The sequence below is a fragment of the Microcoleus sp. Pol7_A1 genome, from assembly GCF_036701085.1.
GTDB lineage: Bacteria > Cyanobacteriota > Cyanobacteriia > Cyanobacteriales > Microcoleaceae > Microcoleus > Microcoleus asticus.
The window spans coordinates 265,129-320,952 of sequence record NZ_JAUBQD010000001.1; the positions used below are offsets into that span (position 1 = coordinate 265,129).

The window sequence follows — 55,824 nt, forward strand, 5'->3', positions numbered from 1 at the left end:
AAATACAAACTGGGAGAATGTTCGAGGTTTGGATACAGCCGTTGATGTTCCAGAAGCGTTAAGGCGACAGCTAGGAATGCAGTAGAAACATTTTTCCAGGCTTGGCGTATCATTTTTATGAACAGGCTTTCCGGCCTGTTCCACAAAGAGTGAATTTTATTGTGGGGTGGGCCGAAGAGTCCGCGCACTTGGCTAGAGTTTGAGCATCCCACGATCGCAGATGCGGCCATCTATCCCTATATCGCTTTAGCGAGAGATGGCAAGATTGAACTCGATGCTTATCCCAATGTTTTGAATTGGATCGATCGGGTGAAGCAACTCTCTGGTTATATTCCCATGTTGGGAATCTAGGCATTTTGAACATCGCCGAGTTAAATAAGTAGACAAGGAGTTAGATTTTATGCCTCGTCAATTTGGTAAGATCGCTTTTACTCCCGCAGTGAAAGCCATGCAAGAAAAAATGGGTTCCCGCGAGAACTATGAACGCTTTGTGGCTAAAGGTGCAGATAATAATTCCATCAATCCCGATCTAGAGCAATTTATTTCCAGTATGGAAGGATTTTATCTAGGCACTGTGAGTTCTAATGGCTATCCCTACATTCAGTTTCGCGGCGGGAAAGCAGGATTTTTAAAGATTCTCGATCCGAGAACTTTGGGATTTGCGGATTTTCGTGGCAATGTGCAATATATCTCTGTGGGAAATCTTGCTGAAAATGATAAAGCATTTTTGTTCCTAATGGATTACCGTCATCGCCGGCGCCTCAAGATTCTCGGTCGCGCCCGCGTTGTGGAAGACGATCCAGTAATACTTGCCCGAGTTCGGGATACAGACTATGATGCAACTGTCGAAAGAGCGATCGTATTTGAAATTGATGGCTGGGATTGGAACTGTCCGCAGCATATTCCGATTCGCTATTCTGAAACGGAAGTAGAAGCAATGCAGACCAGAATTAGAGAGTTGGAGAAACTTTTAGCAGCTAAAAACCCTAATAACGTAAATACTCCCGATCCACCGGCGCCCATCAATTAACAACCAAGAACAGCATTGAATAAGTAGCCGATACTGATGCTATCCCAAAGTACGATCGACCCTGTGGTTTACCATGTGGTTTGTAGCGAGCACGAAGAGTCCTCATCAATAAGGAGTAAAGTCCTGACTGCCAACGATCGCCCTTAATTATCTTCAACAGGGCGATCGAACTGGGTTCAAGCCGTCGCAGAACATTTGCGCGATCGCAACAATTCCAAAGCTTGCTGTTTCACGCGACCTTCCATCACCTCTTTTTGCAAATTAATAAAAGCCTCAAAATCTTCTAAACCGTACTTAGTCATCTGCAACTGCTGTCGCAACTGTTCTTCGGCCTCAACCGTTAAGTAACCTGTTGCCAAAGCTTTGCGGACAATTTTACTGATTAAAGTCATAGTAGCTTCACCCTGAATACACGTACGTTAAAACACTGAAGTTTTGTCAAACGACTAACTCAGCTTTTAGTTTGTTTCATAATTACCCTTCAAATAGGTTAAATCTACCTTAAGGTCTATGTAAATAAAGTTATTTTTGATACATCGATGAAACTGTAGCGATTTTAAATGTAGAGTGCGATTAAATTGGTATCTTGAGTTTATGTCAGACAACATTATCCTTCAAATACCTTACATCTATCTTAAGGCATATTTAAACATAGCGATTTGTGACATTGGCAATTGTAGAGATTTAAAATGTAGAGTGCGCTTAAATTGGTGTATTTAGTTTCTATCTAACAACAGCCGCCATTCTCTCACAGCAAAAGGAGGAACCAGCAATTCTGTTTCTTTTTGATTTTTCACGGGCAAATTCAACCGCAAAGGTCGATTACTTTCCACTTGTGTAAATATTGATTTAAAATCGTATTCTCCGACATTAATTGGCAAATCCGACTCGCTCCAAATATCATTAGCCTTGCCAATTTCCCGCTTTCCCGCCGCAACTTTCAGCGGAACAGGGTGCTGCATTTCTATTCCTGGAAATCCTACTAATCTCAGATTTAACGACTTTACTACTCCCGACTTTACTCGCTTGTACAAAACAACTTGCCACGCTTTGTCATCAGTATCGCGCAGGCTTTGTACGGATCGGAACATTACTGTCTCGGCAGTTTCGGGATATTTGTGAATTGAGGCAACAGCGGGCGGGCTAACCGCTAAGATTAGATACAAGCACAAGCTAATGACAGTTAAAGTTCTACGCCAACAATAATGTTTTTTCAACTTGCAATACCTCCGATAAGTTACACTTTTTAGCAAAAAAACAGGTTTCTCTTGAGATTATTAAGGAATGAACAATAGAAGCAGGCAGGTTTTGTATAAATATTATTCGTCGATGACCAAGTTACGCGCTAAACCTGCCCCTACATTATACCTAGTCTTGATTTCGTGAAGTTAAGCGCTAAACCTGGTCTTACAATGTACATAGTCTGCTTTATTTCCAATCGGTTTCGGCTTGGGATAGCACGTAAGCTGAAACATCGATAATTTGTTGTTCCGACAAACGATCTTTGTAAGCGGGCATAATACCTTTGCCGTGGGTTACTAAGTTGGAAATGTTGGCGATGGAATCCATGCCGTATTTTTTTAATGCTTTTTGTTTCAAGTTTTTGCCGCGCCTGATAATGTTGCTGCCGTTGATGTGACAACCTGCACAGTTGGCGCTGAAGACTTCGGCTGCGGTTGCGGGATTTGTAGCTGTATCTGCGAGGGCGATTTGGGAATTAGTGGCGATTTCCACAAAGGCCAGTGTCAGTATTAATACAAAAGCGCTGAGAAATTTTTTAAATTTATTTAGCGAAATCATCTATTTGCAAGTTGAAAAATAGTGCCGAATTTAATGATATCACTAAATACGCATTTTGGGTTAATTCAGCGATTCATTCTTCCCAATCGAATGTGCGGGAAACTGCTTTTTTCCAAAAGCGATATTTTTGCTCGCGAAGTGCGATCGGCATTTTCGGTTCCCAAGTAAAATCCACCGCCCAATTGTCCCGCAATTCGGCTAGCTGACTCCAAAAACCAACCGCCAAACCGGCCGCATAAGCCGCGCCGAGTGCAGTAGTTTCTGCTACCACAGGCCGCACCACAGGCACTCCCAAAACATCGCTTTGAAACTGCATCAGCGTGTGATTTCCCACCATTCCTCCGTCTACTTTTAAAGACAAAAGCTGCACTGCTGAATCCTGATTCATAGCGTCCAATATTTCTCGCGTTTGCCACGCTGTCGCTTCCAATACTGCGCGGGCAATGTGTGCCTTAGTCGCGTAGCGAGTTAAACCTGCAATTACTCCCCGGGCGCTGTCTTTCCAATAGGGCGCGTAGAGTCCAGAAAATGCCGGGACAACGTAAACTCCGCCGCTATCTTCGACTGTATTTGCTAATGTTTCTACTTCCGCAGATGTGTTGATGAGGCCCAAATTGTCCCGCAGCCACTGCACTAAAGCTCCGGCGATCGCAATACTGCCTTCCAAAGCATACACAGCGGGCGATTCTCCCATCTTGTAGGCGACTGTTGTCAGCAACCCGTTTTTTGAACGGACGATCGCCTCACCGGTATTCAGCAGCATAAAACAGCCCGTACCGTAAGTATTTTTCGCCTCCCCGGGACTGAAACAAGTTTGCCCGACGAGGGCTGCTTGCTGATCGCCCAAAGCAGCAGCAATCGGAACACCTGCCAGCAATCCTTTTGCAGTTCCAAAAACTTGACTCGAAGGGCGAATTTCTGGCAGCATTTGGCGGGGAATTGCCATTATTTCCAAAGTTTCGGCATCCCAATCGAGGGTTTGCAAATCCATCAGCATCGTGCGGCTGGCGTTGGTAACATCGGTAATGTGCGCGCCGCCAGTCAGGTGCCAAATCAGAAAAGTATCGACATTGCCAAAAATCGCATCCCCTCGATCTGCAGCTTCCCGCAATCCTGAAATATTGTCCAGCATCCACTTAATTTTCGGCCCGCTGAAATAAGTTGCCAGCGGCAAACCGCATCGTTTTTGAAATCGATCTTTGCCCTCAACTTCAGCTAAGTTTTCGCAAATTTTGTGAGTGCGGGTATCTTGCCAAACAATCGCATTGCCGTAATGATTACCAGTATTTTTGTTCCAAACAATTGCAGTTTCTCGCTGGTTGGCTATACCGAGTGCAGCAATATCTTTCGGGTCGATATTGCCGATTTCGAGGGCATTTTTAATCACGCTTTGGGTGCGCTGCCAAATTTCCTCGGGATTGTGTTCAACCCATCCTGGTTGCGGATAGATTTGCTGGTGTTCTTGTTGGTTGCTGCAAATTATCTGTCCCTGGCGATCGAATATGATAAACCGGGTGCTGGTGGTTCCTTGGTCGATCGCTGCTACGTATTTTTTTGCCAATTGTCTAAAATATGTTTAGTAATGAAGTCTTTAAAGTATATGATACTATATCGAGAAGTCAAATTAATGTCAAAAACTTTAGCTTAGGAAACTCCACAAGTTGAAACTGGCAGATTTGCTCAGACTCGATCGCACAATTAAGGTTATTGGCTTTGACGACGCTCCGTTTTCTCGGACAAGCGGCAGTTTGGTGTCGATCGCGGGCGTAGTCTGCGGGGGAACTCGATTTGAAGGAATGGTGTGGGGACAAGTCCTCCCAGACGGATTAGATGCCACGGATGCTATTTCTGGGCTACTCCTCGGAGGCAAATTTCTGCCGCAATTGCATCTCGTTTTGCTAGACGGAATTGCTTTCGGCGGCTTCAATATTATTGACCTTCCCGAGTTAGCATCGCGGCTGCAAATTCCTTGCGTTGCTGTCATGCGCCGCCAACCAGATTTAGCTGCTGTTGAAAAAGCCCTCCGCCATTTACCAGACTCGGAATACCGTTTAGAATTGTTGCGCCGCGCAGGTAAAATTTACGCTTTTGAACCTTTCTTTTTTCAAGTTTGTGGCGAAAACCCCGAAGTAATTTCGCTGGTGCTTCAGCGTTTGACAGACACTGGGAAAGTTCCTGAAGCTTTGCGTTTAGCTCATTTGATTGGTGCGGCGGTCATTACTGGAGTTAGCGGCAGTTCTGCTTGAATAAGAGCGAATAGAACGGGCAAGATGCCCGTCCCACAAAGAGTAATTTTTTTTGTGGGGTTGGCATCCTGCCCGCCCATGAAAAGCTTATTGTAAATGATGTTATTTGATGAGTTTGTACCTACCTACTTACTTACACAATTTCGCCGTCTAATTCACCGAATTCGATTTGAGTTCCCAACGCCAAAGTTAAGGTACTTTCAGGTTCTACCATTTTTAGATCGCCTTGAATGTCTGTAGCCCACCAAGCGCGATCGGACAAATTTGTCAATCCTAACGAAAGCTCGTTTCTCGATCGAGAAGTGACTATAGCTACAAGACCGTTAGATGCTGCGGCTGTTAAACTCGGTATGTCAGAGGTGAATAGTTGAGTGCCCGCACTCAGAGGAATCACTCGACTGCCTAATTTCAGAGAAAATTGGCTGCTGGTAAAAGAATTTACTGCGGGCTGATCTGGTATAAAGGTAGGCGGAATATTTGTTGGTGTTGGGGCTGGCAAGTCAGAGTTTCCTACTGTAATTGTACAGTTGCCGATTTTCTTTTGGTCGCCAGATCGCAAATAACTCACCGCTCCGCTATCCACATTCTCGCAAACAATTTGACCTGCTTCCAATTGAAACCGCATGGCCAAGGGCGAAACATTAGGAATGCAGATAATAGACAAATTTTCATCACTGCCAAAAGTGATAGGTTCCGAACCCAGAGTGAGAGTGCGATTTGCTCCGGTATCGTAACTAATTACCAGCCAAGCTTTGTTGAACAAAGTTTCGGCTACAACCAACATGATTCCAATCCAAAAACCGATCGCAGCACAGCCAGCTAAACGGCCCGCAGTACCGGATAAATTGTAAGCAAACAGAATAAACAAACAGCCGCCCAAAACTCCTCCAACACCGCCGCCTCCCGTGCCGCGAAGCGCTCCCAAATTAGGAATCCGCTGTGCAAGTCCAAGTCCTAACAAACTGCCAGCTATTCCCCAGCAAATTACTCGCAATAATTCGTTGTTGCCATCGCCAATCCCGCTGTAAATGCCTTCGGCGATCGCCCCAGAAATGGCTCCTGCTATTAAACCAAACAATCCGCCATTTTTTAAAGCCTGTTTAATTTGAGGCTTGCCTTTGATATAGTAATAATAGCCGAACATGATAGCAGCAGCAATGCCACCGCCTACCAGCCCAAACCATCGAGCTGTGGACAATACACTGTCAAAAACAGATTCCGAACCAGTGAGCCCCTGCATGAAAGGTTCGGTGATGAGATTGCCGGCGAAACCGCCGACAGCACCGCTAATGCCAAACTGTAAAGCTTTTTTAAGGGCTGATAGATTTCTTTTCACGGCGCACCAGATTTAAAGTGAGAGTCAAATCTAGCTACAAGCTCGAAAGTCACGATTTCCGATGCTCTGATATCTTGCACCATTATCGAGAACAGGCTTTCCGGTCTGTGAAGCCAAGAGTGAGTTTTCTTGTGGGGTAGACCCCAGAACCCGCCCGTCCAAGACTCATTGAGAATTCTGCAAGATGTGAGACGAGCGCACCTCTCTCCCCTGTCTTGGGCCTGTCTCCCTTCCCTCTCAGGGAAAAGTCTTTGAGCGTTGCGCCGTCGCCCGCCACAAATCCCCCTTAATAATCTATCGCCTGTAACCCTTGCTGCGAGAAAATTATAGCGATTTTTTAATCTGTGAAATTTTAACGCTGAACACCCTAGTGAGGACCCAAATATGAAAAGGAATGTTACAAACTATTACAGTAACACTCAGAATGTGAACATAATGCCTCAAAATACTTGCGAGAGGTAGTTGTGTCAGAGAAGCAATATCCTTACTAACTGCCCGACAGTCACTCGATCGCCACTTAGTGGCCTGCTGCAATCTCGATCAAAAATTAAAGATCGCATCAGTCATTTGTGGTATTCTAAGCGACAGGCTTAGTGCGGGCACTCACAAGCGCACCGGCGTGAAGAACCAGCGCCGTCAAACATCGAAGGTCGCCTCCCGCCCACAACTTTAACGGTTGCTGGCTGTGGAAAGTCCGAGCTTCCCTGTCAAAGCTCTTGCCTGAGCATGAAAGGTACGGGATGCAAGCGCCCGCCGTCGCTCGCTCAGCGCAGAGCAGTTCGTATAGCAAAATATCCAGCGGGTACACACAAGATGAGTATCGTCACCAAATCAATCGTCAACGCAGACGCCGAAGCTCGCTACTTGAGCCCAGGTGAATTAGATCGGATCAAGAGCTTCGTCACCTCTGGTGAACGCCGCGTCCGCATCGCCCAAATTTTGAGCGAATCCCGCGAACGCATCGTCAAGCAAGCAGGCGACCAACTTTTCCAAAAGCGCCCTGATGTTGTTTCTCCCGGCGGCAACGCTTACGGCGAAGAAATGACCGCAACTTGCTTGCGCGACTTGGATTACTACCTGCGTTTGATCACCTACGGAATCGTAGCTGGCGACATTACTCCGATCGAAGAAATCGGTATTGTTGGCGTCCGCGAAATGTACAAATCTCTCGGCACCCCGATTGAAGGCGTCGCCGAAGGCGTTCGCGCTATGAAAAATGCAGCAAGTTCGCTGCTGTCTGGAGAAGATGCTTCCGAAGCTTCCTCTTATTTCGACTACGTTATCGGTGCGATGCAGTAAGGAATTTCGATTTTAGATTGTCGATTTTAGATTGAAGAATTGGGCGTTACTGGTAACAAGCTAAAAGCTTTTGCAAATAACCAGCCTCTTAAAAATCTCAAATCCCAAATCCCAAATCCCAAATTCTAGCTCCAAAATTGGACTGACTCAGCCACTTTCAAGGAAACAAGACAACCATGCAAGACGCAATTACCGCCGTTATCAATTCCTCTGACGTTCAAGGTAAGTACCTCGACATCAGCGCTCTAGACAAGCTCAAGAACTACTTTGCTTCTGGTGAACTGCGCGTCCGCGCCGCTACCGCCATCAGCGCCAATGCAGCTACAATCGTCAAAGAAGCAGTTGCTAAGTCTCTGTTGTACTCTGACGTAACTCGTCCCGGTGGCAATATGTACACCACTCGTCGTTATGCAGCTTGCATCCGCGACTTGGACTACTACCTCCGCTACGCCACCTACGCCATGCTAGCTGGCGACCCTTCCATCCTCGACGAGCGCGTGCTCAACGGTTTGAAAGAAACCTACAACTCCTTGGGCGTGCCCATCGGTTCTACCGTACAAGCAATCCAAGCAATGAAAGAAGTCACCGCTGGTTTGGTCGGTTCTGACGCTGGTAAAGAAATGGGCGTCTATTTCGACTACATCTGCTCTGGCTTGAGCTAAGACTCAGGAAGAAGGAAGAAGGAAGAAGGAAGAAGGAAGAAGAAATAACATTTATTTCTTGCCTCTTTTAACTTTAGACTTGTTACCTTTGGCTTTGAAAAGAGGTCAGGGAAGTTGAGAGTGATTGCTAGACCGTCAAAGGCTTGTCGAGAAAGCCCGACGAGTTTTAACGAGCTAGTTTTGACTCGTAACTCCCTGCCTTCAATCTTTAAAAAATCCATCTAATAATCTGTAAACCTACTCAGGAGTTCGTTTCCCATGAGAATGTTTAAGGTCACTGCTTGCGTCCCAAGTCAAACCCGCATCCGCACTCAGCGCGAATTGCAAAATACCTATTTTACTAAGCTGGTTCCCTACGATAACTGGTTCCGGGAACAGCAAAGAATTATGAAAATGGGCGGCAGAATTATTAAAGTGCAACTGGCTACCGGTAAGCCCGGAGCTAATACAGGTCTACTTTAAGATCCGAAGCTGGATTAGTAGAGGGGTAAGAGGTCGATGGCGACCTCTTTTTTTGTAACTGCTCACCGGAACAGAGTTGGGGTATTGCAAATGATGGCGTTTGGCAAGTATTCACGCTCAATCTGATGGCTCTCTTTCAGATGAGTTAACTTACTCTGCTAGCAATAAATTAAAGAACCCATTTCGGTTAATTGCCCAGGATAAATATCAACAGCATCCTTGGTGGGAGCATTCTCAGAATTGGAAAAGTACGCTCAATAACTTAAGGTTGATAATTGATCCCTATATTTTTTATTGTTTAATCAAACCTTGGCTAGAGGTGTTTGAGATTGCTGGATTGCGACGATGATTGTGCCAATTAATCTACGATCTGAAAGATTTTCGTACTCTTTTTCGTGATGGATTAGTTACGGATTTGGTTGTTGCTTAACTTTATACTACCCCCTAAGTGACAAAAGAGGGATTAGACATCTCCAACCATTCTTGTGGGGAGTAGGGGGTTAGGCATCCTGCCGGCCCAAGACGAACTGTTCTGGAAATGTCGAATAACTAATAATTCACCAAAAAACTAAAGCCCTTTTCCGTTGTTGCGGGAAAAGAGCTTTAGTTTATTATTAACCTGGCACTGAGCTATTTTACCGGGCAGTGACCCGCCGAGTATCTTCGCCATAGCAACGTTTAACAACCGAGTTCGGGATGGATCGGAGTGGTTCCATTACATCATAAGCACCAGGAAAGCTTTGAAAACTTTTAATCCTGTGTCTGCGTTCAGCTTAATGTTAAGCTTGATGCGCTGCATCTCTTTCGCTCGACTTAATTACCTTATCAAGTTTTCCCCACTCTGTCAACCCCTTTGCCAAAAGTTTTTTAAAGGTAGCCCGAAACCGCTGCAATTATCGGGGTTTGAGGCCGAGTTTGCGAGTGTGGCCGATCGACCTTTAACTTACAAGTCCAAAAAAGCCGCCTCGGTTCCCTGTTCTCTGCGAATCTTCCCGTCCTTCACAAACCACGCCACGACCTGCTTAACTGTTAATTGTTCGATCCCGATCTCGGCTTCTGCCGCAATTTGCCTCAAAGGCCGCAAAGACGCCACCACCAAATTCGTAAAAAAGTTTTCAAAACTAGCATCAAGTTCGATCGACTGTTTAATACTCTCATCATTCTTAATCCAATCCATCACCTGCCCATTTGTCACCTCAGACACCGGCAAACCCGTCTCCTCAGCAATTTGCTTCAGCACCCTCAAAGCATAAATTGCCACCCGCGCCGAAAACTTTTCCTTCGACGACAGCAGCGCCATATCAACTTCCGCACACTCTTCCGGCTTTAAAAAATCTGCTAGCGGTTCCATAGTTATTAGTTACTTGTTATTTGTTATTTGTTATTGGTAATCGGTAAAAACATCTATCCGTGCATCCGTGTCAAAAGCCGTATCGTGCTGTTGGTAATCGGTAAAAGCAAAAAATACCCATCCATGTATCCGTGTCAAAATCCGTGTAGTGCTGTCGGTAATTGGTAATTAGTAAAAACACCCATCCGTGTATCCGTGTCAAAATCCGTGTAATGCCTTCCCTCATCCTTCTTCCTTCTTCCTTCTTCCTTCTTCCTTCTTCCTTCTTCCTTCTTCCTTCCTTCTTGCAATCAAATAACCGCAGCGGTGTTCCCCATTAATAATCCAGTGAGTCCGCTCCACAATACAATCCGGCAAAACCCCTGCAAACATTTCCAACTCATTGCCACACACACTCGGAAAAGTTTCAGCAACATTAGAAATCGCGCAGTTGTGTTCCATCAACACAAATCGATCGCCTAAACCAGCGCGATCGCACATCCCCACCTCTACAGATTCTACAGGATAACACTCAGCCATATAACCTTCAGCCCTGCGGAGTTCCACCAACTTAGTCACCCGTTCTTGCAGCGAACCCGTACCCACTAGCCGCCGGTAGTCCGTAGCCTTGCGCTGCCACTGTTTTCGCAGGATAGTAATTACTTGCTCGCGGCCGACGGTTTCCGCCAAAGTATCCAAGAAAGAGACTGCAAAATCACCGTAACGATTGGGGAATCGATCGCGCCCCAGACTGGTAAGCTCATAAATGTGCTGCGGCCGCCCCATCCCAGCCTGAACTGACTGATACTGAATCAGCCCCTCCGCTTCCAAATCCTTCAAGTGACGGCGAATTGCCTGCGGGCTGATATCCAAAGACTCCGCCAACTCAAGAGCCGTCCCCTGCCCCCCCTTGAGCAAATATTCCAGGATGTCTTGTTTCGTGGAAGTCTGCTGAGTAGTCTCCATCATCTTCACAAAAAATTATTAATTTGACTTTGACAATATCACTATTGTTAATGTAGCTTAAAATATAGTAAAGCAACAAAATTGTTGTTTAACTTCCAAGAGCAGTCCAGCAGAACTCGCTCAAGCCGAGACAGGCATTGCCCCGTCTGCCATCCAGAGAGCATTATCTAGAACACTGAACACGCAAAATAATGAGTTCTACCACAGTCAAAACCTTAGTCAACCAGCCCTACAAATACGGTTTCGTCACCGACATCGAGTCAGACACCATCCCCCGCGGCTTGAGCGAAGATGTAGTCCGCCTGATTTCCGCCAAGAAAAACGAACCGGAATTCATGCTGCAATTCCGCCTCAAAGCATATCGGCAGTGGTTGAAAATGACCGAGCCCACTTGGCCCCACGTCAACTATCCCGCGATCGACTACCAACAAATTATCTACTATTCCGCGCCCAAACAAAAGCCCAAAAAGCTCAACAGTTTGGACGAAGTTGATCCGACACTGCTAGAAACCTTCGAGAAACTCGGTATTCCCCTATCCGAACAAAGGCGGCTCGGAAATGTTGCCGTCGATGCCGTTTTCGACAGCGTTTCAATTGCCACAACATTTAGAGAAAAGTTAGCCAAAGACGGCGTTATATTCTGTTCCATCTCAGAAGCCGTCAAAGATTATCCCGAACTAATAGAAAAATATCTTGGCAGCGTCGTACCAGTCGGCGATAACTTTTTCGCAGCCCTCAACTCCGCCGTATTCAGCGACGGTTCCTTTGTTTACATTCCCAAAGGCGTCAAATGCCCAATGGAATTGTCAACATATTTCCGTATCAACAACGGAGATTCCGGCCAGTTCGAGCGCACCCTAATTGTTGCAGAAGAAAACAGCTCAGTTTCTTACCTGGAAGGCTGCACCGCGCCAATGTTTGACACCAACCAACTGCACGCCGCCGTCGTGGAATTGGTAACAATGGACAATGCCGATATTAAATACTCCACAGTGCAAAACTGGTACGCCGGCGACGCCAACGGCAAAGGTGGCATTTACAACTTCGTGACGAAACGGGGTTTGTGTCAGGGAGTTAATTCTAAAATTTCTTGGACACAAGTAGAAACCGGTTCCGCGATTACTTGGAAATATCCCAGTTGCGTGTTAGTCGGCGACAACTCTGTGGGCGAATTCTACTCGGTAGCGCTGACAAATAACCAACAGCAAGCTGACACCGGAACCAAAATGATCCACGTTGGTAAAAATACTCGCAGCACGATTATTTCTAAGGGAATTTCGGCGGGAAATTCATCCAACAGCTATCGCGGTTTGGTGAAAATGGGGCCTAATGCTAAAGGCTCTCGCAATTACTCTCAGTGCGATTCCATGCTGATTGGCGACAATGCTCAAGCGAATACTTTCCCTTACATTCAAGTGCAGAACCACACTGCTAAAGTGGAACACGAAGCTTCTACTTCTAAGATTGGGGAAGAGCAATTGTTCTTCTTCGCACAGCGGGGAATTTCCGCAGAAAATGCTATTTCGATGATGATTAGCGGTTTCTGTAAAGATGTTTTCAATCAGTTACCGATGGAATTTGCGGCGGAAGCTGATAAGCTGTTGAGTCTGAAGCTGGAAGGAAGTGTCGGGTAGAAGGAAGAAGGAAGAAGGAAGAAGGAAGAAAATATTTTGGCGGGCTAGAAACCATCGTTACCAGGCTCTGCCTGGTAACGCATATCTAGAGGCTCTGCCTCACATTTCTCTCTCGCGTTTCCAACGAGGCAGAGCCTCGCGACACGCATTCCTAGGCAGAGCCTAGGAACGAAAAGAACGAGAAGAAAAAGCTGTAAAGTGCATTGAGGAAAAGGAAAAAAATAGATGATTGTAGAAAATAGTCAAGTGGTGCTATCCGTCCGCGATTTAACTGCGAATGTGGAAGATACCCAAATCCTGAAGGGTTTGAATCTGGAAATAAAATCGGGTGAAATTCACGCGATTATGGGGCCGAACGGTTCGGGAAAAAGCACTTTATCCAAGATATTAGCGGGCCATCCTGCTTATACGGTAACGGGCGGAGAAGTTAATTTTTTGGGTCAAAATTTGCTGGAATTACCGCCGGAAGAACGTTCATTGGCTGGCGTCTTCCTAGCGTTCCAATATCCGTTAGAAATTCCCGGCGTTAGCAATCTGGATTTCTTGCGCGTGGCTTACAATTCTCACCGCAAACATCGCGGCTTGGAAGAATTGGATGCTTTTGATTTTCAAGATTTAATCGAGGACAAGCTGGATATTGTCAAGATGAATGATTCTTTTTTAGGCCGCAGCGTAAATGAGGGTTTTTCCGGTGGCGAGAAAAAGCGGAATGAAATTTTGCAAATGGCGCTGTTGGAACCGAAGTTAGCTATTTTAGATGAGACTGATTCGGGTTTGGATATCGATGCTCTCAAGATTGTCGCCGGCGGTGTGAATCAGTTGTCAAATGCTGAAAATTCGATGTTGGTGATTACTCACTATCAGCGGTTGCTGAATTACATTATTCCTGATTTTATTCACGTCATGGAAGCCGGTAGAATTATCTTGACTGGCCCGAAAGAGTTGGCGCTGGAATTGGAAGAGCGCGGTTATGACTGGGTGGTGGAAGAGGAAGCAGCAGGAGTAGGCGCGCGATGATGAATACGCAAGTTGCTAGTAGGGAAATGTTTTTGACTGATTTGGTGAATCAGTGCGGCAAGTTGGGCGCAGCTAATAACGAAAGTTCTGCTTACGGGTTGCAGGATTTGCGGGATGCGGCGACTGAATACGTTCTTTCTTCGAGTTTTCCGACGGTGAGGGATGAAGAATGGCGCTTTACTGATTTGTCGTCGGTGTTGCAAATTCCTTTTCATATACCCCAGAGCAATCAGTCAAAAGTTAAGTTGGCTGATATCATTATGCCAGTGAAAAATCGGGATGATTTACCATTAAGATTGGTATTTGTCAACGGTTTTTATGCGCCGGATTTGTCAACGGTGGAGTCGTCGGTTTTGCCGAATTTGCCGTTAGCGGAGTCCTCGAAGAGGATCGACTTTTACGCAGGTAATCTATCTAATGTGCCCGAAAAATATCAAGGACGCATCAGCGATGTTTTGAGCAAGCACAGACAGCAAACCGAGGTGTTTACCGCGCTGAATACTGCGGGTTTGGCGGATTCTGCGGTGGTGTTCGTGCCGGCCAATATGTCGATCGACCTTCCGATTCACTTGCTGTTCCTGACAGCACCAGGTGCATCTCCCACGATGTCCCAGCCGCACTGCTTGGTCATAGCTGAGCCTGGAAGCAATGTGACGCTGGTTGAGGATTACGCAACTATCGGTAATGTCCCTGCATTTACGAATGCTGTAACGGATGTTGTTGTCGGCGAAAACGCCACTGTGAATCACGTTCGGCTTCAGCGGGAAGGTGGAGAGGTTGTTCATATCGGCAAAAGTGCGATCGAACAATCTCGTAATAGCCGTTACACTTGCCATGCTATCAGCTTGGGCGGCAAAATATCGCGGCACAATTTAGAAGTATTTCAGCGCGGCGAAGCCACTGAAACAACTTTAAACGGCTTAAGCGTAGCCTTTGGGGAACAGTTGGCGGACACTCACAGTTTAATCGATTTTAATTACCCCCACGGTACAAGTCGCCAATTGCACAAGTGCATTGTCGGCAACAAAGCTCGCGCTGTATTTAACGGCAAAGTTTTCGTTCGCAAAGCCGCACAATTGACAGATGCCGGACAGTTGAGCCGGAATTTGTTGCTGTCGCCGAGAGCTCGCGTAGATACCAAACCGCAGTTGGAAATTGTCGCCGACAACGTTAAATGTTCCCACGGTGCAACTGTCAGCCAGTTAGAAGATGATGAGCTTTTCTACTTGCAAAGTCGCGGTTTGGATTTAGAAAGAAGCCGCTATTTGCTAATCGATGCTTTTGCAGCAGAAATTCTCAATCTGTTGCCAATTATTGGCGTGGCGAAAATGCTTTCTACCTGTGTGGCTATTCAAGAATAACTCATAAAGATGAGGACACAGAGGACACAGCAGTGCTGTGTCCCTACAACATCTTGCACCATTTTTAACAACCTGTAGGGGCGGGTTTCACGAATAATAATTGCCTAAAACCAACAATTTCGTAAACCCGCCCCCACCCAACGACAAATCATTAACTTCAAAAATTATGACACTTATTCAAGAAAAAACACTTGCATCAAAAGTTCGCGGCGACTTCCCAATTTTGAATGAAAAAGTAAATGGCAAACCGCTAGTTTATTTAGACAATGCAGCTACTTCTCAAAAACCCCTAGCTGTGCTCAACGCTTGGCGTGATTACTACGGACAATACAATGCAAACGTGCACCGCGGCGCTCACACTCTCAGTGCCAAAGCGACAGATGCTTACGAAGGTGCTAGAGACAAAGTTGCGGCGTTTGTAAATGCCGCGTCGCGGCAAGAAATTGTTTACACTCGCAACGCTACTGAAGCGATTAATTTGGTTGCTTATTCTTGGGGTTTGAGCACTCTCCAAGCCGGAGATGAAATTATCCTGTCGGTAATGGAACACCACAGCAATCTCGTTCCCTGGCAAATGATTGCTCAAAGAACCGGTGCGGTGCTGAAGTTTGTCGAGTTAACGGAAACTAACGAGTTTGATTTGGAACAGTTTAAAACGCTGATTTCCCATAAAACTAAATTGGTGTCAACCGTTCACGTTTCTAATACTTTGGGCTGCATCAGTCCAATCAAAGAAATCTGCAAAATTGCCCACAGTTTCGGCGCCAGAGTTTTAATAGATGCTTGCCAAAGCGTGCCGCACATGATAGTAGATGTGCAAGCAATAGATTGCGATTGGCTGGTTGCTTCCGGTCACAAAATGTGCGCTCCGACTGGCATCGGTTTTCTGTACGGTAAACTGGACTTGCTGAGAGAAATGCCTCCGTTTTTCGGCGGCGGCGAGATGATTGCTGACGTGTTTCTCGATTATTCAACCTATGCCGATTTGCCGCACAAATTTGAGGCCGGCACGCCTGCAATCGGCGAGGCGATCGCCCTTGGTGCAGCAATCGATTATCTTAGTAACATTGGCATGGATAAGATTCACGCTTGCGAAGCAGAATTGACTGCTTATATGTTCCAACAATTGCGGCAAATTCCAGAAATCAAAATTTACGGGCCGCAGCCAGACAGCAACGGCGAAGGTAGGGCAGCTTTGGCGGCATTTACTGCGGGAGAAATTCACCCTCAAGACTTGTCTACCTTGTTAGATCAGGAGGGAGTCGCGATTCGTTCCGGGCATCACTGCACGCAAGCTTTGCACCGCTATTTGAACGTTTCATCTACGGCGCGGGCGAGTTTGTATTTTTACAATACTCGCGAGGAGATTGATGTGTTTGTCAAAGCGTTGAAAGAGACGATCGACTTTTTTGGTGGGATTATGGGGTAAGTTTGTGGGGTGGGTATTTGCCCACCTTGTTAGAACATGGTTTGCCTTTGCCTAGCGCAATATCTCGTGAAAATAGTTGAGTATTATAGTTTAATAATACCACCACTAAAAAACATGAATCAATATCCTATTATCCTCATGCCCGACCCTGTTATTCAAGCTATGGATGCAGTTCCATTCACATGGAAATTTAGTGAACCAAAACCTTTACCTCCTAGTTATAAGCCTCAACCAATTGATGTACTTTTGTTTTTTTATAAATCTCTTCCATTAATTATTCCTTTTGCAACTATCGGTCTGATTGCCAGTAGAAATATTGTCGTTAGTTTCTATATTTCTGTAGGTGGAATTTTGGTTACTGCCTTAAACTTCGGGCAACAACAAATGTATTATTTACGAACACTTAATCGATACAAACAACAAATGTGCGATTATAAAGATTTGTTGGCAGAATGGCAAAAGCGTGAGAGTCAGCATAAACGGCAGATAGCAGAATCCCAAAAACCTGAAAAAATAAAACAGTATCGCTATCAGATAATTAAAGACATTATCATAAAAACCGTCCCTCCTGATGGTAGAATTGTCAGTACAAAGTCTCAGTGGCTTGAAAGTAAGTTTTATAAGAACTTACAGCAATTATTTCAAGATAAAATTTATAACAATTTAATTATCCAAAAATCCCAATCCTATCAACCTTACTGTATAGAAATTTCTTATTTTGATAAGTTAACAAATTTACGTATTGATATAACAATTGATAAACCTTATCACGATGAAAGCGGCGAGCCTAAAAATTACGAAGTGATTGTCCAAGAAAATCAGCGCCATCAACTATTTTTAGAAAAAGGATGGATAGTAATTAGATTTGCTGAGGAGCAAGTAGTCTGTTGGCCACAAAGCTGTTGTCGGGTAATAGCCGAAGTAATCAATCAAATAATAGGTACACCACTTCCCGATGAATTGACAACTGTAGAAACTTTACGACCTATCCAGCAATGGAATGAATTTGAAGCACGACAAATGGCACTGGAACGCTATCGAGATAATTATTTAATCTAGCGATCGCCCTTTTTTTGACTGCAGATGAAGGCAGATGAACACGGATGAACGCGGATGAAGAAGAGAGCGATCGCACCCCAAATAGAAGGAGGCAATAATGTTTGTGTTAAACCTATCAGCAGAAAATTGGGTTGGCAACCAGGAGGAAGGTGATTTAATAGAAAGTCCTACTTGGAGTCAAATAGAACAAGCCATTCGCGAGTTAGATGGGAAAAGTAAAACTTTAGTTACCTTGGGTGCAGATGACGAGTGTTATATGAGCATTGGTAGCGGCGAATCCGGCAAATATATTGTTAACGTAACTTTTGATAACGTTAGCTTCCATAATTTAGTAGATCCATCAAAACCAGATGCAATAGAAAAGCTAGTTATCGGCGGACAAGAAGGTAATTATTCTGCCAGGATGTGTGTAAATTTAGAGACGGCACTGTTGGCAGCTCAAACATTTATAGTATCAGGAGAACTTCAAAGATCACTGTCTTGGGAAGAAGAGAAAGAATTAGCGGTGTCATTAAATAATATTTAACACAACATAAGTGAAGTCCGATCGCTCTTTCTTCATCCGCGTTCCTCCGCATCTATCCGCCTGCATCTGCGGTAAAAAAAAGACCGGGAAGCACAGCTATCCCGTAAAAAATCGCCCATTTCATAGTATCGGGGCCTGTGGTAAAAGAAAACTAGAGTTTTCTCAGCTCAAGGAGATTTTGAGATGATTGCTACTACTTCAAGTCTAGCCGAACAGAGAAGACTGCTAGAAAACATTAGCTGGCAAACCTTTGAAAGCTTGCTCAAAGAAATAGGCGATAAGCGAGGTTATCGCATAGCTTACCATGAGGGTATGCTAGAAATCATGACTCCTTCATACCTTCATGAAATTTATAAACTTCACTTTCATCGTTTCATTTTCATTTTAGCAGAAGAACTCGACATTGAAATTAAAAGTGCTGGCTCAACTACTCTCAAACTCAAAAATGCCAAAAAAGGCATAGAACCAGATAACTGTTATTATATCCAAAATGAAGCAGCAGTTAGAGGCAGGCAAGAACTAGATTTAGAAACTGCCCCACCGCCCGACTTAGCAATTGAAATAGATATTACCAGCAGTTCAATTGATAAGTTTGCCATTTACTCCGCACTTCGCGTCCCGGAACTCTGGCTATATAACGGGCGAGTTTTGAAATTTTATCAGTTGGTAGAAACTGAATATATTGAGCGCGACTTTAGTATTGCTTTTCCCTTTGTATCGGTAGCAGAAATGGCTGGGTTTTTCACTCGCACTCAAACGATAGGAGAAATTGCTTTGCTGAAATCCTTTAGAACTTGGGTTAAAGGGAAAATCTAAAATTCTCTAGCAAGGTGCGCAGTGCGCACCCTACATAATTAGGTGCTGCGCCCAGGACTATTAAAACTCCCTAATTTCAGGATGGATAAACTGATAACCAGCCGCCTTAATCTTTAGATTCGACACCCTAGCATTATAAGGCCGCACACTAGGACTTCCATCCCAAGAAACTTTAGGCAAATTGTGAGATTCAAAAATGCGATCGAGCAATTCACCACTAGATAGCGATACATCGCCAACTAAATTATAAATTCCCTGTAATCGATTTTCCAAAGCAAATGTTAACCCCCCAACAACATCATCGCGATGCACCCAATTAGTAGCATCTTCCCCCCTACCAGGACGAGTGTTCCCAGCCGAACGTCCAAAGATTTTAACTAATTCTCGCCCCGGCCCATAAATTCCTCCCAAACGGAGAATGCAGACGTGAAGATTGGGACTAGATGCTGCTAATAAAATCCGTTCCGTTTCTGCTAGAATTTCACTGTTTGGATTAGCCGGCGCAACGGGTGAATCTTCATTTACCAATTCACCTTGGCGATCGCCATACACAGAATAAGTACCCGTATAAATAACCTGCTTTACTGTCGGTATCTGCTGTAAAACCGATACTAAAGTTGTCGCAGTCTCTAAATAACTCTCCCGATAAGCCTGAGAATTTGGAGCACCTACGCACAGCATAACAGCATCTTGTTCTTGCAATACAGCGGTCATTGCCTCTGTGTCATTTCCTTTGAGCACGGCTACCCGCTGCGCGACACCCTCCAATTCAACTACTCGCGTCGCCGTCGTAGTTGTCGCCGTCACAGTACAATCCGATTTGCCGCGTAAATGTTTGGCTGTCGCAGTACCCACATAGCCGCAGCCGACGATCGCAACTTTCATAAAAAATTCTCCATTGTGTCATCCTCTCTAAAATTATTGCCTGTTTCCGCAGCCCTTGAATGCGAGTGCCGAAATCATTTCGATCTGAGTTTTGTGGTAAAATGCAAAGCGTCGTTATCAATCGGAGTAGCATCATGTCCGAGAGAGATATTTTTGCCACATCCTCAGAAAGCGAACTTTTAGCTTTTTATGGTTCTTTATTTGCGATCGCAGCCGCCGATGGTTCCGTTGATATTGACGAACTAGATTTGTTGTTTAAAACCATAAATTTAGACAAATTTTCTGACTCTGCAAAGACTCAAATCCAATCCTACACAGCCACTCCCCCTTCACTCAGCGACTGTTTGCAAACACTCAGCCACTCAGAAGAACCGCTGCGTTTGGGAGTCATGTATTTTTTAATCAACATTGCTGGGGCAAATAAGACGCTGCATCCCGGAGAAAGCGAGGCGATCCAATCCGCAAAAAAACTGCTGGCGGTTTCCGACTTGCAAATCCAAGCCATGCAGGAATTCATCGCAGAAATGAAACAAATACGGGAGGGCGCGCCTAATAAAAATCAGGCATCAGCATCTTTTAATTCTGCTGTTTCCCAGCTCAAAAATAAGGGCATCCCTCTCGATTTAATTGACCAAAAAATAACCACGACTAACCTCAGTGATTCTAATATAAAATACTCCGATGAAAGTTTTTGGGTTAAACTTAAAAAGTTTGCTTTAACCGCAGGAAGAGAAGTAGTTGAAAAAGCTTTGATTCTCTACTATACGGCTCAGAACCCAAACGTGCCTGCTTGGGCAAAAGGAGTTGTAGTTGGAGCTCTGACTTATTTTATATCTCCTGTGGATGCGATTCCAGATCTATTAGTCGGCATCGGATTTACCGACGATTTGGGAGTTTTGCTGGCTGCAATAGCTACTGTTTCAGTCTACATTAATGCTGATACTAAAGAACAAGCCCAATACAAAATGAAAGATTGGTTTGGCTAATAATATTATGTCCGGTCGCTGGTATTGTTTCCCTCTGCATCGGCATAATACGATCTGAATAATATAGCACTTTTCAATCGGATAAAAGGCACGACACGGCACTGCCGTGTCCCTACCCAATATCTGTAATTCACCCAACTGAAAACTTGATTATTGTGGGTTTTCAGTCTTTAATCGGCTTGCCATCTCGATTGACAATACGGCTTTCACCGTCCTTAGCCGTGACATTTTCATAAACCCCTTCATCCCGCTTCACGTACTTGCTGAAACCCGAATTTTTATAATCGGTGTCGGATGTCGGCTTCATCAACCTCGGAGCGCTCAGCAGCCGGCGTACCGGAGCATCTGCGGGAGTCTCCCCGGGTTCGCACTTAGCCAACTCGCACAGTTGACCCCAAGTCGAAACTTCCAGGTTCATGCTGTGCGAAACTTCTAACTTCTGGTTGTTTTTGGGACAAAAATAATCGTATACAGGCATACTAAGAATCTCGTTTGCAACTACTAAAATTACTAATTGCACGGTAATTGAGAATATTATAGCTCAACATTACTAAAATTTCCAGCTAAAAAATCAAACTTTACTATTTTTAACGGTTGTTAAAACCTTAAATCAGCTATATTATTAACCCTGTGTGCTTGCTCCCGGATGCGATCGAGACAAAGCCCAAAAGTACCCTGAAATCCTCTGACTCCATCTAACGATCGCACGATCGAGGGCTAGCAAATGCCCGCAAGACTTCCGTGAATGCCGTCAAACGATCGATCGTCATTTTCAGACTGTACGCAAATCACAGATTCTAAGTTTCAATTTTATTTATTTACTCACCAGCGAGGATTTACCGATGAGCGATTTCAAAGTTACGCCAGAAGTAGAGCTGAACACAGCTCAAATGTTGGAGCGATACCAACTGCAAGATGAGACAAATCTGCGGCGTTGGGCAAAACTGCACGGCATCAACAGCACTCGCGGTTTCTTCTATCCCAGCGAAGTAGATTTGATGGATCACGCTCACCACCATATTTACAATTTGGGAATGAGCATTGCTGACTACCAAAGTCTTTTAGACCGGCGCCGCACTAATTCCAAGACATCAGGCGACCAAAATAAAACAGTAGCAAGTCAAGTTGCTGACGAAGCATACGATGCCATAGAAACCCTGACCGAGCAGTATGCTGAAGCTATTGATTTAATGGGAGAACGTATAGCAGACCATTTCATAGATGAACTCGATTTATCTGTGATGCGGCACCTTTCTAAAAAAGTGCAAGACCGCCGCACTCTCAACGGTCAAACTAAAAAGCCTAACCGTTTTCTCCAAGTGATTAAAGCCGTGTTGCAACCGAGCAGCGAAAATACGCTTTTGGTTCCCAAAAAAGAGGATGACTCTAGTTTAGAATTAGAACAGCATCATCGGCTCGGCTAGTAGCCGATTGTTTTGAAAGACTAAGAAACTTTTTGTCAAAATTACTGGTCAAATTTACTGAAAATCCTGCCCGAACCCTCCCCTTGTCAAGGGGAGGGAGCAAGACTCACATTTTTTATATTATGAAGTGGAATTGAAGAAAATAACTTGAGGTTTCCCAGAAGTCTAAATTACTTTTCAACTGATGTTGGGTGTCGCGACTGATCCCAACCTAATATAACTAGGGACAGATTGCGCGATCGCCAAAATTAGAGATAATATCTGCTGAATTGAACCTGTCAACCTCGCCCAAGGTAAAGAAATGATTAAATCCTGGATGGTAATCGGAGGCGTCGCCTTTGTAGTAGCTTTAGCCGCTAACATAATCGCGCCCAGCGACATCCAATGGTTCAACCGCTTGCAGCGTCCGAGATGGCTAGTATTTGAAAAAGCAATTCCCCTAATTTGGACAGTAATTTTTATTTGTGCAGCTTGGTCAGCAGTGATTGTTTGGGAAAAAGAACCCGGAACTCAGGAGACTTGGCTGAGAATGGGTTTGTACCTGCTTTTAGAAATAGTGACTATTTCTTACACGCCCGTTATGTGCAAATTGCGTAGCCTAAAAGTCGGCACAATAATCGGCGGAACGGGCGCTATTTTAAGCGTAATACTAGCTTTAATTGTGTTGCAAGTTTCGGAGCCCGCAGCCCTGTTATTGCTGCCTTACATACTTTGGAGTCCGATCGGCACTTACACCACTTGGGCAATGATGCACCTAAATCCGGCGGATGTTTAGGCTGTGGAATTAGTCATTTTAATGGGATTGCAAGCATCGGGAAAAAGCACATTTTTCCGCGACTATTTAGCTGCCACGCACGTTTGGGTCAGCAAAGATTTAATGCGAAACAATAGAAATAAATCGCGCCGACAAATTCAATTAATTGAAAATGCACTGCAAGCAGGTCATTCAGTCGCAGTTGACAACACCAATCCCGAAGTTCTCGATCGCAAGTCGCTGATTGATATCGGTCGCACCTATAATGCCCAAATCATCGGTTACTACTTTGAATCAATAGTCAGCGACTGTTTAGCTCGAAATCACAAGCGATCGGGCAAATCTCAAGTTCCAGACATAGCAATTTATGCTACTCTAAAAAAAATGGTATTGCCCAGTTACGCCGAAGGGTTTGAACGGCTGTTTTCCGCCCGCATAGCAGAAAACTTTACCTTTGAAGTAAAAACCTGGCCCGCAGAGGAAGTTATTCATGGACAATCAGACATTTGAAAAAAAAATGCGCGAGCTTGAATATTTTCACAGCCTGCGTTTATTGCCGGGAACTCACACAGTAATTCGCGCCGACGGTCGCAGTTTTTCCAAATTTACTTCCTCAAGTTTTGATAAGCCTTTCGACTTAAAATTCCACGAATTAATGGTGGAAACTGCCAAAACACTCCTATCAGAACTAGACGGCATTTACGCTTATACCGAAAGTGACGAAATCTCAGTTTTGTTTCCTCCAGATTGGGATTTATTTGACCGCAGCTTAGAAAAAATTGTCTCTATTTCTGCCAGTATTGCCAGTGCAACTTTCACTCGCGCCGCCCAAACAGCAGTCAATTTTGACAGCCGCATTTGTTCCGCAGCCAACAAATCGCAAGTAGTAGATTATTTTCTATGGCGCCAAGCAGATGCAGCGCGCTGCGCTTTGAATGGCTGGAGTTATTGGATGCTGCGAAAAAATGGCGAAACGGGTGAAAATGCAGCAGTTATATTAGAGAAACAATCAGTGGCTTTCAAAAATGAATTGCTGTTTCAAAACGGAATTAACTTTAACGAACTGCCGACTTGGCAGCGCCGGGGAACGGGATTGTATTGGGAAAAATACGATAAACCAGGTTATAACCCGATCGAACGCAAAGAAGTTGTGGCAGTGCGGCGGCGACTCAAAGTCGATGAAGAGCTGCCCGTGAAAGAGGAATACAAAGAATTTATTTACCAATTTTTAAATGTTGGCGATTAACTATTAAGGATATCTTGTCAAATCCGGTGGCAATTGATGAATTCTTAGCCGGTTTTAACCGAATGCAAGCTGTGAGATGGGGGTTTAAACCCCCCGCCCAATGTTGAGCAAGCGAGTTAGCCTATTTTCGGTAGTATCTAGCTGCAAAGCAGGTTTTAGTCAGCAAAGACTTGATGCGAAATAATTGTACAGTTGCACAACTGGAAGCTTATGATATCGGTAACCCAATCTGCATGAACCAAGTGTGCTTGTCTATGTAACCGCGTTGAAAATGGATTTTGCCACCAACAACATGAAAGAAGCCACAGCCTTGCAGCGTAAAACTTTTGCCAGTTGGTAGGTTGCCACCAAACTCACCTAGAAATGTGCCGCCACCACTCCACTCGACGATCGCCCACTCGCCATCCTCAAACAGATTCTCAACGTGCGTGTAATTGTCTGGAAAAGCTTGGAAGAAGCTAACAAAACTCTCAAGCAATGCCTCGCGCCCGTTTAGAGGATCGCCAAAGGCAACTTGATGGTTCTCTGCATCGTCGTGATAAAGCTCGATCAGGGCGTGAGGGTCACGAGCATTATAAGCAGAAACCCAGTCTTGGATCACTTGCTTGGGCGTTTTCATTTTTGGTTCCCTAATACAGATAACTAAAGATATTATTTAGCAGCTTCTCACCCTCAAATTTACCGACTCGGAGGGCTGCTCGGAGGCGTTGGCGTCCCTGAAGATTTTGAAGCTATTCGTTTTGGTAGCCCTCAAATTTACCGACTCGGAGGGCTGCTCGGAGGCTCGGTTTCCGGGGGTTCGGGAGGGGGAGATTCAGCATCCGGAGGATTCAGCGACTCCTCCCAAACTTCGATTTGCGATCGAGCTTGCTCAAAAGCCCGAGTGCCCGAGGGAATTTTCTTCAAAGTCGCGATCGCCCCAGCCAGGTCCGACGACGACTGTTCCACACCAAGCGCCAAAATCCGCTGGCTCCACTCATCAATCGCCTCACTCGCCTGCCACCGGAGCGAACTCGACTCTGGCACCTCAAGGGCCAGCGCAATAGCCGTTTGCAGAGCCTCCGCAGTCCCCGCTCGGGCGGCCTGACGGGCGTTCTGCAAACCTTGCTCGCCCTGAAATTGAGCCTCCCAAGTCCGAATGTTCGATCGAGCTTCCTCATAAAGCACCCGTCCCGATCGAATCCGGCGGGCCATTTCAATTGCCCCCGCCAAATTGCCGCCCGCAGCTAGCTGCTGAGCTCTATCCAAAAACGGCTGGTCAACAAGTCGCTGTCTCCTCTCGATCCAAGCTTGAATTTTGGTTTGAGCTTCCACGTAAAGCGCCCTACCTCTAGCGATCCGAGAAGCTTGAGCAACGGCCGCTTCCAGAGCATTCGGATCGCCCGTACTCGCCAAATCGTTCGCCCTTTGCAAATACGGACTGTCTTCAAGCAGCTCGATTTGACGGCTCAAGCTGCTAATTTGACTGCGAGCTTCCTCAGAGCGGGGATTTGATTGCGGGACTGTTTGCAATTGCGCGATCGCAGCCCTCAAATCCTTGACCCCTCCCGGCGCCGCCAGCCTGCTTGCCAAATCCAAAACTTTCACATCAGCCATTTCTTCCTGCCAGCGACCGACTAAATCTTGAGCTTGTTTGTACAAAGGGCGGCCCGAATTCAAATTTTGAGCAATCTCGATCGCCTTTGAGAAACCCTCAACAGAGCCAGTCGAAGCCTGAGCAGTAGCATTCGCCAACTGGTTAAAATCCTCAACTTGTCCCCTTAAATTTGCAGCGTCGGGAATCTTGCTAGCGATCGCGGTCGCCTGCTGCCAATCGCCTGCCTGCAAGCGTTTTTGGGCGATCTCCATAATTTTCTTGCTAAATTCCGCGATCGCCTTATTGGCAGCTTGATACAAATAACTGTTTTCACCAATTCCCTGAGCCAGCTTAATCGCCGTCACCAGATTGTCGAGACCTCCCTCCGAGGCTGTATTCCGGGCTTTTACCAACTTATTGCCCTCAGCCCGAGTCGTCTGAATTAGCTGAGTCAATTCCTCGTACTTAGCTGATTCCCAGAAAGTATTTCCCAAATCCAAAAGCAAAGTAGCTTGGCGGAAAGCCGGCGCCCACTCTTCCTTACGCAAGTGGTCTTGGGCTGTGCCGTAAATTTTCTCTGCATCGCTCCATATCGACTGCCACTTTTCAATCTGCTTTTCCACCGTCGGGTAAGCGGGAACGTCTTTAGGAACCTTGCGAGCGATCGCAATCGCCTCCTCCAGCTTTCCTTCTTGGAAACTAACATTTCCCAACGTGACAATATCCTCTGACCACCGATCGATTTGACCGTTAATTCTCGGCCGCAGCGGATGGTCTTGTGGCAAAGCATTCACTAATTCGATCGCTAACAGCAAATCATCCGCCGTCCGCTTGCTTGCTGCTTCTTGAGCGCAAAAAAAGCGATCGTTAGCAGAAGCCGTCGGCCAAAAAATCTTTGAGCAATTCGACTGCGAGGTCAGGTTGAGCAAAGACGCAAGTGCCACAAATCCCATACCCACCGACACGATCGAACTCACAGCCAGCCAAAACTGCCACTTATTCGACCACCTCCGCCACAACTGATTTGGTCCCCCCAGCGGCTGCGAGTTTTCCCCAGACAAATTCGGCGGTAGTTCCAAATGCCCTCCCGGCAGTTTTCCCGAAGTAATCAACTCTCGGAGCTCTTTAAGTCGTTCAGCCCGGTTTTTCCTTGCTGGTACCCGCACCAGCGACGAAGAATCCTTTGTTGACTCCAAGGATTCTGATGCAGACCAACGGCCTGGTGTTTTGCGCTCTTGACTCATATCCTCACCACAAACAACAACCAGCCTGTCTTAATTATTTCAAAACAGCGATCGCTGCTATTGACTGCTCTATAGAATGTATTCATCACTTTTCAATACTCCTGCAGGCGAAAGACTACAAGAGGCGATCGCCAAACCGCAAAAATCAAAATTTTGTGATTAGGTAATTGATAAGGGGTAATTGGCAATTGGTCAAGGCCTTTATCCCTAACTCGCACTCATGATTGCCAATTACCAATTATTATCTCAAGAACCGGAGTTCGATCGCAAATCGCCAATCAGTTCCGCAAGCTGATCGCTGCTAGCTTGGTAAACCTCGTTGCAGAAATGGCACGTAGCCTCAGCCCCGCCATCTTTTTCAATCATGTCTTGCAGTTCCGCTTCGCCCAACATTTTCAAAGCTCCCAAAACTCGATCGAACGAACAGCCACAGTGAAAGCGCACCATTTGAGTTTCCGGGAAAATTTCCAGGCCCATATCTCCCAATAACTCTTCAAGAATCTCGTGCAGCGTTTTGCCCGATCGCAGCAGCGGCGTAAAGCCCGACAGTGCAGCAACTCTAGATTCTAAAGTTTGCACGAGGTTTTCGTCCGTTGCCGCCTTCGGCAGAACCTGCAACAGCACACCCCCAGACGCTTGTACCCCGTCCGCCCCCACAAACACCCCCAAAACCAGAGCCGAAGGCGTCTGCTCCGAGGTTGCCAAATAGTGAGTCAGATCGTCGCCTATTTCGCCGGAAACCAATTCTACCGTACTTGAGTAAGGGAAGCCGTATCCAACGTCCCGCACCACGTACAAATAACCGTCACCTATTGCCCCGCCGACATCGAGTTTGCCTTTAGCATTCGGCGGCAATTCTACTCCGGGATTGTCCACATAACCTCGAACCGTTCCATCCAGTCCCGCATCAATCAGAAGTCCGCCCAGCGGCCCATCTCCTTTGATGCGAATATTGACTCTCGATTCGGGTCGCTTCATGCTGGAGGCGAGTAACAGCCCCGCCGACATCGTGCGGCCGAGGGCGGCTGTAGCCACGTAGGAGAGCTTGTGCCGCCGTCTTGCTTCTTCGGTGAGGCGGGTGGAAATGACGCCTACAGCGCGAATTCCGCCCTCTGCGGCTGTAGCGCGAATTAATTGATCGGCCATGAAAAACCTTACTTTGTCTTTTGATACCTTCTTGAACTATTTTAGAAGTTCTTGAAAATTGTGGCAGCAGATAGCAGCAGTTGACTCCGCAGGCCTGGAAGTGCGATCGAACTTCAGAACTCGCCTCTGTTTTCTATTTAACCTCGATCGACTGACTATTTCTTAACTAATATTCTGCGGACTTTTTTAATTTAAATATTTATTTAATCTGCCCCGAATAACGAGTGCAATTTTTTACACAAGCCAGCTTTTCCTCAGTCATTTTATAACAACTAACAACTACCGACTAAAGCTTATCTTGCCGCTAACCAGACGATTACCAAACCTTTACCTTTGTCGGCTAGAGTGAGCAATGTAGGTTTCAGACCAATGTTTTTTAGCTGGAAATAAGGGATATGCCACCAACATCCAAAGCACTATTAGCGGAAATCCAGCATAACACAGGAGCGAGTCGAAACTTGCATTTTTATGCCAAGGGGGAAACCATTCCTATGATGTCGCACGGTCTTTGGCGAGTCTGTCAAGGTCTAGCACAATTGAGTACGCTTTATCCAACTGGAGAAGAAGGACTTTTGGGTTGGGTTGGGCCTTCGATGTGCTTCGGTTTGTGGTTGACAAACTTGCAGACTTACCGAGCTGCGGCGACATCAGATGTTTATTTGATGTGGTATTCTATGGTGGAAATCGAAGCTTCTCCTCAATTGTCTCACGAGTTGCTGCCTCAAATGGTACGGCGGCTGCGGCAAATGGAAGCAATTTTAGCGATCGCCGGACAGCGGCGAGTAGATGACCGTTTGTATCAGCTACTGCTATTATTGCAACAGGAATTCGGTCAGCCTGTGGTTGAGGGAACTCGTTTGAATATCCGCTTGACACATCAAGATATTGCTAATGCGATTTGCACGACGCGGGTAACAGTAACTCGAATGCTGGGAAAATTGCAGCAGCAAGGGTTAATCAGTCGAGATGGCGATCGGCATTTAATACTTAACAAAGATGTTTTTGCCGCATCGTCTGATTTGTTTGGCTGCAACCCTCAAGCAGTGTAGCAAGCGCAGAAAAAAATCTTATTCTGCTTCGCCAATCAGCGTAAACGCCCCCCAATCTTGAGGATTTGGGTGCATCTTCATTGTCATCAGCATTGCTTGCCGCAAAGCGTGAGCTTTATTCGGGTTTTGCTGTAACTGGCGATAGAATCCTGCCATTAATTCCGCTGTAGAATCATCTGGTACTGACCACAGAGAAACCAGAATACTAGGAACTCCAGCACTAATTAAAGCACGAGATAACCCAACCACGCCATCGCCTGTGAGTTTTCCTCTGCCAGTATTGCAAGCACTTAATACCACTAATTCAGCATTTAATTTTAAATCCAAAATTTCGCTCGAAGTCAGCAATCCGTCATCATTTCCTGATGGAGCTAGGGCGATCGCTCCCGGTAAATCTCGGCTCTTCACTTCATTGAGTAATCCGTGAGTTGCCAGATGAATAATCCGGGCTTTTAGCATCTGTTGAGTAATCGATGCTTTAGTCGCTTGAGAGCCTGTAATCGGTTTAGTATTCAGAAGTTGGGCAATTGTAATTGCTTCCCGTTCGCTGCCCGGTAAGGGATCTAATTGGCGGGGCGGGGTGCCTATTTTGGGCATAATTGGATTGCCGACGACGAGGTTATTTTGGAGAGAAAGTTGTCGGTTTTTTTGCCGTGATTGGCGGGTGAACTGCAAAATTTGAATGGCGGGAGCAGTGAGGATGGTATGTTTTTCAATCAAATATTGACCTGTCGGATCTTGTAAGGCGACAAAGGGAACTAAAAACAGGGATTGATGGGGAATGAAGATGATAGGAGCATTCGGGTCAGTAGGTAAAAGATCGGCAATGGGTTGAATGAGTAGTTGATAACTTTGCTGTAATTTGGGGTAGAGTATCCGAGAATTAGCAGTGGTAGAAGCAGGGGAATTAGCTGTTTGTGTATTGGCAGTGTCCCCCAATACACCGAGAGCATCGCGAGTGCCGCGAATCATCTCAGCTAAGGCGGTATCTTGCTCGTTTAATCCTCTCCTCCCGGTAGCAGCAGATACTCTTGTCTCTTCGCTGGCTTCGGGTAGATTGATGTCGAGAGATTTCAGGTCAACGGAGCGAAAGGTAATTTCACCAGTCGGCTTGATGACCCAAATATAGAGGGCTTCATTCCTAATAATGGAATACTCGACGAGGGTAGCGTTTTGCTCTTTAGCGATTTGTTGAATTTGCTGGATATTGGGGGGGTTGATAGTAGTTGGGACAGATGCAGAGGGGGCTTGGCGAGATGCCAATAACTCCACAAAAGCTCGGGCCCTACCCCGTTCGGCAATTTCTAAAGCGTCATTAGTTTTTTTCTGAGCAATGAAGACTTCTTGTAAAGTGAGGTAGGGGTTAGTTTGAGTTTCAAAGATTGACACTTTATTGGCATCGCCTAATCCAGCACGGAGAGATTCCGAAACTTTAATACTATCAAGTAGGGTTTTCTCTGCTGCTGGGAGATTGCCAGATTTGGAGAGAGCGAATCCTAGATTGTTGAGAGCCGTCTCCTCGCTTTGGCGGTCTTTAATTTCTCGGGCGATCGCCAACCACTGCTGAGCGTAGTCGATCGCTTTGGCGTAGTCGCCGAGGGAAAGGTAAGCAATTCCCAGACTTCCGAGAGCTTTCCCCTCGCTTTCGCGGTCTTTAATTTCTCGCGCGATCGCCAACGACTGCTGTTGGTAGTCGATCGCTTTGGCGTAGTCGCCGAGGGAAAAGTAAGCAATTCCCAGAATTCCCAGAGCAGCCCCCTCGCTTTGGCGGTCTTTAATTTCTCGGGCGATCGCCAACTGCTGCTGAGCGTACTCGATGACTTTGGCGTAGTCGCCGAGGGAAAAGTAAGCAAGTCCCAAATTTCCCAGAGCCCCCCCCTCGCTTCGGCGGTCTTTAATTTCTCGGGCGATCGCCAACCACTGCTGAGCGTACTCGATGGCTTTGGCGTAGTCGCCGAGGTTGCGGTAAGCATTTCCCAGATTTCCCAGAGCTGTCCCCTCGCTGTAGCGGTCTTTAATTTCTCGGGCGATCGCCAACTGCTGCTGAGCGTACTCGATGGCTTTGGCGTAGTCGCCGAGGTTACGGTAAGCATTTCCCAGATTTCCCAGAGCTGTCCCCTCACTTTCGCGGTCTTTAATTTCTCGGGCGATCGCCAACGACTGCTGAGCGTAGTCGATCGCTTTGGCGTAGTCGCCGAGGGAATCGTAAGCAATTCCCAGACTTCCCAGAGCTGTCCCCTCGCTTTCGCGGTCTTTAATTTCTCGGGCGATCGCCAACGAATGCTGAGCGTAGTCGATCGCTTTGGCGTAGTCGCCGAGGGAATCGTAAGCAATTCCCAGACTTCCCCGAGCCCACCCTTCGCCTTGGCGGTCTTTAATTTCTAGATAAATTATTAGTGCCTGTTGCCAAGACTGCAATGCAGCTTGAAATTGACTAATATCATAATGCTGAATCCCTTCCTTTAACAGTCGGTCTGCTTCGGCTTGCTGAGCTTGGGTTTGAGCCAAGGCCTGAGAATTGATGATTTTAAATTGAGAATTAGGGATAAACCGAAACTCGCCTACAGTCAGCCCCGCTAAGATTGAGATCAGTGCCGACAATCCAATTTTTTGCAGTTTCATAACTTTTGACAGGCCTCTGGTTTGAGCATCCGCTTGACACATCAAGATATTGCTAATGCGATTTGCTGCACGACGCGGTTCGGTTGACGGTTGACTGTTGACGGTTGACTGTTGACTGCAAGATAGCGACCTCTAACTGGAAGGAAGAGGATTGGACTAATAAATAGTCTTCTTTTAATTTCTGCCGATCGAGCTTGGGGCTTTAAACCAATTCTTTCTGGTAACAGTAACGCGAATGCTGGGAAAATTGCAGCAGCAAGGGTTAATCGTTCGAGCTCGCCTTCTCGGCATTTAATTCTTAACAAAGGTGTTTTTGCGTCCGCCTCCGATTTGTTTGGCTGCAACCCTCCAGCAGTATAGCAAGCGACAGCCATTTGCATCTACATAATGCTGTCTAATATTAAAGCCCAAATCGAATTGTCTGTCTTGATTTTCCTCCCCCTATCTACAGCAATACATTTGTAGCCAGAAAAGATATCATGAAGCGGTGCATCTATTTAGGAAAAAACTCCATGGCTAACTCAACTCCAGAAACACCGCAACCAGACAAAAAAGAATTAGCTAACATCAAAGCTAAACCTCAAGAACAACAAGAAGAACCGCCAAATAAGGGTGACGGGCGGAAATAGTCGATCGACATTGATCTGTGACGATATAAATCTCGAATTGCCTTAAGATCGCCGACTTCTTTTTTTCTCAAAATCAGTGTTCTTCCCTACAATACCGGTTCCTATAAATTGGTATTCTGCCAGTAGTTTTTAGGTAATAAACAAACCCGATTTTTGCCAAAAACCGGGTTTGTTTGCTATTGACAAATTATTCGGTTTGTGCAGTGCCGTTGTTCGATCGCAACTTCGGCTTTCCAGACTTTCCACGGAGGCCGTTTAAAGAAACCACATCAGCCTCAGAACTCTCCCTAGCCACCCGAATCAGCAACCCCGACAACAACAAACTCGCCAACATCGAAGAACCCCCGTAACTAAAAAACGGCAGCGGCAAACCCGTAGTCGGCAAAACCCCCGTCGCCACCCCAATATTCAGCAGCGACTGTCCCACCATCACCACCATCACCCCAATCGCCACTAACTGAGACTCAATATTTCGAGCCTTCATCGCTACCCTCAAAGCCACAGTAGAGTAAGCCGCTAACATCAGCAACAGCGAGAAACCTCCCACCAAACCAAACTCCTCAGCAAACACAGCAAAAATAAAATCGCTGTACTGAATCGGCAAATAAAATAACTTTTGCTGCGACATCCCCAAACCCACACCCCAAATGCCCCCAGAACCGACAGCCAGAAGACTTTGAATCAACTGATAGCCGTCTTGCATCGGATCGGCCCAAGGATTGAGGAAAGACATAATCCGGCGGCGCTGGTATTCCCTAAAACTAATACTTAAAACCGCCAACAGCATTCCCCCGATTGCCGTTGCGCCCAACTGCAAGTAAGGCAAGCCAGCCGCTAAAGCCACCAACCACAAAGTCATGCCGCACAAAGCCGTGGTGCTCAAATTCGGCTGCAACAAAATTCCCAACAGCATTGCACCGAAAATTAACAGCCAAGTTAAGCGAACTTTATTTGTCAACCGGGGCCAGTTGCCGAAAATGCGGGCGCTTTGGAGAACAAAAAACGGCTTGATCAACTCAGAAGGTTGAATAATCGGAACCGGGCCCAGAGATATCCAGCGAGTCGCCCCGTTGATAGTGGTTCCCACTCCCGGAACTAAGGTCAACCAGAGCAATCCCAGCAGCAACAGGACGCCTAACTGAGCTGTTTTCAGCAGGTAGCGCAGGGGGGAGTACACCATCAAGTTAAAACCTGCCAGCCCGATCGCCACTGCGATTAGCTGTCGTTTAAAATAATAAAGGCCGTCTCCAAATTCATAATTTGCGATCGGATAGGAAGCCGAAAACAATGCTGTCAGCCCTACAAACAGCCACAGAAAAGTCAGCCACCTCAGCCAGCGGGCCTCAGCGGCCCATTGAGACGCGCTGGGGTCAAAAAATGGAATGAAGCGTCGAATGTCATTAGCCATTAGTCATGAGTTTAAAAATTACACCCATCAACCCGGTTTCTAAGCAAAATATTGGGTTAGCAACGAGAAATTGACGAAGAAACCGGGTTGATGACTAAAAGTGCATAAGTCTTATAGTTATTAGGTAAAATCATAACAAACAAAAAAGGTAACTGCTCACCAGAACTGCGTTGCGGTGAGCAGTTACATAAATTGATGTCATGTCCAGTCGATTAACCATGATTAAACTTTTGCCTCCGGCCACCAACAGAAATGAGCCAAACCACGCTCGCGAGCTGTTTGAGATTTAACTGTTTTCGACACCGCTAAAATAAAACTGCTTCTCATTCATCTTGCGTTTTTAAAACAGTGATTAGCTATCGGTTCATTTGTCTGCAGGCCACAGTCTTTCGGCAGGTTGCAGTTCGGGTGAATGTGAAGGCAGATAATATAAATATATCCCCAAGGGGATTTTCACGCTTTCACTCAAATGCCATCGATCTCCATCCATTACTAAAATGACTCTTTTTTTCGGCCCTACTTTCCAATGTCGAGCTCTCATCTGCTCAAACTCGCTCGAAAAGCTGGCTATTGACAAAGGATAGTATCCACTCTTTTGGTTTCTCCGGTACTCGGATGTACAAAACCATATAACCACAACCATTGAAACCGCCAGTTAACAACAGCCGTATATACTCAGATGAGGCGCGATCGTAATTCGTTTTGGCTTTCTTTATTTGATGGGGGTGGTGTTCCTGCGGATTATATCATGGTCGATCGACCGGACATGATATAAGATGCGAGTTTTGTAGAAATCTCAATATTCTGGGCCAGCCGATTTTGGGTCATCGAACTTGATGCTAGGAAAGGAAAACTTTTTTAGGAATTTGGTAATTGTGTCTTTGCGGCATGAGAGGCAAAATGCGGCAGAAGCCGAAAGGGCGATCGAACAATTAACACTTAAGCAGGTTGTGGCGCGGTTTGTGAAGGACGGGAAGATTCCCACAGAACAGGATGTCGATGCCGCTTTTTTGGACTTGTAAGTTAAAGGTCGATCGGCAACACTGGCAAATAATACGTCAAACTCGGCTATTGGGGGCGGTTTCGGGCGCTCGAAAAAAAGTTTTGACTTTGGGGTTGACAGACCAAGGAAAACTTGATAAGGTAATTAAGTCGAGGAAAAGAGATGCAGCGCATCAAACTTAACGCAGACACAGGATTAAAAGTTTTCAAAGCTTTCCTGGTGCTTATGATGTAATGGAACCACTCCGATCCATCCCGAACTCGGTTGTTAAACGTTGCTATGGCGAAGATACTCGGCGGGTCACTGCCCGGTAAAATAGCTCAGTGCCAGGTTAATAATAAATTAAAGCTCTTTTCCCGCAACAACGGAAAAGGGCTTTAGTTTTTTGGTGAATTATTACTCATCTACACAAAAGCAAGTTTTGGGTCGGCAGGATGCCTAACCCCTACTCCCCAAAAGAATTGTTGGAGATTTCTAACGTGCGAGTTTTGTAGAAATCTCAATATTCTGGGCCAGCAGCAGATTTTGGGTCATCGAACTTGATGCTAGGAAAGGAAAAGTTTTTTACGAATTTGGTAATTGCGTCTTTGCGGCCTTTGAGGCAAATTGCGACAGAAGCCGAAAGGCGATCGAACAATTAACACTTAAGCAGGTTGTGGCGCGGTTTGTGAAGGACGGGAAGTTTCGCACAGAACAGGGTGTCGATGCGGCTTTTTTGGACTTGTGAGTTAAAGGTCGATCGGCAACACTGGCAAATAATACGTCTAACACTTAAGCAGGTTGTGGCGCGGTTTGTGAAGGACGGGAAGATTCGCACAGAACAGGGTGTCGATGCGGCTTTTTTGGATTTGTGAGTTAAAGGTCGATCGGCAACACTGGCAAATAATACGTCAAACTCGGCTATTTGGGGCGGTTTCGGGCGAGCGAAAAAAAGTTTTGACTTTGGGGTTGACAGACCAAGAAAAACTTGATAAGGTAATTAAGTCGAGCAAAAGAGATGCAGCGCATCAAACTTAACGCAGACACAGGATTAAAAGTTTTCAAAGCTTTCCTGGTGCTTATGATGTAATGGAACCACTCCGATCCATCCCGAACTCGGTTGTTAAACGTTGCTATGGCGAAGATACTCGGCGGGTCACTGCCCGGTAAAATAGCTCAGTGCCAGGTTAATAATAAATTAAAGCTCTTTTCCCGCAACAACGGAAAAGGGCTTTAGTTTTTGGGGCGAGTTAGTAGTCATTATCTTTAGGGTTCGGCGGTTGAAACCGCGCAGCAACACACAAACGAAGCTCGGCGGTTGAAACCGCTACTACACAAACGAAGTCCGCCTCCGCGGACTGAAGAATAAGAGGTAAAAATTTATGAAGATTAGTTATGATTCCGAAATTGATGCTCTCTACATTAGACTTGTAGAAGGCAAGCATCAGTGTCGCACTTTAAAGTTAACTGACGAAATTGCTTTAAATATTGGGGAAAATGAGTTATTGGTAGGGATAGAAGTTTTAGATGCTACACAGGTTTTAGGTAGTGGAAATGTACCTAATGTAGTGCTAGAAAATATAGCTTTTACTGTAGCTTAAATAGGGAAAGCAATCCCTACCTGTGCAAATCTAAGTAAGGATGAGTGGAAAAATGATCCGTACTTTTGATGCAAAATCTTATACAGATTTACTTGTTCGGTATCAACCAAAACCGATCGCAAATGAAGCAGAAAACGAGGCCGCGCTCGCTCTCGCTTGCGAACTGGAACACCGCCCGATGCGATCGCTGGAGGAAGAGCTATTTCTGGAGCTTTTGATAACGCTGATTGATAAATTTGAATCTGAAAATTATCCGATTCCTGCAGGAAATGCTGCTTCAATGTTGCAACATTTAATGGATGCGAGAAATTTGGACAAATCTGATTTGATTTCTGTTTTGGGAACGGAAACAGAGGTTGATAAAGTTTTTGTTAGCGGAAGGGCGATCGAAATAGATGAAGCCAGGAAGTTAGCCGATTTTTTCCACGTGGATATTAGTTTGTTTCTCTAATTGTGATCGGCTACTTGTTGAGTAGGAATTGCTGATATTCGCTCTCCGGCTGATTAGTCATTAGTTTTAAGCTATCGACCTCCTGGAACCATTTTGCCCAAGCTTTAGCAATATCGTCTGGGAGTTTAGGCTCAGCTATTCTATTTTGGTGCTTGTGCATCACAAAGTCGAGGAAGTCGCTGACTTCTGGCAAGAATGATTCTGGAAGTGGCTGCAATAAGGGCGATCGTAATATCACGAATACTCATCATCATTGCCCAGGGCAGTCGTTTTTATTTTAATACAATAATAACAACATCGTGCTTATGATCTAATGGTGGAACCACTCCGATCCATCCCGAACTCGGTTGTTAAACGTTGCTATGGCGAAGATACTCGGCAGGTCACTGCCCGGTAAAATAGCTCAGTGCCAGGTTAATAATAAATTAAAGCTCTTTTCCCGCAACAACGGAAAAGGGCTTTAGTTTTTTGGGGGAGTTATTAGTCATTCTCTTTATGGCTTGGCGGTTGAAACCGCTACTAAACAAATGAAGTCCGCCTCCGCGGACTAAAGAATAAAGAATGATTGGCAGGATAAGTTCTACTCTCTCAAGAAAGTAGTACCGATTGTTGCCGAGACCGATACTGAGTTAGTCGCGATTACAGTGTATACTTTTTATTTTTAGCGACTTGTTAGGGCGACGAATGACTGTTAGTGGCATGGATATAATGACTGATAGCTCAATTAATAGAGGTCCCAGTTGATAATTTTCCATTCACTGTTTGGTGTGCCTCTAATTTCGGGTTCTCCTTTGAAATTCTCATTTATCAAGAGAAACTCAAATGATTTAGTTACCTCTTGTCCGTACTCTTCAAACACTAGGTAGGTTAGAATGATTGACATACCCGCTGCACGATCATGTATTGAGGTGAACTCGGAGGACTTTAAAGTTTTAGATTCAAATATTTTACGAATACTTCTTGGTGATTCTTTAACGGGTGGCCCCAACTTAACCGATAAACACCTAGCCATATAGCCGTAGTTTTTCGCTTTCCACAACATCAAATATTCAGCAAGCCGCTTCTCAGGAGTTCCATCAAGGAATTGGTCTGGGTCACCAGTTTTAGGAAGCTCAACAATATCTCTAGGTCTCCACTGCTCCAATTTTTCTATGCTTACTTTATTTTGAAGTTGTTGTTGTATAATTTCATTGGATGTTTTCTCAGGTTCCTCTGGTAGAGCCTCAATCAGTCCCTTTTCCGCCTTTAATGCCCAATCATGGGTGGCAAACAAAGCCGCCCAGGTTTTTGCTGCGACCATTTTGTTGTCGTAGCCAAGATCCATACCGTGCATGATTCCGTTGCGATATGGAATATCTATTCGATCAATTCTAGTCGTTTTTCGACTTGTTTGAAAGAGAGTTGTTAATACTTGCAAGCCTCGACTATGAGCCGAAATAGAATCCCATGCTGTGAGATCAACCCCTTCAGCAAAGAAGCCGCGCCGTTTCTCGTATAGTTCATTTACTAAACCATCCAGCAATGCCAGCACGACTGGAACACAGGCATGATAGCGTTCTTCCTCGTAATCGACTAAGGCTTTTTGGGCAAGGGGTATTCGTGGGCGGAAGGCATGAATCTCCTTCATGGCTTGCAACTTCCACCTAACTGTTCCTGCGCTGTAATAGTTCACTAAGTCGGTTTCTGCACCATCTATATCACCTGAGTCCGCTTTTGCGATCGCTGCCTTGGCCACCTCAAGGTTGAGTAAGTCATAAATAATCCAGCCCCGTGAAGCAAATAAGTCATTGAAACGATCTGGAATTTGGGACATCTCTTCTATTTGACGAACAAGGTCATCAACCTTATCTAAGGCATCATCCATTTTTTTTTCATCCACACCCAACAATTTTAGGAAAGGACGGCAGTAAGGCATGATGCGCTTAAATGCAGCCATATCTCTCGCATTTTTGAGAGCTTTAGCCATGCTGGGAATGTCCTTAATCAGAGAGGGATCTATATCCATAAGATGTTAATTATTAATACAAACGTAGGAAAAGCATCAGTATCCAATATAATTTTATTTATGACCTATATTTCTTCATATCCTCAAGCGATTCATCAAAGTCATCAGGCAGCGGTAAAACAAACATTCCTTTCATTGTTCCGGCAACACGACGCTTCTGTGTCGGCTTTTCTTGGGTTGAGTTTTTAGCCTGCTTTTCAATCAAAAACTCAATGTAAGGAAGCACTTCTGTCTGAAGAGACTCAGGGAGTTATGCTAATTTTTCTAAAATGACTGGCTGTATCATGATTTCTTCTCGCGATCGATACCCATCTACTCCATTAAAGCACCAACACCCAAAGTCAGCAACAGAATAACCCCTTATGTAGTGCGATCGCCCCCGCTTCCCAAATCCCGATCGCCACACGAGCACTAAGACTATCATCATTGTGCAACTTGCCTAAAATCGCCCGATCGACTATTCTTCCTAGTAGATATCATCTTGATATAACAACCAACAAAAACATGACAGCAATATTACCGCCTTGGATAGTTTTAGACTCCCTATTGCACAACTGGCTACTAGAAGATATCGGTAGGGGCGATCGCACAACATCGGCCTTATTTCCCGCAAACAGCATCCAGGGTACTGCTAAATGGATTGTCAAAGAAGCTGGAGTCATTGCGGGATTGCCAATTGCCGATCGCACATTTAAACTTTTAGACAGCAGCCTCAGTTTCATCCCCCAAGTACCCGAAGGGAAACTGTGCGAAAAAGGAGAAGTAATCGCCGAGATTTCCGGCAATTTCGAGGCGCTGCTAACCGGAGAAAGAGTAGCATTAAATTTGGCAATGCGTTTGAGCGGCATCGCTACTTTAACTAAAAAATATGTTGACAAAATTGCCGATTTGCCCGTGCAATTGGTGGATACGCGCAAGACGACGCCGGGATTGAGATTGTTGGAAAAATACGCAACTCAAGTCGGCGGTGCTTGCAATCACCGGATGGGATTAGATGACGCGGTGATGATTAAAGACAATCACATTGCGGCGGCTGGGGGAATTGCAGAGGCGATCGCCCTAATTCGCAATTCTATCCCCTATCCGCTGACAATCGAAGTCGAAACCGAAACTCTGGCTGAAGTAGAAACAGCTTTGCAGCACAAGGCGGATATTATCATGTTAGATAATATGTCCTTTGATTTGATGCGGCAGGCTGTACAAATAATTCGGGAAAAGAGCGATCGGGTAAAAATTGAAGCTTCCGGCAATGTTACTTTAGAAACAATTAGAAGTGTAGCCGAAACCGGAGTTGACTATATTTCTACCAGTGCTCCGATTACGCGATCGACTTGGCTGGATTTGAGTATGAAAATTCAGAGTCATTAGTCCTCAGTCAGCAGTCATTAGTGAGAGAAAATACGGCAAATATCAAATCAAGATTTAATACCCCTTTTACTCTTTAGTCCCCCTCTGCTCGGACTTCGTTTGACTCTTAAGCGATTTCAATCGCTGCATAATTCAAGAGGCTACTTATCTCTTAGCTAATAACTAATGACTAATGACTAATGACTAATGACTAATGACTCTTAACCATTCTTAGAGATAAAATGAACCCAAAAATTCCCGTCAGGTATACAGAGGCTGCGGATTAAGCGATAGGGATAGTGCAAGTAAGCACCGCTGACACTTGTATCGTAGCCACTTCGGAACCACTCGCCATAGGGATCGTGAACGAAGAATCCCTCGCTGTCGTAGCCGGCGGCAACTATAATGTGACCGAAAGATGTGAAGTATCCGTGGATGACAGCGGGATTTCCGCTGGCTAACCAATCTTGAACGTCATCAATAGTTGCATTCTCGGTAAAGAAATCTTGAGCGCCGTAATCTTTAACAATTTTCGCTAAATCGTAGGGGTCCCAGCGACTGTAACCTTGGGCGATCGCATATTCATAGAGTTCGTCTTCATATTGCCCGGTTTTTTGGCGCTGTGGCACCTTCAAAAAGTCCAGACACATCGCTAATGAAGTTACATTGCAAGAACCTGTAGGATTGTTCAAGTTATCCATTTGCGAGAGATAAGGAATGCCAAGCCTGACAGTTGGGGGATTCGGTTTGGGATAAAACAGAACCTCGTCTTGAGTAATTTGAGCGTGTGCTCCGAAAACATACCAAATCCCTGAATCTTTGAAAGACTCGTTGCGGAGAGCAACTCTGATGTGACCGCGAGCCGGAGCAAAAGCCAGGATCTCAAACTCTTTTCCGGCTGGTATTAATTGTTTTTCCGAGTCCTGAAGTTGAGAAGACGCCAGGGGTTTTGATTTAAAAATCGTGTCTCTAAGCGTTTTCAGGAGCAGGGGATGTGTGGGAATGTCCCCTGGTTTGGTTTCGATCAACTTTTTGGCTGTGACTGCTCCCAAAAAACCCGGTTCGCCGCACTTCATCAGAGTTTGAAATCGGTGGAGGGTGGCGGTAGAGAGAGGACCAAATTGGAAGTCTACGGGAGGTTTGAGTAAACCCATGTCAATAAGGCGACTTTGAATTTGGCCGCTGAGTTCGTCGTCAGCAGCGATTGCTTTGGCATCGTACCTAATTTTTGAGTTTAGAAAGTTTTGTAATTTCATTCTTGTCTGCCCGCGTCAATCGATTTTAGATTTTCGATTTTAGATTTTCGATTTTAGAATTACGACGGCATATAAATCCGGTGGCCCCAGACCCAATTGCTTGATTGTCAATAATTCCCAGTCGATCCTCTCATAAAATTACGGTAATTTTACAGATCGTCCCTACCTTAAAGGGTTCATATTAATTATTTGATACAAAACCTTCAAGGCGAGAGCCGATCGAATTTCAGGCACTATTGACTAAAAATCCCTGGTCCCCGTTGGCATTCTTTCTGCGGAATGCCGAATGCCGTTGGATGCCTCAAAAGCAGAGGGAGGGCAGAATTCCCCTGTTGAGGCGATCGTCCGATTTATGTTTCGTCCGGGCGAATTACCACAACACCCATTGCGTCGGGAGACAGATATTTGACGGCCGCTTCTCGGAGATCCTCGGCAGTCTGAGCTTGGATGCAGGCTGCATAGTTGAGGGCGGGAGCGATATCTCCTAACATCGACTGATAGTAACCGTACAAACTTGCTCGATCGCTCGGAGTTTCGTTACCAAAGATAAACCGATTTGCGACTTGAGTGCGGATGCGGGAAATTTCGGCATCTGTCACCAGTTCGGTTTGGAGAGTGCGGATGTGTTGGACGATGGCAGCTTCCACTGCTGCCAAGTTTTCTGTCGGTAGTTGAGCGGAAATTGAGAATACGCCGCCGAGTCGCTGAGTCATGTTGCTGACCGAAATTGACGACACGAGCCCTTTTTCTTCGCGCAAATCATTAACCAAGCGAGTTGTGCGGCCGTGACCCAAGATTGTCGCCAAAACGTCCAGGGCATAAGTTTCGGACATTTCCATGAAACCTGGCACTCGCCACATCACGATCAGTCGCGCTTGCTGAAGGGCAGAGTCTACAAATTCGCGGCGGACTGTTTCTGTAAACGGCGATTCTTGCCCGTAGTTCAGGGTTTGGGGTTCTGGGTGAAAGTTGCCGACATCAGGCAGATTTATTTTGTTGTTTTGTGCTGTACTTTTTGCTGCAAAACTGTCTGCGACAATTTCTATTAGTCGATCGACTGGCAAATTGCCTACAGCTACCGCTGTCATGGCGCCCGGCTGATATCTGCTGCTGTGGAAATCCCGCATTTGTTGGGCTGTCAACTGTTCGATTACCGCAGTCGGGCCGAGTACCGGTCGCTTGTAGGGCAGGACTTCAAACGCTAATTCCATCGATCGCTGATAGGTGCGGCGGCGGGGATTGTCTTCCGATCGTCTAATTTCTTCTAAGACTACCAGCCGTTCTCGATCGAAGGCGTCGTCGGGAATGCTGGCGTTGAGCAACACATCGACTTGCAGGGGAGCTAGTTCGGCAAAATCTTTAGGAGCTGTGGTGATGTAGTAATTAGTGTAATCTTGGCTGGTGGCAGCATTGGTGACAGCGCCGCGCTGCTCGATCGCGCGCTCAAATTCGCCACTGGGAATGCTCGGAGTTCCCTTAAAAATCATGTGTTCTAAAAAGTGAGCCATGCCGTTGATTTCGTCTGGTTCGACGGCTGAGCCTAAATTTAGCCATACGCTGAGGTTAACAGCATCGACCGGCAAGTGTTCGGCTATAACGGTGAGGCCGTTGGGGAAATGGCGGACTGTTGGGGCGTTGAGCGGCGATCGGTGGGAGGTTTTGAGCAGGGTTGATGTCATTGTGCTTTTAAATTTATCTTGTTCTCTATATCTTAAAGGGTCTTTAAGGAAGAGCTCAGTGAGAAGCAGCCGATCGACTGGTAGCTGGTGGCTGCTGGCTGCTGGAGATGACAACTGGCGCGAGGGAAATACAAGATCCGTGAGGGCGATCCTCTTCTCCAAGCTTCGCCAACGGGCGATCGGAAATCACTGCGATCTACAAAACAAAAGTTGATGTGTTAAAAGTTGCAAGTTATAGTCTACTTTGAATTTAGCCTTTAATCCCTTCTTTTCGCATTCAAGTTTCGGAGTTGCCAATGCAATTTGAGTTTCTGATTCCAAAACGCCCTGTATCTTTGCAAACGAGGCAGAGAAGCAAGCTACAGAATTGGCAAGCATTTGTGCGTGCAGAAGCGTCAAAAACTTGGGTAGGAACTCCTTATTCAGGAAATGTTCATTTAGCTTTAGTGTACCTTTATGATGCTGATCCAGTTGACACTGACAATATCATAAAGCCCATACAGGATGCACTAATTGGGTTAGTTTATGAGGATGATTCACTTGTCACAGATGTGGAGTCGCATCGTCGCTCGCTTAGTGACACGTTTGACGTTGCTTTATGTCCGTCATTGTTGCTCCGTGGCATAATATCTGGCAGTGAGTGCGTTTACGTTAGAATAAATTCAGCAAAAGCATTAGAGAGTTATCTATGACCGCTAAATTAATACACGACAAATCAGTATCTAAAATTGCCGAAAAATACCGACAAGCAGGCTATACAGTATTGGTTGACCCTGAACCCGAAGACATCCCTTTCGATTTAGGAACATATCGTCCAAATTTGATTGTAAAAAAGAACGAAGCCGAAGGTTATATAATCGAATTCAACGGTTCTGGCAGGCAAATATCTATAGATAGGTTGAAAGAAATTGCTGAAATAGTTTCTGAAAATACAGGCTGGCGTTTCTTATTAATTACTGAAGAAGATGCTTTACTGAAAGACAACGCCAAGGAAGTAAATCTATTATCTTGGGAACAGATTTTTAGTAGAATAACACAAAGTGAACGTCTGATCTCATTAGAAGAAAATGAAGGCGCGTTTTTATCACTTTGGGGAATACTTGAAGCACTTTTGCGTAGACGAGCTGAGGAGGTTACTATTCCAATTGAAAGATTTCCCACTGTATCTCTCATCAAACATATGTATTCGCAAGGAGAACTTTCAATAGAAGAGTACGATCGAGCAATGCTACTTTTAAGCGTAAGAAACCGATTTATTCATGGATTTGAAGCGCCCGAAGTCAATGAGTCTGTATCTGAATTGCTCGCCCTTGTCAATGAATTAATAAGTTTATGGGCACCACAGTTATCTCAGTCCTGAAAGGTTTGGCAATAAGTCCTGAGTTTTTTTGGTGACAGCAAAAGATGGAAAATCTAAAATTGAATAAAAACTTAGTATTTCCACAACAAGCTTTTCAACGATTTTGGCGATCGACTTCGGGGAAAATCGGCTTAATTTTGACTGTAGCGCTGACGATCTGGGCACTGTTGGCCCCCCTACTTTCTCCTTACGATCCGGCGGTCGATCGAGATTATTTGTTGCGCTTAGTGGCTCCTAGCGCTAAACATTGGTTTGGAACCGACGGTTTGGGGCGAGATTTGTTAGTGCGGGTGTGGCACGGATTGGGGATATCTTTACTTGTTAGCCTGGTTTCTGTGGGTGCGGGTTTAATTGTGGGAGCGCTTTTGGGGCTGGTGGCCGGGTATTTTCGGGGGTGGGCAGAGATGGCGATCGGCACTTTGGCGGATATTTTGCTAGCTTTTCCTTCGATTTTACTGGCGATCGGCGTTGTTACCGTCACCGGGCCGAGCCTGCAAAGCGTAATTATCGCCGTCAGCGTCGTGCAAATTCCGATTTACATCCGTTTAACTCGCAGTATGGTGCTGTCTCTGCGGGAACAAGAATTTGTTTTGGCTGTCAAGGCCTTGGGCGCCAGCGACTTGCGGATTATTTTTCGCCACATTTTGCCGGGAAGTCTGGCGCCTCTAGTTGTACAAGCAACTCTTTCGACTGGTACGGCGACACTAGAAGCTGCCGGTTTGGGTTTTTTGGGTTTGGGCGCACAGCCACCCCTTCCTGAGTTGGGGACGATGCTTTCTGATGCTTTTAAGGGCGGATACGCTCTTTCTTCTCCTTGGACTATTTTGTTTCCCGGTTTGCTGATTACCTTGACTGTTCTGGGTTTCAACCTTTTGGGCGACGGCCTGCGAGACGTTTTAGACCCCAGATCCAATGCTGCGGCAAGGAAATAGCAATATTCAGAAGTTACGCAGCGGGCACAGTATTTGAGCAATACTGTGCCTACTCTAAAAATTGTTTATGTATGCTCAAACTTTTGGCGGGAGTTGAAGCCATTTGAAAGCCGTAGCCTGGGTTGCCGACTGAGGTGATACCCGCTATGACTGCCTGCATTAAGATTGACCCGGATAGGCAGCATAATTAACGATCGCGATCGTTAATTATGCCGCTGATTTATTGACTTTTTGCACCAGCAAACTCACAAAGGATTGCCCCAAAATAGTCGCCATTTCCGGGGTAGAGTTAACCTGTTCGTCTGGAACGCCTTCAATGGCGATATTGCGAATGTCTGAACCATGTTGCAGCTTTTTTCAGTTATACTTTTGCATACTAATCAATAGCATCTTTTCAGCTAAGCACCAGTTTTTGACAAATTTTAACCATGAATTGTTACATTTGCTACTATCAACAAATAGGCAAGCTAGAACAGTGAGTTACAAAAGTTATTGAAAGCGATCGCAAAGCATGAATTATATCAAATCCGGTTAGATATGAATGATATACAAGTGCGATCCTCCCGCTGGCTATCGAAAACAAGTCGGGAGTGTGACAGAGTGGAAGGATTTCTCTTCTTCCCTCTTCCCTTTTCCCTATGCCTTCGATATTATGAGATTATTTCAAGAGACAAATCCGTACTTTGACCATCGTGCCACTGTTATTCAAAGCGCACAGAAATCAGCTTTTTGGTAAAAGTCCACAGTTGATTTTTCAAACGCTAGTCTAGTTCTTTTGCCTACTTTCGTTTTAATAAAGCCTTGGTTTGTTACCTTCCACTGAAAAATTAGGCACGGTTACGCCACTGTGAATCTTCGGTGCAATCTAAAGATACTCATTCTGAATCGCGACTATTGCAGTCATATTCTGCGATTTGAACTTTAGTTTTAGCAGTTTTCCGCGAAAAGGCGACAGTGGTTGTTGAGTTTCCATCGAATTGAATGATTTTGCTCTTTTTCAACCAGTCAGCGAACTTAGCATCATAATGAACACAGCACAAGACCACTATAACCAGCAACTTGCTGCCGTTTACAGTTGGATGTCAGGAAATCCTGAAGCAGCAATCGAACGAAATCACGCTCTTTTTTATCAATTGGCGCTCGACTCCGCACCGCGAGGATTAGCCATTGATTTAGGTGCAGGCTCAGGATTTCAATCTATTTCTTTAGCAAAACTAGGCTTTTCGGTAGTAGCTATAGATTTCTGTGAAGCGCTACTTTCAGAGTTGCGCGATCGCGCTAAACATCTTTCCATCCGTACCATTCACGACAATCTGCTTAATTTCTCGCAACACATTCAGGAACAGGCGCAGCTCATTGTTTGCATGGGCGACACACTTACACACCTAGAATCATTGAGTGCTGTCGATTCATTACTTTTGGACATTGAGCGCTGGCTGATTGAGAATGGGATGTTGATTTTAACTTTCCGCGATTATGTTTCAGCAGAGCTTCATGGAACTCAGCGTTTTATTCCTGTACATAGTGATGAATTTACAATCCTAACTTGTTTCTTGGAGTATCAAGAAAACAGCGTAGCAGTCCATGACTTACTCTATCAAAAACAGGGCGATCGGTGGTCATTCAGTGCCAGTTCTTACCAAAAACTGCGGCTCAATAAAAATTGGTTGTGCGATCGGCTATCTGAAATAGGTTTACAGGTACTTCAGAACGAGATGATTAATGGAATGGTTTGTATCGTTGCCAAGAAATTATATTAGAGACTTTATATTAAAGACAATCGAGAGTCGCTGTAGTGACTGTTCCGAAATTTACAGCTCCATCCAAGGCTTAGAAACTGAAATCTCAGGAAACCTGATATGAAACTCCTCCGATGGCTGACATTGTGCTTCCTCTCCTTGACGCTCACCCTCTGGCTGGGCAGTTGCTCCTCCCCACCCCACATCCAGGCGGTGACGCTCAATTTGGGTGCGTCAGCCATGGTTCGCACGGCCGTGGAGGCAATCGATCGACTCTATCAGCAGGAACACCCCCATATCTGGTTGAATCCGACATTTGCCGGAACAGCCGTAATCCAGGCAGCCGTTGAGCAGGGAGAACCTTTAGATGGGATTTTGTTATCCGATATTTCACCGCTGGATGCGTTGCAAGCCCAAGGGCTGATTCTGCCGGCAAGCCGTCGGGAGTTAGTGACCACCGACATTGTGGTGATTGCTGCGGCTGATTCTGCGGTGCAACTGAATGATTTGCACGAGTTAGCGAGCGATCGCCTCAAAACGGTGGCAATTGGCAACAAAGACCTGACGGTTGGCCAATATAGCCACCTCATTCTGAGTCGGTTAGGCATCCTTCAGGCAGTGGAGTCCAAGGCAGTCTGGGCAAAGGTGGATGTGCGGGAAGTCTTGCGAGCCGTCGAGCAGGGAGAGGCAGAGGTGGGCATTACCTTTCTGCCCGAAGCCAAAGCTTTTTCCAAGGTCAAGGTATTAGCCACCGTATCGCCCGACCTCTATGAGCCAATTCGCTCCGGTGCCTCTGTAGTTAAAACCTCTCCCCATCCCCAGCAAATGCAGGCGTATCTGGACTTTTTAAGCAGCGATCGGGCAATGACAGTCTTTCAAAAATTTGGACTCCGCCCTCTGCGGTCTTAGATCGACGAAACTAAGCACGAGACAGACATGATGAAACAACCCTCTAACTTTCTCAAAACCGTTGCCGGGAGCCTGGGAGCAGCCACTTTTCTGGCATTAGCAGTGAGTGGAATCGCATTTTGGAGCGCTAACCGCACCTTAGAAACTAACCGCCAGATCGCCCAACATCTAAAAGCGCTCAATAGTTTGGAAGCGTTGACCAGTGCATTTCAGGAGGCTGAAAAGATCCAGCGGCAATACCTGCTCGCGCAAAACAAAAATGACTTCAGGAAATTTGGGCTTCGGACGATCGATGTCGATCAAGAATTGCGACAATTGCAAACCTTGCTAGAGAACGATCCCGGCCAACAGGCAGCTACCAAGCGCCTGGAAGAATTTATCCTGCGCCGCCTGGGGGAACTCCGGCAGGGCGTGGAACTCCGGGACACCAAAGGGCTGGCGGCGGCGATCGATCGCACCCCCCCACGACTGCTCGACGAGATTACGCTGCTGACCCAGCCGATCGAAGCGATCGAAATCGTAGGGTGGCGGCAGAAACAGCAAGCTGCCACCCGCACAACCGTTGAGGCAATGATGGCATTTCTGGTGGGCATCGCCCTCAACCTAGGAATTATTCTGTGGACTTACCGCCTGATTTGCCATGAAATCCTGAAGCGGAATCAAGCCGAAACCGACCTTCAGCAAAGTAACCAGACGTTTCAAAACCAGACTAGCCTGTTGCAACTAATCCTCAACAGCATGAGCGATGGCGTGCTCGTTCTCGATGAAAACGGTCGATTCCTGGTGTTTAACCCCGCTGCCGAGCAGATGTTTGGCAAAATACCCGACAGCCAGCCGGAAGAATGGTCGGAGCAATATGGACTGTTTCTATCCGATGGGGTAACTCCACTTCCAACAGAGCAAATTCCCTTAGTGCGGGCCCTTCGGGGTGAGCAGGTAGACAATATCGAAATCTTTACTCGTCATCCCCAGGCCCCAAAGGGCTTCTGGCTGACAGCTAGTAGCAGACCTCTGAGAGATGCCAGCGGTGCATTGAAAGGGGGAGTTGCTGTGTGCCGCGATATTAGCGATCGCAAGTCCGTAGAACTAGAGATATTGCGGGCAAAAGAAGCAGCCGAAGCCGCCAACCGCACCAAGAGCGAGTTTCTTGCCAACATGAACCACGAACTCCGCACCCCCCTCAACGGCATCCTCGGCTATACCCAAATCCTCCAGCGCGACCCCGCCACCACGGCCAAACAGATGAAAGGATTGGGGGTGATTTATCAATGCGGTTCCCATTTACTCACCCTGATCAACGACATTCTGGATCTGTCCAAGCTGGAAGTGCAAAAGATGGAACTCTATCCCCAGGATTTCCATCTGGCTAACTTCCTCTCTTCTACTGTGGATATTTGCCGCGTCAAGGCAGTGCAAAAAGGTGTAGAGTTTCATTACCAGCCCGCCAGCAACCTGCCCACTGCCGTCTATGCTGACGACAAACGGCTGCGGCAAGTGTTGCTCAATCTGCTCAGCAATGCGGTCAAATTTACCGATTTTGGTACCGTCACGTTTCGGGTAGAAGCGGTGGAGTCAGAAGACTCAAACTCAGAATTCAAAACTCAAAACTCAAAACTTTCAAGAATTCGCTTCCAAATTAAAGACACAGGCATTGGCATTGCCCCAGAAAAACTATCCACGATTTTCTTACCCTTTGAGCAGGCAGGAAAACGCGATCGCAACATCGAAGGCACTGGACTAGGGCTTGCGATCGGTCAACAAATCATCCAGAAGATGGACAGCGAAATTCACGTCGAGAGTGTCATGGGCCAGGGCAGCAGTTTCTGGTTTGAGATCGAGTTGCTTCCAGCATCGGATTGGACAACACAAAATGCGATCGCCAACCACAAGGTTATTGGCTATCAGGGCGAACGACGCAAAATTCTGGTCATTGACGATCGCGAAGAAAACCGTTTGGTGGCAGTGAATATGTTGGAACCGCTGGGCTTCAAGCTGACGGAAGCTGATAATGGGCAGGCAGGTTTTGATACCACTATCCAGACGCGACCCGACTTGATTATTACCGATGTACATATGGCGATCATGGATGGCTTAGAAATGACCCGCCGCCTGCGACAACTGCCAGACTTTGCCCAAACTCCCATCATTGCCTCCCCTGCTACTCTGTCTCAGGTGGATGTACAGGAAAGTCTGGATGCAGGGTGCAATAGCTTCTTCCCCAAACCGATCGAGTTTACTGGGTTGCTTGCCGAATTGCAGCGATATCTAGAATTGCAGTGGATTTACGAAACCGAAACAGAGGCGACTCAACTCGCTGTCAGCAACGCCGATGAGGTTAGCATCATAATACCGCCTGCAGCAGAACTGGCAACCCTTTATGCTGCAGCTCAGGGTGGTTTTATGACCGATATCCAGCAGGAAGCCCATCGCTTGAAGAAATTAGCGCCGGAATATATTGCCTTTGCGAACAGAGTTCTAGAACTGAGTCAACAGTTTGATGAGGAAGCCATTCTGCATCTAATCGAGCCGCGGGTTTAGCAAATTTATCGATCTACAATTGGCCATTCATCACTTCAATATATTTAGGAGTTTTCTGATGTCAGTCTATTCTATATCTCAAGAAAACACGATCTTAGTCGTAGATGATACCCCAACCAATCTGCAAGTATTGTTTGATTTGTTGAGCGAACAGGGCTACCGGGTGGCGATCGCCAAAAATGGTGAAACTGCCCTGCAACGAGTGCAATTGTCTGAGCCCAATTTGATTTTGCTGGATGTGATGATGCCAGGGATCGATGGCTTTGAAACCTGTCAGCGGCTCAAAGCTAATCCCGCCACTCGCGATATTCCAGTTATTTTCATGACCGCCCTCTCCGACTCGGTGGATCAGGTCAAAGGGCTGAGCCTGGGTGCGGTGGACTACATCACCAAGCCGATTCAGCATGAAGAAGTCTTGGCACGGATTCGGGTGCATCTCCAACTGCGGAATGCCACCCGGATCATGGAACAGCGCACCAACGAACTCAACCAGGCTTTAGAAAGTTTCAAGCAAGCCCAAGTGCATCTAGTGCAAGGTGAAAAAATGTCTGCCCTAGCCCAATTGGTGGCGGGAGTGGCACACGAAATCAACAACCCGGTGAATTTCATTCAAGGCAACCTGAACTATGTCAAACAATACACTCAGGATCTGCTGGACTTGGTGCAACTTTACCAGAAGCACTATCCCAATCCGGTAGCAGAAATCCGAGAGCGGGCAGAATACCTGGAGCTGGAATTTTTGCAAGAGGATTTGTGGAAGATGCTGGGTTCGATGAAAATGGGGAGCGATCGGATTGGCCAACTGGTGCTCTCCCTGCGCAACTTCTCCCGCCTCGATGAAGCGGACTGCAAACCCGTTGATATCCATGCCGGTATCGACAGCACTCTGTTGATTTTGCAACACCGTCTGAAAGCCAGACCCGATTTTCCGGCCATCGAAGTCATCAAAAATTACGGGCAATTACCGGAGGTCGAATGCCACCCCAGTCAACTCAACCAGGTATTCATGAATATCCTCAGCAATGCGATCGATGCCTTGCAGACATCAGGTGTCAGGGATAACCAACAACCTACCATTACCATCAGCACCTCGATCGGTAGTGCTAACTCGATCGCGATTAGCATTGCCGATAATGGAGCCGGTATCCCGGAACTCATTCGCTCTAAACTCTTCGATCCGTTCTTCACCACCAAACCCGTGGGCAAAGGCATTGGTTTGGGACTGTCGATCAGTCATCAAATCGTCACTGAAAAACACGGCGGCAAGATTGAGTGTGATTCCACTCTGGACAAGGGCACTGAGTTTATCGTAAAAATTCCAGTGCGACAGGTCATGGCACAGGTTGCTTAAAAGAAGGGTTACGGTTCCGGCAACAATTATCAATCAATCAATTTGAATACTTTTTCTTTTAGAGAATACTAATTAGGATTTTATGGTAGTAGGACTTACTCACAAACTAATACTGTAGGGTGTGTATTACGCACCTTAACCCCTACCGGAACGCATTCAACTATTTTTTGCATAAGTCTTGGATGTATTAGCTGGCGCTACTGCGAAGCTAGTTCCATTAATATCGTTATTCCCATTTCAGCCACCGAGAAATCATCATTTGCTGCATCACCGTAATTCTAGAGGATAGCTACTCCTATTTGCTCGCTTTTGTCAAAACCAATGAAGCTCGTATAGCCGCCACTAAGACTGTTATGCTAATACAATACTTGCTCATTCGGCAGAGTCGAAATCAGCCAATCTCAGCCCATGCTGAAAGTTTAAGTTTCCTCAAAATATTGTGATTGCGATCGCGCGAAAATCGCAGCCATTTGGGTATTCGCGGTACTGAGATTAGCTTGCAGGAACTTCAACAAATTCTCAGATGTCGAACGAAACGCTCTTGCTGGAGCCATCACCTCAAAATCCCACTTTGAAGTCAGCATTCCATCGGGTGAATGACCGGGCGCAAGGCACTGCTGCTGTTGCGGTGTCAGATGAATTGCCGTATCTGTCATACCCAGCGGCTGGCAAATGATTTCTGTCACTAATTTTTCATAAGCTTTGGAAGTTTTTAGGCTTAACAAATGTCCTAAGAAGCCCATGCCCAAGTTAGAGAATTCGTAGCTTTGACCGGGTTCGTTCAGCAGCGTGATTTCTGCTAGATAGGCATACATTTCCTGAGCCGTGTAGTGAAGGTAAGGATTGCTAGGATTTTTGATTTCTGCAAGGAAACGGTCGGGCAAACGCGGCAGTCCAGAGGTAGGGGTTGCTAACTGTTGCAGGGTGATGGATTGGACGGCAGGATTTAACTGGTTGATGACTTCTACGGGCAAATAGAGACGAATCGGAGCGTCTAGCTCGACATTACCATCATTCACTAATTTAGCCAGAAATGTTAGTGTAAATACTTCTGTCACGGAACCGATTTCGTAAATTGTACCAGCATTAGGAACAGCAAGAGCGGTGTTGCTGAGCTTGCCAAATCCTTTGATGTAATGATGTCCTTGGTCAACTACTCCGATCGTTAAAGCCAGGTTTTCTCTCTTGCTTAGATAATTCTGCGTCATGCGATCGATTTTAGACTCACAATTTTGATAAGCCAGGCTTATTAATTAAAAATCATTTATAAGTAATTCCGCCGGAAAAACCGAATACCCAGAACCCCGACTTTTTTAAGAAGTTGGTATCTAAAGCGCGATCGTATTTTACGTTTACAAAACTTACGCAAAGATAAGCCCAGAGGCATCTAAGTTTTACCGTCACTTTCGATAGAATTCTTGTGGGGTGTCCCGCCCGCTCGAAAAATAAAATTTAGATGCCCTACAGCTTACTATCTGTAGGGCGAAGCACACAGCACCTTACCCTCGGCCTACTATATCGAGATCCATCCTCCCTCCCCGACGATCGATCCCCAATAGCAGTTGCTAATATTCGCCACTCATGTATGACTTGACTGATGTCACGATCTACGCGAAACTTTACATACAACTGATGTATTGCTTCTACCTATTAATAACTTCTGTTAAGTTGTGACTCAAAACCTATCAATTCGTCAAAATTGATATAGCGCTTTGTCAGTCAGCCAACTCTCAAGAAGCTACTTCAGGAGGCATCGTCCCTGGCTTGCTGGTGTCGGTGTCTGATCTCACTATTCCTATTCAGTCAGCCCGGATTATGGAAACACTAGAGTTTGTGATCTATCCAGATGGCCGCGTACAGGAAACAGTCACCGGCATTGTCGGTGCTTCCTGCGCTGAGGTAACGGCTGCAATTGAAGCTCAGCTCGGCGTGGTGCTTCATCAAGAGTCAACATCGGAATATTTCACGCAAGCGCTGCATCAGTCAGCCGAAGCGACGGCCCAAGTGGCTTTTAGCGATTGGTAATTTTTTTGTTGAGTTCACTTAAATTTTTTTGGAATCACCATGTCACACTTTAGCCAAATTAAGACCCAGATCCGCAATTTGAATTCTTTGGAAGCTGCTTTAACTGACTTGGGTATCGACTGGAAGTCGGGCCCGACTGAGGTGCGCGGCTATCGCGGCCTAACCAGCACCGCTGAGGTGGTTATTGAGCAAGAAAACGGCTACGACCTCGGTTTTAGCTGGAACGGGACTGAGTATGAATTGGTGGCTGACTTGCAGTTTTGGCAGCAAGCTTGGTCTGTAGACCGTTTTCTGAATAAGGTGACTCAGCGCTACGCTTACCATACTGTGGTGAATGAAAGCGCTAAGCAGGGTTTCCAAATTTCTGAGCAAAAGCAAAATCAAGACGGTTCGCTCCGCTTGGTGGTACAGCGCTGGTGCGCTTAATAATTTTGCGAGATTTTTGCAATCTTGTCTCATCAAAGTCCGCCTCCGCGGACTTATTTACTATTGTGGGGGTCTAAATGTCTGAGCTTTCTGGACTCGGAATAGATACAGCAAGCGATCGCTCTGGTTTAGAGCCGGAGTTGGGAGGTTTTTTGCGGGATGCGCCCGATCGCTCTGGTTTGGAACCGGAATTGGGCGGGGTGTTGCGCCAAAAAGGTGTCTATGTTGATGAGATTACCTGCATTGGCTGCAAGCACTGCGCTCACGTTGCTCGCAATACTTTTTATATTGAACCGGATTACGGTCGATCGCGCGTAGTTCGACAAGACGGGGATTCTGAAGAGTTGATTGCTGAGGCGATCGACACTTGTCCGGTGAATTGCATTCACTGGGTTGATTACACCGAACTCAAGAATCTGGAAGAAGAACGCAAGGATCAGGTGATTCCTGTCGTTGGTTTTCCCCTGGAGTATGCGACGATTCGGGCCCGTGGTCGCCAGCGGAAAAAAGCTAAATTGGGCGATCGTAAGTTCAAAGGTAGCCATTGAAATCCCCAATTCCCATCCGCAGCTTGAAACCTGTGGCTCAAACAACAAAAACAGCCCGCCCGGGCTGTTTTTTATATACATTGTATAATTAAATTTATTTGAGAGGATGGTGTTCAGCAAGAATTTTCTCAACTCTAGCTTCGTCGATTCTGGCAGTTAATGTTGTTGCCTCGTTGTTATCCCGAATGGTTTTTGCTAAAGTAAAAGACGAGCCGACAGAAAAAGTTAAACCCATACCCATAAAAGCTTTTTGCCAGGGGTCTACCTGTAAATAAATGATACCTACAGTAGTTGCGGAAAGGGCAACAATAAAAGAAACCCAGCACTGAAGTATCCAAGCATTAGTATCTTTTTGACGTATGATTTGTTTCTGCATAGTGCCTCTAAGTCAAATATATCTTTTGGTTGATTAACTTAAAGAATAGATAGCGTGAGTGAAGCGGTCAGGAGAGGAAGGGACAGTTTCGATAAGTGAACAGTGCGATCGGGCTTTTTACTAAATATTTCAACGCTGTAGATAGGGTTTGACCCTCAAGGAAGACTCGCTGCGAGTGGACAGTTTGAAAACTCCACTAAGGAAAGCTTGTTTTTTCTCAAAATAGCGTAAGGCGCCCAGTACGCACCAGGAGACGACCTGTGTAGTAAGCTTCTCCGAGTCTCGTGTTGCGCGGACGAAAGTTTGTCTAGGATCGGTTTCAACCGCCGACTTATCTTAAACTGTTGTGCATTTAAT

62 protein-coding genes and 4 rRNA genes (1 of these 66 only partly in view) are annotated in these 55,824 nt (G+C 45.9%); 39 read left to right on the forward strand and 27 right to left on the reverse strand.

The genetic code is table 11. The features are described from left to right. The 3 genes from QUA20_RS01190 to QUA20_RS01200 all read left to right on the forward strand — a co-directional run. On the forward strand, positions 1–85 hold the 3' portion of the coding sequence (locus QUA20_RS01190) for a pentapeptide repeat-containing protein (protein WP_333184551.1). Its footprint begins 3,071 nt before the window's first position; the window shows 85 of its 3,156 coding nt (coding positions 3,072–3,156); its start codon lies off the left edge, out of view; its stop codon occupies positions 83–85. A 74-nt stretch (positions 86–159) separates the two neighbouring features. Next, a complete protein-coding gene (locus QUA20_RS01195; RefSeq protein ID WP_333184554.1) occupies positions 160–351 on the forward strand; it encodes a glutathione S-transferase C-terminal domain-containing protein in 192 nt (63 codons plus the stop codon). 49 nt (positions 352–400) lie between these two features. Continuing rightward, complete coding sequence (locus QUA20_RS01200; protein WP_333031957.1) at positions 401–1,030, forward strand: pyridoxamine 5'-phosphate oxidase family protein; 630 nt, start codon at positions 401–403, stop codon at positions 1,028–1,030. 176 nt (positions 1,031–1,206) lie between these two features. On the opposite strand, the gene QUA20_RS01205 is transcribed toward QUA20_RS01200, so the two are convergent. The 4 genes from QUA20_RS01205 to glpK all read right to left on the reverse strand — a co-directional run bounded on the left by QUA20_RS01205 (position 1,207) and on the right by glpK (position 4,391). Continuing rightward, positions 1,207–1,422: a hypothetical protein gene (locus tag QUA20_RS01205; protein ID WP_015176895.1), complete on the reverse strand. Its 216-nt coding sequence runs from the start codon at positions 1,420–1,422 to the stop codon at positions 1,207–1,209. A gap of 324 nt (positions 1,423–1,746) precedes the next feature. Next, positions 1,747–2,247 carry a DUF3122 domain-containing protein gene (locus QUA20_RS01210; protein ID WP_333184557.1) on the reverse strand — a complete coding sequence of 167 codons (501 nt, stop codon included), beginning with the start codon at positions 2,245–2,247 and terminating at the stop codon, positions 1,747–1,749. Positions 2,248–2,458: 211 nt separating this feature from the next. Then, a complete protein-coding gene (locus QUA20_RS01215) occupies positions 2,459–2,830 on the reverse strand; it encodes a c-type cytochrome (protein ID WP_333184558.1) in 372 nt (123 codons plus the stop codon). A gap of 73 nt (positions 2,831–2,903) precedes the next feature. Beyond that, positions 2,904–4,391 (reverse strand): glycerol kinase GlpK, encoded by a 1,488-nt coding sequence (gene glpK, locus QUA20_RS01220; RefSeq protein ID WP_333184560.1) that lies wholly within the window; start codon positions 4,389–4,391, stop codon positions 2,904–2,906. A 100-nt stretch (positions 4,392–4,491) separates the two neighbouring features. Between glpK and QUA20_RS01225 the strand changes: the two genes are divergently transcribed. Then, positions 4,492–5,076 carry an endonuclease dU gene (locus QUA20_RS01225; protein WP_333184563.1) on the forward strand — a complete coding sequence of 195 codons (585 nt, stop codon included), beginning with the start codon at positions 4,492–4,494 and terminating at the stop codon, positions 5,074–5,076. A gap of 133 nt (positions 5,077–5,209) precedes the next feature. Here the strand turns inward: QUA20_RS01225 and QUA20_RS01230 are convergent, their stop codons facing one another. After that, positions 5,210–6,412, reverse strand: coding sequence for a hypothetical protein (locus QUA20_RS01230; RefSeq protein ID WP_333184566.1), 1,203 nt, complete (start codon positions 6,410–6,412; stop codon positions 5,210–5,212). 813 nt (positions 6,413–7,225) lie between these two features. Here QUA20_RS01230 and apcA point away from each other — a divergent pair. From apcA to QUA20_RS01245, 3 genes are all read left to right on the forward strand, one after another. After that, a complete protein-coding gene (gene apcA, locus QUA20_RS01235; protein ID WP_172190156.1) occupies positions 7,226–7,711 on the forward strand; it encodes an allophycocyanin subunit alpha in 486 nt (161 codons plus the stop codon). A gap of 176 nt (positions 7,712–7,887) precedes the next feature. After that, positions 7,888–8,373, forward strand: coding sequence for an allophycocyanin subunit beta (gene apcB / locus QUA20_RS01240; RefSeq protein WP_006634930.1), 486 nt, complete (start codon positions 7,888–7,890; stop codon positions 8,371–8,373). 258 nt (positions 8,374–8,631) lie between these two features. After that, positions 8,632–8,835, forward strand: a complete 204-nt coding sequence (locus tag QUA20_RS01245) for a phycobilisome linker polypeptide (RefSeq protein ID WP_006634929.1) — start codon at positions 8,632–8,634, stop codon at positions 8,833–8,835. A 617-nt stretch (positions 8,836–9,452) separates the two neighbouring features. On the opposite strand, the gene rrf (QUA20_RS01250) is transcribed toward QUA20_RS01245, so the two are convergent. From rrf (QUA20_RS01250) to sufR, 4 genes are all read right to left on the reverse strand, one after another. Further along, positions 9,453–9,569 (reverse strand): 5S ribosomal RNA (gene rrf / locus QUA20_RS01250). A gap of 209 nt (positions 9,570–9,778) precedes the next feature. Beyond that, positions 9,779–10,186 (reverse strand): hypothetical protein, encoded by a 408-nt coding sequence (locus tag QUA20_RS01255; protein ID WP_333184571.1) that lies wholly within the window; start codon positions 10,184–10,186, stop codon positions 9,779–9,781. 134 nt (positions 10,187–10,320) lie between these two features. After that, positions 10,321–10,476, reverse strand: coding sequence for a hypothetical protein (locus QUA20_RS01260; protein WP_333184574.1), 156 nt, complete (start codon positions 10,474–10,476; stop codon positions 10,321–10,323). Then, the gene (gene sufR / locus QUA20_RS01265) at positions 10,409–11,134 is read right to left on the reverse strand and encodes an iron-sulfur cluster biosynthesis transcriptional regulator SufR (RefSeq protein ID WP_333184576.1); all 726 of its coding nucleotides are present in this window, start codon (positions 11,132–11,134) and stop codon (positions 10,409–10,411) included. Before sufR ends, QUA20_RS01260 begins: the two co-directional genes overlap by 68 nt. 188 nt (positions 11,135–11,322) lie before the next feature. Between sufR and sufB the strand changes: the two genes are divergently transcribed. The 7 genes from sufB (at position 11,323) to QUA20_RS01300 (ending at position 18,973) form a co-directional block, all read left to right on the forward strand. Next, positions 11,323–12,765: a Fe-S cluster assembly protein SufB gene (gene sufB, locus QUA20_RS01270; protein ID WP_172190154.1), complete on the forward strand. Its 1,443-nt coding sequence runs from the start codon at positions 11,323–11,325 to the stop codon at positions 12,763–12,765. Between the two features lie 225 nt (positions 12,766–12,990). Continuing rightward, positions 12,991–13,782 (forward strand): Fe-S cluster assembly ATPase SufC, encoded by a 792-nt coding sequence (sufC, locus tag QUA20_RS01275; RefSeq protein ID WP_333184578.1) that lies wholly within the window; start codon positions 12,991–12,993, stop codon positions 13,780–13,782. Further along, on the forward strand, positions 13,779–15,143 hold the full coding sequence (sufD, locus tag QUA20_RS01280; RefSeq protein ID WP_333184580.1) for a Fe-S cluster assembly protein SufD: 1,365 nt from the start codon (positions 13,779–13,781) through the stop codon (positions 15,141–15,143). Before sufC ends, sufD begins: the two co-directional genes overlap by 4 nt. Positions 15,144–15,309: 166 nt before the next feature. Beyond that, on the forward strand, positions 15,310–16,572 hold the full coding sequence (locus QUA20_RS01285; protein ID WP_333184582.1) for a SufS family cysteine desulfurase: 1,263 nt from the start codon (positions 15,310–15,312) through the stop codon (positions 16,570–16,572). Between the two features lie 114 nt (positions 16,573–16,686). Beyond that, the gene (locus QUA20_RS01290; protein ID WP_333184585.1) at positions 16,687–17,631 is read left to right on the forward strand and encodes a hypothetical protein; all 945 of its coding nucleotides are present in this window, start codon (positions 16,687–16,689) and stop codon (positions 17,629–17,631) included. Positions 17,632–17,728: 97 nt separating this feature from the next. Next, positions 17,729–18,157, forward strand: a complete 429-nt coding sequence (locus tag QUA20_RS01295; RefSeq protein ID WP_333184587.1) for an Imm1 family immunity protein — start codon at positions 17,729–17,731, stop codon at positions 18,155–18,157. Between the two features lie 183 nt (positions 18,158–18,340). Then, positions 18,341–18,973: a Uma2 family endonuclease gene (locus tag QUA20_RS01300; RefSeq protein WP_333184589.1), complete on the forward strand. Its 633-nt coding sequence runs from the start codon at positions 18,341–18,343 to the stop codon at positions 18,971–18,973. Positions 18,974–19,033: 60 nt separating this feature from the next. Here the strand turns inward: QUA20_RS01300 and QUA20_RS01305 are convergent, their stop codons facing one another. Continuing rightward, positions 19,034–19,858: an NAD-dependent epimerase/dehydratase family protein gene (locus QUA20_RS01305; protein WP_333184591.1), complete on the reverse strand. Its 825-nt coding sequence runs from the start codon at positions 19,856–19,858 to the stop codon at positions 19,034–19,036. A 134-nt stretch (positions 19,859–19,992) separates the two neighbouring features. On the opposite strand from QUA20_RS01305, the gene QUA20_RS01310 reads away from it, so the two are divergent. Next, positions 19,993–20,844, forward strand: a complete 852-nt coding sequence (locus tag QUA20_RS01310) for a DUF1232 domain-containing protein (protein WP_333184594.1) — start codon at positions 19,993–19,995, stop codon at positions 20,842–20,844. A 163-nt stretch (positions 20,845–21,007) separates the two neighbouring features. Here the strand turns inward: QUA20_RS01310 and QUA20_RS01315 are convergent, their stop codons facing one another. Beyond that, positions 21,008–21,322, reverse strand: coding sequence for a zinc ribbon domain-containing protein (locus QUA20_RS01315; RefSeq protein ID WP_172189370.1), 315 nt, complete (start codon positions 21,320–21,322; stop codon positions 21,008–21,010). Positions 21,323–21,686: 364 nt separating this feature from the next. On the opposite strand from QUA20_RS01315, the gene QUA20_RS01320 reads away from it, so the two are divergent. From QUA20_RS01320 to QUA20_RS01335, 4 genes are all read left to right on the forward strand, one after another. Beyond that, on the forward strand, positions 21,687–22,268 hold the full coding sequence (locus tag QUA20_RS01320) for a hypothetical protein (protein ID WP_172189368.1): 582 nt from the start codon (positions 21,687–21,689) through the stop codon (positions 22,266–22,268). A gap of 301 nt (positions 22,269–22,569) precedes the next feature. Continuing rightward, positions 22,570–23,043: a TspO/MBR family protein gene (locus QUA20_RS01325; protein WP_172189366.1), complete on the forward strand. Its 474-nt coding sequence runs from the start codon at positions 22,570–22,572 to the stop codon at positions 23,041–23,043. Between the two features lie 3 nt (positions 23,044–23,046). Then, a complete protein-coding gene (locus QUA20_RS01330; RefSeq protein WP_333184597.1) occupies positions 23,047–23,532 on the forward strand; it encodes an AAA family ATPase in 486 nt (161 codons plus the stop codon). Continuing rightward, a complete protein-coding gene (locus tag QUA20_RS01335; RefSeq protein WP_333184599.1) occupies positions 23,513–24,268 on the forward strand; it encodes a tRNA(His) guanylyltransferase Thg1 family protein in 756 nt (251 codons plus the stop codon). The genes QUA20_RS01330 and QUA20_RS01335 overlap by 20 nt, the downstream gene beginning before the upstream one ends. Before the next feature lie 208 nt (positions 24,269–24,476). On the opposite strand, the gene QUA20_RS01340 is transcribed toward QUA20_RS01335, so the two are convergent. The 3 genes from QUA20_RS01340 to hslO form a co-directional block, all read right to left on the reverse strand. Beyond that, positions 24,477–24,887 carry an ester cyclase gene (locus tag QUA20_RS01340; RefSeq protein ID WP_333184601.1) on the reverse strand — a complete coding sequence of 137 codons (411 nt, stop codon included), beginning with the start codon at positions 24,885–24,887 and terminating at the stop codon, positions 24,477–24,479. Between the two features lie 137 nt (positions 24,888–25,024). Then, the gene (locus QUA20_RS01345) at positions 25,025–27,088 is read right to left on the reverse strand and encodes a hypothetical protein (RefSeq protein ID WP_333184603.1); all 2,064 of its coding nucleotides are present in this window, start codon (positions 27,086–27,088) and stop codon (positions 25,025–25,027) included. A gap of 246 nt (positions 27,089–27,334) precedes the next feature. Next, positions 27,335–28,234, reverse strand: coding sequence for an Hsp33 family molecular chaperone HslO (gene hslO, locus QUA20_RS01350; protein WP_333184605.1), 900 nt, complete (start codon positions 28,232–28,234; stop codon positions 27,335–27,337). 395 nt (positions 28,235–28,629) lie between these two features. On the opposite strand from hslO, the gene QUA20_RS01355 reads away from it, so the two are divergent. Continuing rightward, entirely contained in the window at positions 28,630–29,283 is a 654-nt protein-coding gene (locus QUA20_RS01355) for a Crp/Fnr family transcriptional regulator (RefSeq protein ID WP_333184607.1), read from the forward strand. An 18-nt stretch (positions 29,284–29,301) separates the two neighbouring features. Here the strand turns inward: QUA20_RS01355 and QUA20_RS01360 are convergent, their stop codons facing one another. From QUA20_RS01360 to QUA20_RS31905, 4 genes are all read right to left on the reverse strand, one after another. After that, positions 29,302–31,905, reverse strand: a complete 2,604-nt coding sequence (locus QUA20_RS01360) for a CHAT domain-containing protein (protein ID WP_333184609.1) — start codon at positions 31,903–31,905, stop codon at positions 29,302–29,304. 41 nt (positions 31,906–31,946) lie between these two features. Beyond that, positions 31,947–32,279, reverse strand: coding sequence for a hypothetical protein (locus QUA20_RS31900; protein ID WP_445304631.1), 333 nt, complete (start codon positions 32,277–32,279; stop codon positions 31,947–31,949). A gap of 442 nt (positions 32,280–32,721) precedes the next feature. Next, positions 32,722–33,942, reverse strand: coding sequence for an FtsW/RodA/SpoVE family cell cycle protein (locus QUA20_RS01370; protein ID WP_333184611.1), 1,221 nt, complete (start codon positions 33,940–33,942; stop codon positions 32,722–32,724). Between the two features lie 364 nt (positions 33,943–34,306). Further along, on the reverse strand, positions 34,307–34,585 hold the full coding sequence (locus QUA20_RS31905; RefSeq protein WP_445304632.1) for a transposase: 279 nt from the start codon (positions 34,583–34,585) through the stop codon (positions 34,307–34,309). Between the two features lie 232 nt (positions 34,586–34,817). Here QUA20_RS31905 and QUA20_RS01375 point away from each other — a divergent pair, with 232 nt between their 5' ends. The 7 genes from QUA20_RS01375 (at position 34,818) to QUA20_RS01405 (ending at position 36,976) form a co-directional block, all read left to right on the forward strand. After that, entirely contained in the window at positions 34,818–34,964 is a 147-nt protein-coding gene (locus QUA20_RS01375) for a hypothetical protein (RefSeq protein WP_333184613.1), read from the forward strand. Positions 34,965–35,160: 196 nt separating this feature from the next. Further along, positions 35,161–35,277: ribosomal RNA gene (gene rrf, locus QUA20_RS01380) — 5S ribosomal RNA — on the forward strand. 372 nt (positions 35,278–35,649) lie between these two features. Next, positions 35,650–35,799 carry a hypothetical protein gene (locus tag QUA20_RS01385; RefSeq protein WP_333184615.1) on the forward strand — a complete coding sequence of 50 codons (150 nt, stop codon included), beginning with the start codon at positions 35,650–35,652 and terminating at the stop codon, positions 35,797–35,799. Further along, a complete protein-coding gene (locus tag QUA20_RS01390; protein WP_333184617.1) occupies positions 35,777–35,962 on the forward strand; it encodes a hypothetical protein in 186 nt (61 codons plus the stop codon). The genes QUA20_RS01385 and QUA20_RS01390 overlap by 23 nt, the downstream gene beginning before the upstream one ends. Before the next feature lie 33 nt (positions 35,963–35,995). Beyond that, positions 35,996–36,112 (forward strand): 5S ribosomal RNA (gene rrf / locus QUA20_RS01395). Between the two features lie 194 nt (positions 36,113–36,306). After that, a complete protein-coding gene (locus QUA20_RS01400; RefSeq protein WP_333184619.1) occupies positions 36,307–36,525 on the forward strand; it encodes a DUF2283 domain-containing protein in 219 nt (72 codons plus the stop codon). A gap of 52 nt (positions 36,526–36,577) precedes the next feature. After that, entirely contained in the window at positions 36,578–36,976 is a 399-nt protein-coding gene (locus tag QUA20_RS01405; protein ID WP_333184621.1) for a transcriptional regulator, read from the forward strand. Positions 36,977–36,986: 10 nt separating this feature from the next. Here the strand turns inward: QUA20_RS01405 and QUA20_RS01410 are convergent, their stop codons facing one another. Further along, on the reverse strand, positions 36,987–37,214 hold the full coding sequence (locus QUA20_RS01410) for a hypothetical protein (RefSeq protein WP_333184623.1): 228 nt from the start codon (positions 37,212–37,214) through the stop codon (positions 36,987–36,989). Between the two features lie 57 nt (positions 37,215–37,271). On the opposite strand from QUA20_RS01410, the gene rrf (QUA20_RS01415) reads away from it, so the two are divergent. After that, positions 37,272–37,391, forward strand: a 5S ribosomal RNA gene (rrf, locus tag QUA20_RS01415). 309 nt (positions 37,392–37,700) lie between these two features. On the opposite strand, the gene QUA20_RS01420 is transcribed toward rrf (QUA20_RS01415), so the two are convergent. From QUA20_RS01420 to QUA20_RS01430, 3 genes are all read right to left on the reverse strand, one after another. Next, the gene (locus tag QUA20_RS01420; RefSeq protein ID WP_333184625.1) at positions 37,701–38,942 is read right to left on the reverse strand and encodes a hypothetical protein; all 1,242 of its coding nucleotides are present in this window, start codon (positions 38,940–38,942) and stop codon (positions 37,701–37,703) included. Positions 38,943–39,039: 97 nt separating this feature from the next. Further along, positions 39,040–39,207 carry a DUF2281 domain-containing protein gene (locus tag QUA20_RS01425; protein WP_445242703.1) on the reverse strand — a complete coding sequence of 56 codons (168 nt, stop codon included), beginning with the start codon at positions 39,205–39,207 and terminating at the stop codon, positions 39,040–39,042. 24 nt (positions 39,208–39,231) lie between these two features. Further along, a complete protein-coding gene (locus QUA20_RS01430; protein ID WP_333184627.1) occupies positions 39,232–39,408 on the reverse strand; it encodes a hypothetical protein in 177 nt (58 codons plus the stop codon). A 77-nt stretch (positions 39,409–39,485) separates the two neighbouring features. Between QUA20_RS01430 and nadC the strand changes: the two genes are divergently transcribed. Then, a complete protein-coding gene (gene nadC, locus QUA20_RS01435; RefSeq protein ID WP_333184628.1) occupies positions 39,486–40,349 on the forward strand; it encodes a carboxylating nicotinate-nucleotide diphosphorylase in 864 nt (287 codons plus the stop codon). A 200-nt stretch (positions 40,350–40,549) separates the two neighbouring features. Here nadC and QUA20_RS01440 read toward each other — a convergent pair whose 3' ends face one another. The 3 genes from QUA20_RS01440 to QUA20_RS01450 all read right to left on the reverse strand — a co-directional run bounded on the left by QUA20_RS01440 (position 40,550) and on the right by QUA20_RS01450 (position 43,453). Further along, complete coding sequence (locus QUA20_RS01440) at positions 40,550–41,584, reverse strand: C39 family peptidase (protein WP_333184630.1); 1,035 nt, start codon at positions 41,582–41,584, stop codon at positions 40,550–40,552. Between the two features lie 350 nt (positions 41,585–41,934). Further along, a complete protein-coding gene (locus tag QUA20_RS01445; protein WP_333184632.1) occupies positions 41,935–43,263 on the reverse strand; it encodes a pitrilysin family protein in 1,329 nt (442 codons plus the stop codon). 55 nt (positions 43,264–43,318) lie between these two features. Further along, the gene (locus QUA20_RS01450; RefSeq protein ID WP_333184634.1) at positions 43,319–43,453 is read right to left on the reverse strand and encodes a hypothetical protein; all 135 of its coding nucleotides are present in this window, start codon (positions 43,451–43,453) and stop codon (positions 43,319–43,321) included. Between the two features lie 106 nt (positions 43,454–43,559). On the opposite strand from QUA20_RS01450, the gene QUA20_RS01455 reads away from it, so the two are divergent. From QUA20_RS01455 to QUA20_RS01485, 7 genes are all read left to right on the forward strand, one after another. Continuing rightward, positions 43,560–43,955, forward strand: a complete 396-nt coding sequence (locus QUA20_RS01455; protein WP_333184637.1) for a RusA family crossover junction endodeoxyribonuclease — start codon at positions 43,560–43,562, stop codon at positions 43,953–43,955. After that, positions 43,952–44,623, forward strand: a complete 672-nt coding sequence (locus QUA20_RS01460) for a hypothetical protein (RefSeq protein ID WP_333184640.1) — start codon at positions 43,952–43,954, stop codon at positions 44,621–44,623. Before QUA20_RS01455 ends, QUA20_RS01460 begins: the two co-directional genes overlap by 4 nt. A gap of 44 nt (positions 44,624–44,667) precedes the next feature. Beyond that, positions 44,668–45,555, forward strand: a complete 888-nt coding sequence (locus QUA20_RS01465) for an ABC transporter permease (protein ID WP_333184643.1) — start codon at positions 44,668–44,670, stop codon at positions 45,553–45,555. 1,025 nt (positions 45,556–46,580) lie between these two features. Continuing rightward, on the forward strand, positions 46,581–47,315 hold the full coding sequence (locus QUA20_RS01470) for a class I SAM-dependent methyltransferase (RefSeq protein ID WP_333184646.1): 735 nt from the start codon (positions 46,581–46,583) through the stop codon (positions 47,313–47,315). A 99-nt stretch (positions 47,316–47,414) separates the two neighbouring features. Beyond that, positions 47,415–48,203 carry a molybdate ABC transporter substrate-binding protein gene (modA, locus tag QUA20_RS01475; RefSeq protein WP_333184648.1) on the forward strand — a complete coding sequence of 263 codons (789 nt, stop codon included), beginning with the start codon at positions 47,415–47,417 and terminating at the stop codon, positions 48,201–48,203. A gap of 27 nt (positions 48,204–48,230) precedes the next feature. After that, positions 48,231–50,741, forward strand: a complete 2,511-nt coding sequence (locus QUA20_RS01480; protein WP_333184650.1) for an ATP-binding protein — start codon at positions 48,231–48,233, stop codon at positions 50,739–50,741. Between the two features lie 58 nt (positions 50,742–50,799). Further along, the gene (locus QUA20_RS01485; RefSeq protein WP_333184652.1) at positions 50,800–52,092 is read left to right on the forward strand and encodes a response regulator; all 1,293 of its coding nucleotides are present in this window, start codon (positions 50,800–50,802) and stop codon (positions 52,090–52,092) included. Between the two features lie 419 nt (positions 52,093–52,511). Here the strand turns inward: QUA20_RS01485 and QUA20_RS01490 are convergent, their stop codons facing one another. Beyond that, positions 52,512–53,300, reverse strand: coding sequence for a serine hydrolase domain-containing protein (locus QUA20_RS01490; RefSeq protein ID WP_333184654.1), 789 nt, complete (start codon positions 53,298–53,300; stop codon positions 52,512–52,514). A gap of 607 nt (positions 53,301–53,907) precedes the next feature. Here QUA20_RS01490 and QUA20_RS01495 point away from each other — a divergent pair. From QUA20_RS01495 to QUA20_RS01505, 3 genes are all read left to right on the forward strand, one after another. Next, a complete protein-coding gene (locus QUA20_RS01495) occupies positions 53,908–54,117 on the forward strand; it encodes a DUF2997 domain-containing protein (RefSeq protein ID WP_015176940.1) in 210 nt (69 codons plus the stop codon). Between the two features lie 39 nt (positions 54,118–54,156). Then, the gene (locus tag QUA20_RS01500) at positions 54,157–54,543 is read left to right on the forward strand and encodes a DUF1257 domain-containing protein (RefSeq protein ID WP_172189336.1); all 387 of its coding nucleotides are present in this window, start codon (positions 54,157–54,159) and stop codon (positions 54,541–54,543) included. Between the two features lie 77 nt (positions 54,544–54,620). Further along, entirely contained in the window at positions 54,621–55,091 is a 471-nt protein-coding gene (locus QUA20_RS01505) for a ferredoxin (RefSeq protein ID WP_172189334.1), read from the forward strand. A gap of 94 nt (positions 55,092–55,185) precedes the next feature. Here the strand turns inward: QUA20_RS01505 and QUA20_RS01510 are convergent, their stop codons facing one another. Continuing rightward, a complete protein-coding gene (locus QUA20_RS01510; protein ID WP_172189332.1) occupies positions 55,186–55,467 on the reverse strand; it encodes a YiaA/YiaB family inner membrane protein in 282 nt (93 codons plus the stop codon). Between the last annotated feature and the right edge of the window lie 357 nt (positions 55,468–55,824).

What these genes read in the sequence shown, in the direction of transcription:
- sufR (WP_333184576.1), bottom strand. Translation starts at nt 11,134, where the DNA reads ATGATGGAGACTACTCAGCAGACTTCCACGAAACAAGACATCCTGGAA.
- QUA20_RS01205 (WP_015176895.1), bottom strand. Translation starts at nt 1,422, where the DNA reads ATGACTTTAATCAGTAAAATTGTCCGCAAAGCTTTGGCAACAGGTTAC.
- apcB (WP_006634930.1), top strand. Translation starts at nt 7,888, where the DNA reads ATGCAAGACGCAATTACCGCCGTTATCAATTCCTCTGACGTTCAAGGT.
- QUA20_RS01495 (WP_015176940.1), top strand. Translation starts at nt 53,908, where the DNA reads ATGGAAACACTAGAGTTTGTGATCTATCCAGATGGCCGCGTACAGGAA.
- QUA20_RS01325 (WP_172189366.1), top strand. Translation starts at nt 22,570, where the DNA reads ATGATTAAATCCTGGATGGTAATCGGAGGCGTCGCCTTTGTAGTAGCT.
- QUA20_RS01390 (WP_333184617.1), top strand. Translation starts at nt 35,777, where the DNA reads ATGCGGCTTTTTTGGATTTGTGAGTTAAAGGTCGATCGGCAACACTGG.
- QUA20_RS01340 (WP_333184601.1), bottom strand. Translation starts at nt 24,887, where the DNA reads ATGAAAACGCCCAAGCAAGTGATCCAAGACTGGGTTTCTGCTTATAAT.
- QUA20_RS01455 (WP_333184637.1), top strand. Translation starts at nt 43,560, where the DNA reads ATGCAATTTGAGTTTCTGATTCCAAAACGCCCTGTATCTTTGCAAACG.
- nadC (WP_333184628.1), top strand. Translation starts at nt 39,486, where the DNA reads ATGACAGCAATATTACCGCCTTGGATAGTTTTAGACTCCCTATTGCAC.
- QUA20_RS01305 (WP_333184591.1), bottom strand. Translation starts at nt 19,858, where the DNA reads ATGAAAGTTGCGATCGTCGGCTGCGGCTATGTGGGTACTGCGACAGCC.
- QUA20_RS01295 (WP_333184587.1), top strand. Translation starts at nt 17,729, where the DNA reads ATGTTTGTGTTAAACCTATCAGCAGAAAATTGGGTTGGCAACCAGGAG.
- QUA20_RS01360 (WP_333184609.1), bottom strand. Translation starts at nt 31,905, where the DNA reads ATGAAACTGCAAAAAATTGGATTGTCGGCACTGATCTCAATCTTAGCG.
- QUA20_RS01300 (WP_333184589.1), top strand. Translation starts at nt 18,341, where the DNA reads ATGATTGCTACTACTTCAAGTCTAGCCGAACAGAGAAGACTGCTAGAA.
- QUA20_RS01335 (WP_333184599.1), top strand. Translation starts at nt 23,513, where the DNA reads ATGGACAATCAGACATTTGAAAAAAAAATGCGCGAGCTTGAATATTTT.
- sufB (WP_172190154.1), top strand. Translation starts at nt 11,323, where the DNA reads ATGAGTTCTACCACAGTCAAAACCTTAGTCAACCAGCCCTACAAATAC.
- QUA20_RS01315 (WP_172189370.1), bottom strand. Translation starts at nt 21,322, where the DNA reads ATGCCTGTATACGATTATTTTTGTCCCAAAAACAACCAGAAGTTAGAA.
- QUA20_RS01200 (WP_333031957.1), top strand. Translation starts at nt 401, where the DNA reads ATGCCTCGTCAATTTGGTAAGATCGCTTTTACTCCCGCAGTGAAAGCC.
- QUA20_RS01430 (WP_333184627.1), bottom strand. Translation starts at nt 39,408, where the DNA reads ATGATGATAGTCTTAGTGCTCGTGTGGCGATCGGGATTTGGGAAGCGG.
- QUA20_RS01440 (WP_333184630.1), bottom strand. Translation starts at nt 41,584, where the DNA reads ATGAAATTACAAAACTTTCTAAACTCAAAAATTAGGTACGATGCCAAA.
- QUA20_RS01445 (WP_333184632.1), bottom strand. Translation starts at nt 43,263, where the DNA reads ATGACATCAACCCTGCTCAAAACCTCCCACCGATCGCCGCTCAACGCC.
- modA (WP_333184648.1), top strand. Translation starts at nt 47,415, where the DNA reads ATGAAACTCCTCCGATGGCTGACATTGTGCTTCCTCTCCTTGACGCTC.
- QUA20_RS01405 (WP_333184621.1), top strand. Translation starts at nt 36,578, where the DNA reads ATGATCCGTACTTTTGATGCAAAATCTTATACAGATTTACTTGTTCGG.
- QUA20_RS01215 (WP_333184558.1), bottom strand. Translation starts at nt 2,830, where the DNA reads ATGATTTCGCTAAATAAATTTAAAAAATTTCTCAGCGCTTTTGTATTA.
- QUA20_RS01385 (WP_333184615.1), top strand. Translation starts at nt 35,650, where the DNA reads ATGCGGCTTTTTTGGACTTGTGAGTTAAAGGTCGATCGGCAACACTGG.
- QUA20_RS01345 (WP_333184603.1), bottom strand. Translation starts at nt 27,088, where the DNA reads ATGAGTCAAGAGCGCAAAACACCAGGCCGTTGGTCTGCATCAGAATCC.
- sufC (WP_333184578.1), top strand. Translation starts at nt 12,991, where the DNA reads ATGATTGTAGAAAATAGTCAAGTGGTGCTATCCGTCCGCGATTTAACT.
- hslO (WP_333184605.1), bottom strand. Translation starts at nt 28,234, where the DNA reads ATGGCCGATCAATTAATTCGCGCTACAGCCGCAGAGGGCGGAATTCGC.
- QUA20_RS01465 (WP_333184643.1), top strand. Translation starts at nt 44,668, where the DNA reads ATGGAAAATCTAAAATTGAATAAAAACTTAGTATTTCCACAACAAGCT.
- QUA20_RS01245 (WP_006634929.1), top strand. Translation starts at nt 8,632, where the DNA reads ATGAGAATGTTTAAGGTCACTGCTTGCGTCCCAAGTCAAACCCGCATC.
- QUA20_RS31900 (WP_445304631.1), bottom strand. Translation starts at nt 32,279, where the DNA reads ATGGCTGTCGCTTGCTATACTGCTGGAGGGTTGCAGCCAAACAAATCG.
- QUA20_RS01290 (WP_333184585.1), top strand. Translation starts at nt 16,687, where the DNA reads ATGAATCAATATCCTATTATCCTCATGCCCGACCCTGTTATTCAAGCT.
- QUA20_RS01370 (WP_333184611.1), bottom strand. Translation starts at nt 33,942, where the DNA reads ATGGCTAATGACATTCGACGCTTCATTCCATTTTTTGACCCCAGCGCG.
- QUA20_RS01285 (WP_333184582.1), top strand. Translation starts at nt 15,310, where the DNA reads ATGACACTTATTCAAGAAAAAACACTTGCATCAAAAGTTCGCGGCGAC.
- sufD (WP_333184580.1), top strand. Translation starts at nt 13,779, where the DNA reads ATGATGAATACGCAAGTTGCTAGTAGGGAAATGTTTTTGACTGATTTG.
- QUA20_RS01470 (WP_333184646.1), top strand. Translation starts at nt 46,581, where the DNA reads ATGAACACAGCACAAGACCACTATAACCAGCAACTTGCTGCCGTTTAC.
- QUA20_RS31905 (WP_445304632.1), bottom strand. Translation starts at nt 34,585, where the DNA reads ATGGTTGTGGTTATATGGTTTTGTACATCCGAGTACCGGAGAAACCAA.
- QUA20_RS01490 (WP_333184654.1), bottom strand. Translation starts at nt 53,300, where the DNA reads ATGACGCAGAATTATCTAAGCAAGAGAGAAAACCTGGCTTTAACGATC.
- QUA20_RS01255 (WP_333184571.1), bottom strand. Translation starts at nt 10,186, where the DNA reads ATGGAACCGCTAGCAGATTTTTTAAAGCCGGAAGAGTGTGCGGAAGTT.
- QUA20_RS01320 (WP_172189368.1), top strand. Translation starts at nt 21,687, where the DNA reads ATGAGCGATTTCAAAGTTACGCCAGAAGTAGAGCTGAACACAGCTCAA.
- QUA20_RS01505 (WP_172189334.1), top strand. Translation starts at nt 54,621, where the DNA reads ATGTCTGAGCTTTCTGGACTCGGAATAGATACAGCAAGCGATCGCTCT.
- QUA20_RS01480 (WP_333184650.1), top strand. Translation starts at nt 48,231, where the DNA reads ATGATGAAACAACCCTCTAACTTTCTCAAAACCGTTGCCGGGAGCCTG.
- apcA (WP_172190156.1), top strand. Translation starts at nt 7,226, where the DNA reads ATGAGTATCGTCACCAAATCAATCGTCAACGCAGACGCCGAAGCTCGC.
- QUA20_RS01485 (WP_333184652.1), top strand. Translation starts at nt 50,800, where the DNA reads ATGTCAGTCTATTCTATATCTCAAGAAAACACGATCTTAGTCGTAGAT.
- QUA20_RS01355 (WP_333184607.1), top strand. Translation starts at nt 28,630, where the DNA reads ATGCCACCAACATCCAAAGCACTATTAGCGGAAATCCAGCATAACACA.
- QUA20_RS01500 (WP_172189336.1), top strand. Translation starts at nt 54,157, where the DNA reads ATGTCACACTTTAGCCAAATTAAGACCCAGATCCGCAATTTGAATTCT.
- QUA20_RS01400 (WP_333184619.1), top strand. Translation starts at nt 36,307, where the DNA reads ATGAAGATTAGTTATGATTCCGAAATTGATGCTCTCTACATTAGACTT.
- QUA20_RS01460 (WP_333184640.1), top strand. Translation starts at nt 43,952, where the DNA reads ATGACCGCTAAATTAATACACGACAAATCAGTATCTAAAATTGCCGAA.
- QUA20_RS01420 (WP_333184625.1), bottom strand. Translation starts at nt 38,942, where the DNA reads ATGGCTAAAGCTCTCAAAAATGCGAGAGATATGGCTGCATTTAAGCGC.
- QUA20_RS01510 (WP_172189332.1), bottom strand. Translation starts at nt 55,467, where the DNA reads ATGCAGAAACAAATCATACGTCAAAAAGATACTAATGCTTGGATACTT.
- QUA20_RS01310 (WP_333184594.1), top strand. Translation starts at nt 19,993, where the DNA reads ATGTCCGAGAGAGATATTTTTGCCACATCCTCAGAAAGCGAACTTTTA.